Genomic DNA, 57,671 nt, shown 5'->3' with positions numbered 1-57,671 from the left:
CGACCTGCACGACAGGGACCTGGAGCGCATGGTGGAGCGCTACACGGAGCTGTGCCTGAGGACGCGCGACCTCGACCGGCTCACCGGCCTCGTCACGCACTGGACACGCGAGTCGGAGCCCCGCGCGACCGAGGTACGGGCGACCGAGGTCCGGGCGGCGGCACATCTCCTCAAACACGGAGTCGAGGACGAGAGTGCGGGCGGCGCGTTCCGCGCGAAGATCTACAGCTGGAGCACGTCGTCCGTCACCCGCGATCTGCGCCAGGTACTGACCGAGGTCTGCGCGAAGGTGATGTCGGTCCACCACCCGGAACCCGCGCTCGTCCGCCTCCACCACCTGGCCCGCAACGAGCCCCCAGGCTCTGATCTGGCTCGCAGCGCACTCCTGGCCTACGTGAACCACGACAGCCTGCTCCAGCGCCGCCTCCTCGCCCGGATCGCCACCGCGCAGTCCACCCGGCACCACCGGGCCGACGTGCGGCTGTTCCTCGGCCTTGTCGCGTTTCCGGGCAACTTCCTTCTCGCGCGGTCGACGCGGAACTGGCTCACCGCCTGCTGGCGCATGACCTTCGACCTGCTCGACCCGGATCACTGGGCGAGCGCCGCATCCAACTGGCTGACCGGCGCGGACGCGATGCTCGCCGTGGACGACGAGCCGCTCGTCGACGCGGCGGTCGGCATCCTGGTCGACGCCTCCGACACGCGTTACCGGGTGCTCAGCCGCATCTACGCGGACGCGCGTCGCACCGTCTCGCCCCAGCTGGCCTCCCGCTTGCTGCACTCCATCAACACGGCGCAACGCGAACGCTTCGTGCCGCGGTCTCCCGATCCGGAGGTGTCCCCGTCATGAGTTCGGGTCAGAAGGCCGTCTCGGCGTTCCTCAGTCTGATCAGCACGCTGATGGTCCTCATCGTCGGGCTGTGGCTGCGCTGGTCCCCGTGGATGTGGCTCGGCGCCCTCGTGCTCCTGTTCGCGGTGTGGGCCGTCGCCACCCAGGCGGCGATCCGCGCGCGGAGGCGGGATCCGTTCCCCGAGGGTTCACTCATCGAGCAGCCCGCCCCTCCGCCCGTGGAACGACAGGAGGTGTACGTGACCCGGGTCCCGCTGCCCAGCGGTTTCCCCGACTACGACTTCCTGTTCTCGGCCCGGGTGCGCTGGTGCCCGACGGACCCCGTCACGGGCCCGCAGCTGATCAACCCCGGCGCGCTCGCGGTGGAGTCCGTGCTGTCCCGGGCGAGCCGGGTCGCGGCGGACGTCGAGCCCTTCCGCAGTTCCTTCCTCCGGCATCGACTCGACGCCGCGCTCGGCGTCATGGAGCCGGACGGCGAGGGACACGTGCGGGCCATGGCCCTCGACGTGGAACTCTCCCTCGCCGACGAGGACCGGGAACGTCTGGACCGCCTCGCGGCCATCCGCAAGGACGAGGCCGTCTGGGAGCACCAGCGCAGGTACGAGCAGAACAAACGGGAGTACCTCAGCAACGACGTGCTGACGAGCACGGGCCAGGCCGTGGTGTGGTGGCTGGCCAGGAACGACGAGCACGTCGAGAAGACCGTCAAGGACATCGGCCTGCTGGCCCGGCTCTCGTCGGCCGCCAACGACCGGGAGGTCGACGAGCCCTTCCGCCATCTCGTCCCGGAGGCGTATCCGCCCTCGCCTGGAGGTCAGGCACCGCCGGCCCCGCAGGAGTCACTGTTCGCGCGGGAATCGCCGTTCACGCACGAGTCGCCGACCGCGCAGCGCACCGCGGGCCCCGCCGACCTGCTGGCCGACTTCTTCCGGACGGTGGACTTCCCTCCCGGCGAGAAGGAGAGCGCGCTGATCGCCGATCAGATCGCGCTGGCGGTCGCGCCCTGGAACGAGGCGGCGGCCGACGAGATCCGCCGCCGCTTCGGTGTCCCGTCCGCACCACCGCACAGAAACGACGCCGGCCCCGTGCCACCAGGAGACGGCCAGGAAGGGGGCGATCAGGAAGAAGACGATCCGGACGGCCCCGGGGAGCCCGGCGGAGCGCCTCATCACCCCTGACCGACGCCGAGGCCCGGCCCCCGCAGGAGAGACCGGGCCTCGGTGAGTGAAGCTGGGTGAAACTGGGTGAAGCGGTGCGGGGCTAGCGGCCCGCGGCCTCGCGCAGGGCGTCCACGCGGTCGGTGCGCTCCCACGTGAAGTCGGGAAGCTCACGGCCGAAGTGACCGTACGCGGCGGTCTGGGCGTAGATCGGGCGGAGCAGGTCGAGGTCGCGGATGATGGCGGCCGGGCGGAGGTCGAAGACCTCGTCGATCGCCTTCTCGATCTTCTCGGGGTCGACCTTGTGCGTGCCGAAGGTCTCGACGAAGAGACCGACGGGCTCGGCCTTGCCGATCGCGTAGGCGACCTGGACCTCGCAGCGGGAGGCCAGGCCCGCGGCGACGACGTTCTTGGCGACCCAGCGCATGGCGTAGGCGGCCGAACGGTCGACCTTGGACGGGTCCTTGCCGGAGAAGGCGCCGCCGCCGTGGCGGGCGAAGCCGCCGTAGGTGTCGATGATGATCTTGCGGCCGGTGAGGCCGGCGTCGCCCATCGGGCCGCCGATCTCGAAGCGGCCGGTCGGGTTGACCAGCAGGCGGTAGCCCTCGGTCTCCAGCTTGATGCCCTCGTCCAGCAGGGCCTTCAGCTCCGGCTCGACGACGAACTCGCGGATGTCCGGGGCGAGCAGGGACTCCAGGTCGATGTCGGAGGCGTGCTGCGAGGAGACCACGACCGTGTCGAGGCGGACGGCCTTGTCGCCGTCGTACTCGATGGTGACCTGCGTCTTGCCGTCGGGGCGCAGGTAGGGGATGGTGCCGTTCTTGCGGACCTCGGACAGCCGCTTCGACAGGCGGTGGGCCAGGAAGATCGGCAGCGGCATGAGGGTCGGCGTCTCGTCGGAGGCGTAGCCGAACATCAGGCCCTGGTCGCCGGCGCCCTGCTTGTCCAGCTCGTCGTCGTCGCCCTCGACCCGATTCTCGTAGGCGGTGTCGACGCCCTGCGCGATGTCCGGGGACTGCGCGCCGATCGACACGGAGACACCGCAGGAGGCGCCGTCGAAGCCCTTCTTCGAGGAGTCGTAGCCGATCTCGAGGATCTTGTTGCGGACCAGGGTCGCGATGTCCGCGTAGGCCTTGGTCGTGACCTCGCCGGCCACATGCACCAGGCCGGTGGTGATCAGCGTCTCGACGGCGACCCGGGAGGCCGGGTCCTCGCGCAGAAGCGCGTCGAGAATGGTGTCGCTGATCTGGTCAGCGATCTTGTCGGGGTGACCCTCGGTCACGGACTCCGAGGTGAACAGGCGACGGGACACAACGCTCCCTGGGGTTGCAGCGGCTGCTGGCTGATCATTTACGGACGGGCACAGGGCTGCGCCTGGCGTCGTCCGAGAACAGTTTACGGGTCCCACTCGGCCGCCGGCCCACCTGTCTCGCCTCTCGGAAGCGCTGTGACCTGCGGCACGGGCATTCTGCCCATGGTGCGGCGGCCTTGGCCAGGCCCCGCGCACATCGGCGTGCGGCACGGAAAAGCCGTCGAACGGGCGAATCGGTCCGCCCCGAACGGCGCAACGGGGTCAGTCCAGGCGAGCGGCCACGAGGTCCCAGACCGTGTCGGCGAGGGCTTCCTTCGGACCGTGCGGTACGGGGGTCTCGCTGCCGTCGGAGCCCAGCACCAGGGCTTCGTTCTCCTCCGAACCGAAGGTCTTGCGCTCCCCCACCTCGTTGACCACGAGCAGGTCGCAGCCCTTGCGGGCGAGCTTGACGCGGCCGTTGGCCAGGACGTCGTCGGTCTCGGCGGCGAAGCCGACGACGATCTGTCCGGGCCGGGCACGGTCGGCGGAGATCTCCGCGAGGATGTCGGGATTGCGCACCAGGACGATCGGGGCGGGGGCCTGGCCGTCCTTCTTCTTGATCTTCCCGGCCGCGTAGGCGGCGGGGCGGAAGTCGGCGACGGCGGCGGCCATGACCACGGCGTCGGCGTCCGCCGCGGCCTTGAGGACCGCCTCGCGCAGCTGCACGGCGGTGCCGACCGGGACGACGTCGACGCCCGCCGGGTCGGGCAGGCCGGTGTTGGCCGCGATCAGGGTGACGCGGGCGCCGCGCGCCGCGGCCGTACGGGCGAGGGCGTAGCCCTGCTTGCCGGAGGAGCGGTTGCCGAGGAAGCGGACGGGGTCGAGGGGCTCGCGGGTGCCGCCGGCGGAGACGACGACGTGGCGGCCCGACAGGTCGGGCTCGGTGACGCCCCGGGCCAGCACCCGGCGGCAGGCCTCGAAGATCTCGGCCGGGTCGGGCAGCCGGCCCTTACCGGTGTCGACTCCGGTGAGCCGGCCGACGGCGGGCTCGATGACGACGGCGCCGCGGCGGCGCAGGGTGGCCACGTTCTCCTGGGTGGCCGGGTGCTCCCACATCTCGGTGTGCATCGCGGGTGCGAAGACGACGGGGCAGCGGGCCGTCAGGAGCGTGTTGGTCAGCAGGTCGTCGGCGAGGCCGTGGGCGGCCCTGGCGAGCGTGTCGGCCGTGGCGGGGGCGACGACGACGAGGTCGGCGTGCTGGCCGATGCGGACGTGCGGCACCTCGTGGACGTCGTCCCAGACCTCGGTGGCGACCGGGTTGCCGGACAGGGCGGACCAGGTCGCGGCGCCGACGAAGTGCAGCGCGGAGGCGGTGGGCACCACACGCACGTCATGGCCCGACTCGGTGAACCTTCTGAGCAGCTCGCAGGCCTTGTACGCGGCGATCCCGCCACTGACCCCCAGCACGACCCTCGGCTTGTCCGCCATCTCTCGCCATCTCCCCGGCTCGGCAACGTACGAGACCATCACACACCACAGGCCCGGCAGCATGACTGCCGGGCCTGTGGATAAGTCAACCGCAATCCGAAAGTACTACTGGACCGGGCCCTCGATGGCCTCGGAGGTCAGCAGTCCGGCGTTGATCTCGCGCAGGGCGATCGAGAGCGGCTTCTCGTGGACGTGGGTGTCGACGAGCGGACCGACGTACTCGAGGAGACCCTCGCCGAGCTGCGAGTAGTACGCGTTGATCTGACGGGCACGCTTGGCCGCGTAGATCACGAGGCTGTACTTCGAGTCGGTGGCCTCGAGAAGCTCGTCGATCGGAGGGTTGATGATGCCCTCGGGCGCGGTGATGGAAGAGGACACGCTCTGCCTTCCGATGGATGGGAAAGAATCAGTCGGTGTGACCGGCCTGCGTGACCGATCGGTGTGACCGGTCCGTGTGACCGATCGGTGTGACCGGTCTGCGCACGCGAACGCGCAACGGTCACGATCACACAACGTCCATCAAGGCTAGCAGCTCGCGAGCCACGTCCTTGACGGAGGTGTTGACCAGGGTCACGTCGAACTCCGGCTCGGCCGCCAGTTCGGTCCTGGCCGCGTCGAGGCGGCGCTCGATGACCTCGGGCGGCTCGGTCCCCCGGCCGGTGAGCCTGCGCACGAGCTCCTCCCAGGAGGGCGGAGCCAGGAACACCAGCTGGGAGTCGGACATCGACTCGCGGACCTGCCGGGCGCCCTGGAGATCGATCTCCAGCAGCACGGGCTCGCCTCTCTCCAGCCGCTCCTGCACGGCCACGCGGGGCGTGCCGTACCGGTTGCCCGCGAACTCGGCCCACTCCAGCAGCTCGCCGTTGGCGATCAGCTTGTCCATCTCCTCGTCGGTGACGAAGAAGTAGTGGACTCCGTGCTGCTCACCGGGGCGGGGCTTACGGGTGGTAGCCGACACCGAGAGCCAGACCTCGGGGTGTTCCTTGCGCATATGGGCGACGACCGTGCTCTTGCCGACCCCAGAGGGGCCGGAGAGCACGGTCAGCCGCGGACGTTCACTCATGCAGCGATTATTCCAGCAATCCCGGGGTGCCCGGGACTCCCGAGTCCGGCGAAGACCGGACTCAGGAACCGGTGCTGCCGAACTCACGCTCCAGGGAAGCGATCTGGTTGGAACCGAGACCGCGCACACGGCGGCTCTCGGAGATGCCCAGACGCTCCATGATCTGCTTGGCGCGGACCTTGCCCACGCCGGGCAGCGACTCGAGCAGCGCGGAGACCTTCATCTTGCCGATGACGTCGTTCTCCTGGCCCTGCTTGATGACCTCGTGCAGGGAGGCGCCGGAATGCTTGAGTCGATTCTTGACCTCGGCCCGCTCCCGGCGAGCCGCGGCGGCCTTTTCGAGCGCGGCTGCGCGCTGTTCAGGGGTAAGGGGCGGAAGAGCCACGCCTACGTCACCTCGGATGTCGAACTGTCGGATACGGACCGGTGAGGAACCTAGTCGCCCCACACCTGGGGAGCTACGAGCAACACGCTTGCCCGGTCTCCCCCACCTGCGTAGAGGGCGCGGGAGGTGCCCCCACAGCTCGGAGACTAGCGGGCAAGTCCGCCAGAGTCAGCGAGAACAGCGGAAAAGTCCTGGTCAGCCTCCGCCAGGCCGGACATTTCAGACATATTGCCCCTGATTTGAGGATGTATTCACACTCAAGTCGTCCCGCCGCGGCCTGCCGGAACGCACAAAGGCGGGATCAGGCACCCTCGACGGCGGCCCGGATCTCCTGCGCGAACCGCTCCGTGACCGCCCGCAGCGCTCCGACGTCGGGACCGTGACGCAGAACACCCCTGCTGACGTTCGGCACCACGTTGCGCGCCGCCGCCCCGAACACGCGCGGAAGATCGGCCGCGGTCGCTCCCTGCGCCCCGACGCCGGGGGCGAGGAGGGGACCGTTGATGTCGAGGTCGTACGAGGACAGGTCGCCCACCGTGGCGCCGACGACCGCGCCGAAGGAGCCCAGCGGCTCCTCGCCCGCGTTCTCGGCGGCCAGGTGCGCGAGCATGGTCGCCCCGACGGTGCGCCCGTCGGCGCGGACCGCGTGCTGGACCTCCGGGCCCTCGGGGTTCGATGTCAGTGCCAGCACGAACAGGCCGGTGCCGGTCTCCCGGGCCAGGGCCACGGCGGGGCTGAGCGAGCCGTAGCCGAGGTAGGGCGAGACGGTGAGGGCGTCCGAGAACAGCGGGGCGTCCTTGTGCAGGAAGGCCTCGGCGTACCCGGCCATGGTCGAGCCGATGTCGCCGCGCTTGGCGTCCATCACGACGAGGGTGCCGGCCGCGCGGGCCTCCTGGACCGTCTTCTCCAGGACGGCGACGCCCCGGGAGCCGAACCGCTCGAAGAAGGCGGCCTGCGGCTTGATGACGGCGACCCGGTCGGCCACCGCCTCGACGACCGTGCGGCTGAACCGCTCCAGACCGGCGACGTCGTCGTTCAGGCCCCACTCGGCGAGCAGCGAGGAGTGCGGGTCGATGCCGACGCACAGCGGGCCGCGCTCGTCCATCGCGCGGCGCAGCCGGGCGCCGAAGGGCTCGTACGAGGTCATGCGGGCTTCCTCACGTCGGCGCCGACCGCGTCGGCGAGGGTGGCGTACGGGCTGGTGCGCAGGCGCGCGGCGAGGCCCTTGTGGACGGCGCGGCACCAGAAGGGGCCCTCGTAGACGAAGGCGCTGTAGCCCTGGACGAGCGTGGCGCCGGCCAGGATGCGCTGCCAGGCGTCCTCGGCGGTCTCGACGCCGCCGACGCCCACCAGGGTGATCCGGTCGCCCACGCGCGCGTACAGGCGGCGCAGGACCTCCAGGGAGCGCTCCTTGAGCGGTGCGCCGGACAGGCCGCCGGTCTCCTGCACGAGCGCGGGTGCGGACCGCAGGCCCAGGCCCTCGCGCGCGATGGTCGTGTTGGTGGCGATGATGCCGTCCAGGCCCAGTTCCACGGCCAGGTCGGCGACGGCGTCGATGTCCTCGTCGGCGAGGTCCGGGGCGATCTTCACCAGGAGCGGCACGCGGCGGCCGGCGACCGTGCGGTCGGCGGCCTCGCGCACGGCGCTCAGCAGCGGTCGCAGCGCCTCGGTGGCCTGGAGGTTGCGCAGGCCGGGCGTGTTCGGCGAGGAGACGTTGACGACCAGGTAGTCGGCGTACGCCGCGAGGCGCTCGGCGGACTTCACGTAGTCGGCGACGGCGTCCTCCTCCGGCACGACCTTGGTCTTGCCGATGTTGACGCCGACGACGGTCCTGAACACGGGCTCCCGCGAGGCCAGGCGGGCGGCGACCACGAGCGAGCCCTCGTTGTTGAAGCCCATGCGGTTGATCAGCGCACGGTCCGCGACGAGGCGGAACAGCCGCTTCTTGGGGTTGCCGGGCTGGGCCTCACCGGTGACCGTGCCGATCTCGACGTGGTCGAAGCCGAGCATCGACATCCCGTCGATCGCGACGGCGTTCTTGTCGAAGCCCGCGGCGAGCCCGAAGGGCCCGTGCATGCGCAGCCCGAGGGCCTGGGTGCGCAGTTCCTTGTACCGGGGCGCGAGCACGGCCGCGACGAAGGTGCGCAGCACGGGGATCCGCACGGCGAGGCGGATCCAGCGGAAGGCCAGGTGGTGGGCCTGCTCGGGGTCCATCCGCTTGAAGACGAGGTTGAAGAAGATCTTGTACATGGGTGTCCTCACGGAAAGGGGGACACCGTTTCCGGTGCCCCCCTCCGGGCTGCTAGTCGCGGGCCGCGGTCAGGTGTTCCGCGTGTTCCTGGAGCGAGCGGACGCCCACGTCACCGTGGTTGAGGGCGTCGATGCCCTGGACTGCCGCGGCGAGCGCCTGGACGGTCGTCAGGCACGGGACCGAGCGCGCCACCGCCGCCGTACGGATGTCGTAGCCGTCGAGGCGGCCACCGGTGCCGTACGGGGTGTTGACGATGAGGTCGACCTCGCCGTCGTGGATCAGCTGGACGATGGTCCGCTCGCCGTTCGGGCCGGGGCCCTCGGACTGCTTGCGGACGATCGTGGCGTTGATGCCGTTGCGCTTGAGGACCTCGGCCGTGCCGGAGGTGGCCATCAGCTCGAAGCCGTGGGCGACCAGCTCGCGCGCCGGGAAGATCATCGAGCGCTTGTCGCGGTTGGCGACCGAGATGAACGCGCGGCCCTTGGTGGGCAGCGGGCCGTACGCACCCGCCTGCGACTTGGCGTACGCCGTGCCGAAGACGGAGTCGATGCCCATGACCTCGCCGGTGGAGCGCATCTCCGGGCCGAGGACGGTGTCCACGCCGCGGCCCTGGATGTCGCGGAAGCGCGACCACGGCATCACGGCCTCCTTGACGGAGATCGGCGCGTCCAGGGGCAGTTCGCCGCCGTCGCCGTTCGCCGGCAGCAGGCCCTCGGCGCGCAGCTCGGCGACGGTCGCGCCCAGCGAGATGCGGGCGGCGGCCTTGGCGAGCGGCACCGCGGTCGCCTTCGAGGTGAAGGGGACCGTGCGGGAGGCGCGCGGGTTGGCCTCCAGGACGTAGAGGATGTCGCCGGCCATCGCGAACTGGATGTTGATCAGACCGCGTACTCCCACACCGCGCGCGATGGCCTCGGTGGAGGCGCGCAGGCGCTTGATGTCGAAGCCGCCGAGGGTGATCGGGGGCAGGGCGCACGCCGAGTCGCCGGAGTGGATGCCGGCCTCCTCGATGTGCTCCATGACGCCGCCGAGGTACAGCTCCTCGCCGTCGTACAGGGCGTCGACGTCGATCTCGATCGCGTCGTCCAGGAAGCGGTCGACGAGGACCGGCCGGGAGGGGCTGATCTCGGTCGACTCGGCGATGTAGGAGGCGAGGCGGGTCTCGTCGTAGACGATCTCCATGCCGCGCCCGCCGAGGACGTACGACGGCCGGACCAGGACCGGGTAGCCGATCTCGTCGGCGATGGCCTTGGCCTCCTCGAAGGTGGTGGCCGTGCCGTGCTTCGGGGCCGGAAGGCCCGCCTCGGCGAGGACGCGGCCGAAGGCGCCGCGGTCCTCGGCGGCGTGGATCGCCTCGGGCGGGGTGCCCACGATCGGCACGCCGTTGTCCTTCAGGGCCTGCGCGAGGCCGAGCGGGGTCTGGCCGCCCAGCTGCACGACGACGCCCGCGACCGGCCCGGCGAGGGACTCCGCGTGGACGATCTCCAGCACGTCCTCCAGCGTCAGCGGCTCGAAGTACAGGCGGTCGGAGGTGTCGTAGTCCGTGGAGACGGTCTCCGGGTTGCAGTTGACCATCACGGTCTCGTACCCGGCGTCGGACAGCGCGAAGGAGGCGTGGACGCAGGAGTAGTCGAACTCGATGCCCTGGCCGATGCGGTTGGGGCCGGAGCCCAGGATGATCACCGCGGGCTTCTCGCGGGGCGCGACCTCGCTCTCCTCGTCGTAGGAGGAGTAGAAGTACGGCGTCTTCGCGGCGAACTCGGCGGCGCAGGTGTCGACCGTCTTGTAGACCGGGCGGATGCCGAGGGTGTGCCGGACCTCGCGGACGACGTCCTCGCGCAGGCCCCGGATGTCGGCGATCTGCTGGTCGGAGAAGCCGTGCCGCTTGGCCTCGGCGAGCAGCTCACGGGTCAGCTCGGGGGCCTTTGACAGCTCGTCCGCGATCTCCTTGATCAGGAAGAGCTGGTCCACGAACCACGGGTCGATCTTGGTGTACTCGAAGACCTCCTCGGGCGTGGCGCCCGCGCGGATGGCCTCCATGACCGTGTTGACCCGGCCGTCCGTGGGCCGTACGGCCTCGCGCAGCAGCTCGTCCTTCTCGCCGGTCTCGCCGGTCTCGCCGACGAAGGTGAACTGGCTGCCCTTCTTCTCCAGCGAGCGCAGCGCCTTCTGGAAGGCCTCGGTGAAGTTGCGGCCGATGGCCATGGCCTCGCCGACCGACTTCATGGTCGTGGTCAGCGTGGAGTCGGCCTGCGGGAACTTCTCGAAGGCGAAGCGCGGGGCCTTGACGACCACGTAGTCGAGCGTCGGCTCGAAGGAGGCCGGGGTCTCCTGCGTGATGTCGTTCGGGATCTCGTCGAGCGTGTAGCCGACGGCCAGCCGCGCGGCGATCTTGGCGATCGGGAAGCCGGTGGCCTTGGAGGCGAGCGCCGAGGAGCGGGAGACGCGCGGGTTCATCTCGATGACGATCACGCGGCCGTCCTCGGGGTTCACCGCGAACTGGATGTTGCAGCCGCCGGTGTCGACGCCGACCTCACGGATGACGGCGATGCCGATGTCGCGCAGGATCTGGTACTCGCGGTCGGTCAGCGTCATCGCGGGCGCGACGGTGATCGAGTCACCGGTGTGCACGCCCATGGGGTCGAAGTTCTCGATGGAGCAGACGACCACGACGTTGTCGTGCTTGTCGCGCATCAGCTCCAGCTCGTACTCCTTCCAGCCGAGGATGGACTCCTCCAGGAGGACCTCGGTGGTCGGCGAGAGGGTGAGACCCTGGCCGGCGATGCGGCGCAGCTCCTCCTCGTCGTGGGCGAAGCCGGAGCCGGCGCCGCCCATGGTGAAGGAGGGGCGGACGACGACGGGGTAGCCGCCGAGCGTGTCGACGCCCGCGACCACCTCGTCCATGGTGTGGCAGATGACCGAGCGGGCGGACTCGCCGTGGCCGATCTTGGCGTTGACGGCCTCGACGACGCCCTTGAACAGCTCGCGGTCCTCGCCCTTGTGGATCGCCTCGGGCTTGGCGCCGATCAGCTCGACGCCGTACTTCTCCAGCACGCCGTTGTCGTGCAGGGAGATGGCGGTGTTCAGGGCCGTCTGGCCGCCCAGGGTGGGCAGCAGGGCGTCGGGGCGCTCCTTGGCGATGATCTTCTCGACGAACTCGGGAGTGATCGGCTCGACGTAGGTGGCGTCGGCGATCTCCGGGTCGGTCATGATCGTCGCCGGGTTGGAGTTGACGAGGATCACGCGCAGGCCCTCGGCCCTGAGCACGCGGCACGCCTGGGTGCCGGAGTAGTCGAACTCCGCGGCCTGGCCGATGACGATCGGGCCGGAGCCGATGACCAGGACGGACTGGATATCGGTGCGCTTAGGCACGCTGGCCCTCCATCAGGGATACGAAGCGGTCGAACAGGTAGGCGGCGTCGTGCGGGCCCGCTGCCGCTTCGGGGTGGTACTGGACGGAGAAGGCCGGCTGGTCGAGCAGCTGCAGCCCCTCCACGACGTCGTCGTTCAAGCAGACGTGGGACACCTCGGCGCGGCCGAACTTCGTGTCGCTGACCTTGTCGAGCGGCGCGTCGACGGCGAAGCCGTGGTTGTGCGCGGTGACCTCGACCTTGCCGGTCGTACGGTCCTGGACCGGCTGGTTGATGCCCCGGTGGCCGTACTTCAGCTTGTAGGTGCCGAAGCCGAGGGCGCGGCCGAGGATCTGGTTGCCGAAGCAGATACCGAAGAGCGGGGTCCTGCGCTCCAGGACGGCGGTCATCAGGGCGACCGGGCCGTCGGCCGTGGCGGGGTCGCCGGGGCCGTTGGAGAAGAACACGCCGTCGGGGCTGACGGCGTAGACGTCCTCGGCGGTCGCCGTCGCGGGCAGCACGTGCACCTCGATGCCGCGCTCGGCCATGCGGTGCGGGGTCATGCCCTTGATGCCGAGGTCGATCGCGGCGACGGTGAACCTCTTGTCACCGATCGCGGGGACGACGTAGGCCTCCTTGGTGGCGACCTCTTCGTACAGCGAGGCGCCCTTCATGTGCGGCTGGGCCTGCACGCGCCGGAGCAGCTCGGCCTCGGCGGCGATGGCCTCGCCGGAGAAGACGCCGGCGCGCATGGAGCCGCGCTCGCGCAGGTGGCGGGTGAGGGCGCGGGTGTCGATCCCGCAGATGCCGACCACGTTCTGGGCGACCAGCTCGTCGTCCAGGGAGCGCTTGGCGCGCCAGTTGGACGGCACGCGCGCGGGGTCGCGCACGACGTAGCCGGAGACCCAGATGCGGCTCGACTCGTCGTCCTCGTCGTTCCAGCCGGTGTTGCCGATCTGCGGGGCCGTCGCGACGACGATCTGGCGGTCGTACGACGGGTCGGTCAGGGTCTCCTGGTAGCCGGTCATGCCGGTGGAGAACACGGCCTCGCCGAAGGTCTCCCCCACGGCCCCGTAGGCGCGGCCGCGGAAGATGCGGCCGTCCTCCAGGACGAGTACGGCGGGAACCTGGGCGGCTCCCCTGGTGGAGGTCGTCATCGTGCGCCTTCCGTGTCGTTGATCATGTGGTTGAGGGTGTCGACCCACTCGGTGTGCTCGGCCGCCCGGTCGGAGCGGAAGCCGGAGTCGATCTCCTTGTCGCCGAGCGCCCAGGTCACGACCAGCAGTCCGCCCTCGGTGAGGACCTTGCCGGCGATGCCCTTGTCGAGGCGGGCTCCGCGCAGTGCGGCGGCGGGGACGAAGAAGTCCCGCGCTCCGGGGCGCTCGACCTCCAGGCCCGCGTCCGTCAGGGTGAGCTCGACCCGGCTGCGGGTGCCGAGGCCGTGGGCCACGATGCGGTCCAGCCACTGCCCGGCGGTGGTGGAGCCGTGGTAGCGGCCGCTCAGCTTCAGTTTCGCCGGGCCGGTCTCCTGCGGCGCGCCAGGCAGCGCGGGCAGGTCGCTCTGGAGGGTGCCGCGCCACTTCCAGCCCTCGCGCATCAGCCAGTAGACGAGCGCGACGAAGAGGGCGAGGCCGACGAGCCAGCCGATGCGGCCGCCCCAGTCGGTCACCTCGGCGGACTTCTTGTCGGCCGCCAGGGTGGTGGCGAGTCCGGCGGCCAGCGCAGTTGCAGGTGTCACGAGAGCTTCCCGTCGATGAGCGTCGCCTTGCCCCGCAGCCACGTGTGGGTGACTCGGCCCGGCAGTTCGCGTCCCTCGTACGGGGTGTTGCGGCTGCGCGAGGCGAAGCCCGCGGGGTCCACCTGCCCACGGTATGCCGGGTCGACGAGGGTGAGGTTCGCGGGCTCGCCGGCCGAGACGGGCCGTCCGTGCCCCTTGGCCTGCCCGATCCGGGCGGGCCCCACGGACATGCGGTCGGCGACGCCGGCCCAGTCCAGCAGGCCGGTCTCGACCATGGTCTCCTGGACCACCGACAGAGCGGTCTCCAGACCGACCATGCCCATGGCCGCGGCGGCCCACTCGCAGTCCTTGTCCTCGTGCGGGTGCGGGGCGTGGTCGGTGGCGACGATGTCGATCGTGCCGTCGGCGAGCGCCTCGCGCAGGGCCAGCACGTCGCGCTCGGTGCGCAGCGGCGGGTTGACCTTGTAGACCGGGTTGTAGGTGCGCACCATCTCGTCGGTGAGGAGCAGGTGGTGCGGGGTCACCTCGGCGGTGACGTCGATGCCGCGGGACTTGGCCCAGCGGACGATCTCGACGGAGCCCGCGGTCGACAGGTGGCAGATGTGGACGCGGGAGCCGACGTGCTCGGCGAGCAGGACGTCCCGGGCGATGACCGACTCCTCGGCGACGGCCGGCCAGCCGCCCAGGCCCAGTTCGGCGGAGACGACGCCCTCGTTCATCTGGGCGCCCTCGGTCAGCCGCGGCTCCTGCGCGTGCTGCGCGACGACCCCGCCGAAGGCCTTCACGTACTCCAGGGCGCGGCGCATGATCACGGCGTCGTCGACGCACTTGCCGTCGTCGGAGAAGACGGTGACACCGGCGGCGGAGTCGTGCATGGCGCCGAGTTCGGCGAGCTTCTTGCCATCGAGGCCGACGGTGACGGCGCCGATGGGCTGCACGTCGCAGTAGCCGTGCTCCTGGCCGAGCCGGTAGACCTGCTCGACGACACCGGCGGTGTCGGCGACCGGGAAGGTGTTGGCCATGGCGAACACGGCGGTGTAGCCGCCGGAGGCCGCCGCGCGGGTCCCGGTGAGCACCGTCTCGGAGTCCTCACGGCCCGGCTCGCGCAGGTGGGTGTGCAGGTCGACCAGGCCCGGCAGCAGCACCTTGCCGGCCGCCTCGACCACCTCGGCGCCCTCGGCGCCGAGTCCGACGCCGACCTCGGCGATCGTCCCGCCGTCGATCAGGACGTCCTGCGGCTCGCCGCCGAGCACCTTCGCACCACGGATCAGGATCTTGCTCATGGGGTCTTACTTCTCCTCGTTGGTGCGGGCGTGGCTGACGGCGGGTTCGTTGCCGCCCAGCAGCAGGTACAGGACGGCCATCCGGATGGAGACGCCGTTGGTGACCTGCTCGACGACGGTGCAGCGCTCGGAGTCGGCGACCTCGGCGGTGATCTCCATGCCGCGGACCATCGGGCCGGGGTGCATCACGATGGCGTGCTCGGGCATCTTCGCCATGCGCTCGCCGTCGAGGCCGTAGCGCCTGGAGTACTCGCGCTCGGTCGGGAAGAACGCGGCGTTCATGCGCTCGCGCTGGACGCGGAGCATCATCACCGCGTCGGACTTGGGCAGCACGCTGTCGAGGTCGTACGACACCTCGCAGGGCCAGGTCCCGGCGCCGACCGGCACCAGGGTGGGCGGGGCGACGAGGGTGACCTCGGCGCCGAGGGTGTGCAGCAGGTCGACGTTGGAGCGGGCGACCCGGCTGTGCAGGACGTCGCCGACGAGGGTGACCCGCTTGCCGGACAGGTCCTGGCCGAGGCCGGCGTCCCGGCCGATCAGGCGGCGGCGCATGGTGAAGGCGTCCAGCAGGGCCTGGGTGGGGTGCTGGTGGGTGCCGTCGCCGGCGTTGATGACGGGGGCGTCGATCCAGCCCGAGGTGGCGAGGCGGTACGGGGCGCCGGAGGCGCTGTGCCGGATGACGACGGCGTCCACGCCCATCGCCTCCAGCGTCTGAGCGGTGTCCTTGAGGGACTCGCCCTTGGAGACGCTCGACCCCTTGGCCGCGAAGTTGATCACGTCGGCGGACAGCCGCTTCTCGGCGGCCTCGAACGAGATCCGGGTGCGGGTCGAGTCCTCGAAGAAGAGGTTGCAGATCGTGCGGCCGCGCAGGGTCGGCAGTTTCTTGATCGGCCGGTCGGCGACCCGGGCCATCTCCTCGGCGGTGTCGAGGATCAGGACGGCGTCGTCGCGGGTGAGGTCGGCGGCCGAGATGAGATGACGCTGCATCTGTCAGGCTCCGTAAGGCAGTTCAATCGGGAGGACAAGGGCAAACCGGGACGCGTGTCGGCATGCCGAAGCTGCCGTGCGCGCCTGGCTCGCTACTGGCCGGTCGGCTTCACACCGAGCAGCACGGTGTCCCGACCGTCCTCCTCGGAGAGCTGGACCTTGACCGTCTCCCGCAGCGACGTGGGGAGGTTCTTGCCGACGTAGTCGGCACGGATGGGCAGTTCGCGGTGGCCGCGGTCGACCAGGACCGCGAGCTGCACCGCGCGCGGGCGCCCGATGTCGTTCAGGGCGTCGAGGGCCGCGCGGATGGTGCGGCCCGAGAAGAGCACGTCGTCGACGAGGACGACCAGACGGCCGTCGATGCCGTCACCGGGGATCTCGGTGCGGGCCAACGCACGCGGCGGGTGCATGCGCAGGTCGTCGCGGTACATGGTGATGTCGAGCGAGCCGACGGGAACCTTGCGGTCGGTGACCTGCTCCAGCTTGACGGCGAGCCGCTGGGCGAGGAAGACACCCCGGGTCGGGATGCCGAGGAGCACCACGTCGTCGGCGCCCTTGGCGCGCTCGACGATCTCGTGGGCGATGCGGGTCAGCACGCGTGCGATGTCGGGGCCTTCGAGTACGGGCCGGGCATCGGGCGCGGACGGGTTCGCGTGCGAGTCGTGCGGGCTCGTGCGCGAGTCGTGCGGGTTCGCGTGCGCGTCGTGCGTGTTCGTGTCGTGCGTGTCCATACGAAACGGACCCCCTTCTCCGCCTCACGGGACGGACCTTAAAGGACGTCGGAATTGCGCCATCCACGGTAGCAGGTCGCCCAGGGGCCCCCGATCACCCCCCTGTCACCCGGTCGGCCCAATCGGGCCCCGCTACCACGGAAGAGTCGGTGTGGACCATTCGGCTTGACGCATGAGAGTCACGCTGCGTAACCTCACAGTGAGTTACCAGCCGCGCGGCGGGATCACTGCCGATCGCGTCGACACAGTGTCCGGGGAGCTATATGTCCAGCGAATACGCCAAACAGCTCGGGGCCAAGCTCCGGGCCATCCGCACCCAGCAGGGCCTTTCCCTCCACGGTGTCGAGGAGAAGTCCCAGGGGCGCTGGAAGGCCGTGGTGGTCGGTTCGTACGAGCGCGGCGACCGCGCCGTCACCGTGCAGCGTCTTGCCGAGCTGGCCGATTTCTATGGCGTTCCCGTGCAGGAGCTGCTGCCGGGCACCACGCCGGGCGGCGCCGCCGAGCCGCCGCCGAAGCTGGTCCTCGACCTGGAGCGGCTGGCCACGGTGCCGGCCGAGAAGGCGGGCCCGCTGCAGCGCTACGCGGCGACGATCCAGTCGCAGCGCGGTGACTACAACGGCAAGGTGCTCTCGATCCGCCAGGACGACCTGCGCACCCTCGCCGTCATCTACGACCAATCCCCCTCGGTCCTCACCGAGCAGCTGATCAGCTGGGGTGTCCTGGACGCGGACGCGCGCCGCGCCGTGGCCACGCACGACGAGGGCTGAGCCCCTTCACACCAGCGCAGAAACGTGCCGCCGGGGTGGCCGGAACTTCACGGTTCCGGCCACCCCGGCGGCCTTTTACGACCGTGCGGGCGCCTTCCGGGCACCGGGGCGCCGGACATGCCGGCCGGACATGCCAAAGGGGCGCGGGGACTGCGCGACAAGCCACGGAATGACCCGCAGCCGCCCGGTACCGCAGTCCCACGGCGCCCCTGTGGCGATATTCGGCTAGTCCCTGCGGAGCGAGGGCTTCAGCTCCTTCAGGCGGCCCAGCAGACCGTTGACGAACGAGGGCGACTCGTCGGTCGAGAACTCCTTCGCCAGCTGCACCATCTCGTCCAGCACGACGGCGTCCGGGGTCTCGTCGACCCAGATCAGCTCGTACGCGCCAAGACGCAGGATGTTGCGGTCGACGACCGGCATCCGGTCCAGCGTCCAGCCCACCGCGTACTGGGCGATCAGGTCGTCGATGCGCCGCTCGTGCTCCGCGTAGCCCTCGACCAGCTGCATCGTGTACTCGCTCACCGGCGGCTGCCGGGTGTCGCTGCGCGACAGCCGGACCCAGTCGGCGAGGACCGTGAGGACATCGGCGCCGCGCTGGTCGCTCTCGAAGAGGATCTGGAAAGCGCGCTTGCGGGCCGTGTTGCGGGCAGCCACGGTTAGCTGTTCACCCGGCCGAGGTAGTCGCTCGTGCGGGTGTCGACCTTGATCTTCTCACCGGTGGTGATGAAGAGCGGGACCTGGATCTGGTGGCCGGTCTCCAGGGTGGCGGGCTTGGTGCCGCCGGTGGAGCGGTCGCCCTGGACGCCCGGCTCGGTCTCCTGGATGACCAGCTCGACGGCGGCGGGCAGCTCGACGAAGAGAACCTCGCCCTCGTGCTGCGCGACGGTGGCGGTGAAGCCCTCGATCAGGAAGTTGGCGGCGTCGCCGACGGTCTTGCGGTCGATCATCAGCTGGTCATACGTGTCCATGTCCATGAAGACGAAGTACTCGCCGTCCATGTACGAGAACTGCATGTCGCGCTTGTCGACAGTGGCCGTCTCGACCTTGACGCCGGCGTTGAAGGTCTTGTCGACCACCTTGCCGGACAGCACGTTCTTGAGCTTGGTGCGCACGAAGGCCGGGCCCTTGCCGGGCTTGACGTGCTGGAACTCGACGACGGACCAGAGCTGGCCGCCTTCGAGCTTGAGCACCAGGCCGTTCTTGAGGTCGTTCGTGGAAGCCACGGTTGCGGAATCTCCTGGACTGACGTACGACCCAGGGTCACGCGCTACAGCGCGAGCAGCTCCTTGGTCGTGATGGTGAGTAGCTCGGGTCCGCCGTCCGCCTCGGGGCGTACGACGAGCGTGTCATCGATCCGGACACCGCCCCGGCCCGGGAGGTGAACCCCCGGTTCGACGGTGACCGGCACGCAAGCGTCCAGTTTACCCATGGCTGCGGGGGCCAGCTGCGGGTCCTCGTCGATTTCGAGTCCGACCCCGTGCCCGATGAGCGGTGGCAGTGCTTCCGCATAGCCCGCGGAGTCCAGCACCTGGCGTGCCGCCCGGTCCACGTCGCGGTAGCCCGCGCCGGGCGTCAGGGACTCACGCCCGGCGCGCTGGGCAGCGAAAACGAGGTCGTACAGCTCGATCTGCCACTCGGCGGGAGAGGTGCCGATGACGAACGTACGGCCGATCTCGCAGCGGTAGCCGCGGTAGGTGGCGCCCAGACACACGGAGAGGAAGTCGCCCTCCTCCACCCGGCGGTCGGTGGGACGGTGACCGCGCCGGCCGGAGTTCGGGCCGGTGGCCACGGACGTCGGGAAGGCGGGCCCGTCGGCCCCGTGGTCGACCAGGCGGCGCTCCAGCTCCAGGGCGAGGTGCCGTTCGGTACGGCCGACCAGGATGGATTCCAGCAGCTCACCGAGGGCCTGGTCGGCGATCTCGGCGCCGATGCGCAGGCAGGAGATCTCCTCCTCGTCCTTGACGACCCTGAGCTGCTCGACGGCCGTGGCGAGGTCGGCGAGGCGGAGGGCGGGGGCGATGGAGGCCAGGGCTCTGTGGCGGCGGACCGTGAGGTGGTGCTCCTCGACGGCGAGGGTGTCGGCGTCCTGGGCGGCGACGAGTTCGGCCGCGGCGAGGGCCGGGTCGGCGCCGGGTGAGGACAGGACGTGCACCCGCAGGTTCTCGTCCGGCCGGCCTTCGTAGGGGCGGTCCTCCGGCGGGCTGGTGCACACCAGGAGGTCCTCGCTCCTGCCGAGGAGCAGGACTGAGTGCTGCGGGGCGGCTGCTGCCAGGTAGCGCACGTTGGCGGGGCGGGAGACGAGCCCTGCCGTGCAGCCGGCGGCATTGAAGTGCTCTCTCAGCCGGGAGCGGCGGGTCGCGTACACCTCTGACATGAGATGAGCGTAGAAGTTTTGACCGGTTTGCGCGTGTTTGCGGGGGCCGAGTGGGGTTTGGGGGGGCGGGGCGGGGTCCGTGGGGGGTGGTGGAGGTTGTGTGCCGGGTGCGGGTTTGTGGGGCGGGGCGGGGTCCGTGGGGGGTGGTGGAGGTTGTGTGCCGGGTGCGGGTGGGTGGGGCGGGGTCCGTGGGGGGTGGTGGAGGTTGCGTGCCGGGTGCGGGATTGTGGGGCGGGGCGGGGTCGGTGGGGGGTGGTGGAGGTTGTGTGCCGGGTGCGGGATTGTGGGGCGGGGCGGGGTCGGTGGGGGGTGGTGGAGGTTGCGTGCCGGGTGCGGGATTGTGGGGCGGGGCGGGGTCCGTGGGGGGTGGTGGAGGTTGCGTGCCGGGTGCGGGATTGTGGGGCGGGGCGGGGTCCGTGGGGGGTGGTGGAGGTTGCGTGCCGGGTGCGGGTGGGTGGGGGTTGGTCGCGCAGTTTCCCGCGCCCCTAGGGTGTTGCAGGCCAGCCCTGCGCGGAGGGACAGGGCGCTGGTCGCGCCCACGCGGCGGAGCCGCATATCGACGCAGCCCCGCGCCCCTAGGGTGTTGCAGGCCAGCCCTGCGCGGAGGGACAGGGCGCTGGTCGCGCCCGCGCGGCGGAGCCGCACATCGACACAGCCCCGCGCCCCTAGGGTGTTGCAGGCCAGCCCTGCGCGGAGGGACAGGGCGTTGGTCGCGCCCGCGCGGCGGAGCCGCACATCAAGCACAGCCGCGCGCCCCCAGGGGGTTGCACGCACCGCACATCAGCGCAGCCGCGGGCCCCGCCCGGTCGGTTACCAGGTCGGGGGGCTTGCTATTGCTCGGGAGAGGACCTCGTCGAGGATGCGGGCGGTGCCGGGGACGTCGAGTTGGGAGTTGTCGATGATCGGCAGGCCCGAGCCGTACCAGCCGGCCATGCGGCCGTGGATACGGGCGACCTCCTCGTCGGTGAGGCGGCGGTTACCCGTGCGTTCGGCGTTGCGCTCCAGGACGATGTCGAGGCCGGGGAGCAGGACGACGGGGAGCAGGCCGGGGCCGACGTGGCGCTTCCAGCCGCCGAGGCCGACGACCGGCCGGTCCGGGAAGACGGCGTCGTCGAGGATGCAGGAGATCCCGTTGGCCAGGAAGTTCCGGGCGGCGAAGCCGCAGGTGCGGCGGGCCAGGCGGTACTGGGCCTCGGAGTGGTCGTTCCAGCCGGACTGGGGGTCGGCGAAGCCGGAGCGGACCCATTCGCGCACGTCGTCGAGGCTGATGTGGGCGGTGGGGACCCGGCGGTGGTCGGCCCAGTACTTGGCCACGCTGGTCTTGCCCGCGCCCGCCGGGCCGATCAGGAGCACGGCCAGGGTGGTGTGCGTCGGGTCGGGGACGGAGGCCGCGGTGGGGGGTGCGGTGGGCACGCCGACCGGGCCGCCGGGCGGAAGCGGCACATGGCCCGTGCCGTCCGGTCCCGGTGGTGCCTGCGGGGCGGGTGACGCGGCGGGGTGCCGCGGGACCGGGGGCGGCATGGGCACCGGCGGGACGGATCCGGTGGGCACGCCTGCTCCGGCTCCGGGAAAGCGCGGCCCCGGTGGCGGCGGGGGCAGGGGTGCGGGACCCTGGGGGATTCCCGGGTGGGGACCCGGGTGATGTGCGGCCGACGCCGAGCCGGCGTGTGGTCCCTGCCCCTGCTGGTGGGGCGGCGGCAGCGGAGACCCCACTGCGTGCTGCATCCGTTGCCACTCCATCTCGTACACACATTCGGCGCCGGAAGGCGGGTACGGAGCCCGCTCCCTACCGAACGGTACCGCCCCCGGCCGTCGTTTGGTGAACGACCGGGGGCGGCGTGAAGTGCCCGGACCGGGAAGGGAATCGGGCGCAAGGAACAGCGGGGGACGTAACGGCCCGCCGCCCCGGGGGGCCTTACTGCCCCACTTCTCCGTACGCGGCGAGCAGGACGGCGGGGTCCGGGCCCTCCAGGACCGTGGGCTTGGCCAGACCGTCGAGGACGATGAAGCGCAACACGTCGCCGCGGGACTTCTTGTCGACCTTCATGGTCTCCACGAGCCTCGGCCACTGGTCGTAGCGGTAGGTCAGCGGCAGGCCGACGGATTCGAGGATCGTGCGGTGCCTGTCCGCCGTCGCGTCGTCCAACCGGCCCGCCAGACGGCCGAGTTCGGCGGCGAAGTGCATGCCGACGGCGACCGCGGCACCGTGCCGCCACTTGTAGCGCTCGTTCTTCTCGATGGCGTGGGCGAGCGTGTGGCCGTAGTTGAGGATCTCCCGGCGGCCCGACTCCTTCAGGTCGTCGGAGACGACATCGGCCTTCACGCGGATGGAGCGCTCGATCAGCTCGGCCGTGTGCGGGCCCTGCGGAGAGCGCGCGGCCTCGGGGTCGGCCTCGATGAGGTCCAGGATCACCGGGTCGGCGATGAAGCCGGCCTTGATGATCTCGGCGAGCCCGGAGACGTAGTCGTTCACCGGCAGCGAGTCCAGCGCGGCGAGGTCGCACAGGACGCCGGCCGGCGGGTGGAAGGAGCCGACCAGGTTCTTGCCCTCGGCGGTGTTGATGCCGGTCTTGCCGCCGACCGCCGCGTCCACCATGGCCAGCACGGTGGTGGGGACCACGATCCAGCGCACTCCGCGCAGCCAGGTCGCCGCGACGAAACCGGCGAGGTCCGTGGTCGCGCCGCCGCCGACGCCGACGATCACGTCGGAGCGGGTGAAGCCGGACTGGCCGAGCGCCTTCCAGCAGTAGGCGGCGACCTCGGCGGTCTTGGCCTCCTCGGCGTTCGGCACCTGGATGGCGACCGCCTCGTAGCCCTGCTCGGCCAGGTCGGCGCGGAGCGCGTCGCCGGTCTCGGCGAGCGCCTCGGGGTGGATCACCGCGACCCGCTTGGCCTTTGAGCCGATCAGCCCGGCCAGCTCGCCCAGGAGCTGCCGGCCCACCAGCACCTCGTAGGGGTCGGTACCGGCCGTGCCGGCGACCTGGATCCTGGTGACTGCCTCGCTCATGCTTCCTTCAACTCCAGTGCGTCCAGCGCTGCTTGGGTGACCTCTTCGGGGCTGCGCCCTTCGGTCGGTACGACGGCCGTGGCGACCTCTTCGTACAGGTGCCGCCGGGCCTCCATCAGTTCGCGCCACTGCTTGCGCGGGTTGACGGCGAGCAGCGGCCGGGCCACGCCCAGGCCGGTGCGCCGGACGGCCTCCTCGACGTCCATCGAGAGGTAGACGACCCGCTGCCCGGCGAGCAGCGCGCGGGTGTCCGCGTCGAGGATCGCCCCGCCGCCGAGCGCGAGGACCCCCGCGTGCTCGGCGAGGGCGGTGGCTACCGCCCGCTTCTCGACGGCCCGGAAGGTGTCCTCGCCGTCGTCCACGAAGATCTCGGCGATGGTGCGGCCCTCGGCGGCGACGATGTCGTCGTCGGTGTCCCGGTAGCCGAGCCCGAGCCGCCCGGCCAGCAGGTGCCCGACGGTGGACTTGCCCACGCCCATCGGGCCGACCAGGACGACCGCAGGCACGGCGCTCATCCGATCTTCAGGTTGTCGAGGTACGACCGCACGTTGCGGCGGGTCTCGGGGACGGAGTCGCCGCCGAACTTCTCCGCGACCGCGTCAGCGAGGACGAGCGCCACCATGGCCTCGGCGACGATGCCGGCGGCCGGGACGGCGGAGACGTCGGAGCGCTGGTGGTGGGCCTGGGCGGCCTCGCCGGTGGTCACGTCCACGGTCTTCAGGGCGCGCGGCACGGTCGCGATCGGCTTCATCGCGGCCCTCACCCGCAGCAGCTCGCCGGTGGACAGGCCGCCCTCGGTGCCGCCGGCGTGGCCGGAGACGCGGCGGATGCCCTCGGGGGTGTTGACGATCTCGTCGTGCGCCTTGGAGCCCGGCACCCGGGCCAGCTCGAAGCCGTCACCGATCTCGACGCCCTTGATCGCCTGGATGCCCATCAGGGCACCGGCGAGACGCGCGTCCAGCTTGCGGTCCCAGTGCACGTGCGAACCGAGGCCGACCGGGACGCCGTACGCCAGCACCTCGACCACGCCGCCGAGCGTGTCGCCGTCCTTGTGGGCCTGGTCGACCTCCGCGACCATCGCCTTCGAGGCGTCCGCGTCCAGGCAGCGCAGCGGATCCGCGTCCAGCTTCTCCACGTCGGCCGGCGTGGGGTACACGCCCTGCGGGGCCTTCACGGAGCACAGTTCGACGACGTGCGAGACGATCTCGATGCCCGCCGTCTCCTTCAGGTACGACCGGGCGACGGCGCCGAGCGCGACACGCGCGGCGGTCTCGCGGGCGGAGGCGCGCTCCAGGATCGGACGGGCCTCGTCGAAGCCGTACTTCTGCATGCCGGCGAGGTCGGCGTGGCCGGGGCGGGGCCGGGTCAGCGGCGCGTTGCGGGCGAGGCCCGCCAGGATCTCGGGGTCGACCGGGTCGGCCGCCATGACCTGCTCCCACTTGGGCCACTCGGTGTTGCCCACCATGATCGCCACGGGAGAGCCGATGGTGAGGCCGTGCCGGACGCCGCCCAGGAAGGTGACCTCGTCGCGTTCGAACTTCATCCGCGCACCGCGGCCATAACCGAGCCGCCGCCGCGCGAGGTGGTCCGCCACCATCTCCGTGGTGATCGGCACGCCGGCGGGAAGGCCCTCCAGCGTCGCGACGAGTGCGGGACCGTGGGACTCCCCCGCGGTCAGCCAACGCAGCCTGCTCAACGGTGCTCCTCCGTGTTCGCGCCCGGTACTGCCCTGCGTACGCACGTCCTCGCGTACGGCGACGACACGACCGGGTGCGCGATTCCGGCCTGCCACTGCCGATCCTCCCACGTCGGGGGCCACAACCGGCCCCCGGTCCAGCAGACGGGACGTCGGCGACAGAAACGGAATGCTGGATTCAGCGTGCCGCGAGGGCCTTCTCGCCCGCGTGGCGCATGGCCTCCAGCGGGGCCGGGGCGTGGCCGGTCATGCGCTCCACCTGCAGAACCGCCTGGTGCACCAGCAGATCCAGGCCGCTGACGACGGCGCCGCCGAACATCGACCAGCGGGCCGCCAGCTCGGTCGGCCAGGGGTCGTAGAGCACGTCGAAGAGCGTCGCCGGGCGCTCGGGCACGGCCGCCGCGAGGGCGTCCGTGGTGCCCGCAGGCGTGGTGGCGACCACCAGCGGGGCGCGCAGCGCCTCGGCCGCGTCCGCCCAGTCGGCGACGCGCACGTCGACCTCGAGCCGCTCGCCCCAGCGCCGCATCTCGGCGGCGCGGGCCTCGCTGCGCACATAGGCGACGACCTCGCCGGTGCAGATCCGGGCGAGGGCGGCCAGTGCCGAGGACGCGGTGGCGCCGGCGCCGAGGATCGCGGCGGACTCCACCTGCTCGATGCCGTGCTCGCGCAGCGCGGCCACCATCCCCGGGATGTCCGTGTTGTCGCCGACCCGGTGGCCGTCCTCGGTGAGGACGACGGTGTTGACGGCGTCCACCGAGGCGGCCGTCTCGGTGATCTCGTCCACCAGCGGGATGACGGCCCGCTTCAGCGGCATCGTCAGCGACAGCCCCGCCCACTCCGGGCCGAGCTGCCGCAGAAAGTCCGGCAGCGCGGCCTCGTCGATCTCGAAGCGGTCGTACGACCACCCGGTGAGCCCGAGTGCTTCGTAGGCCGCCCGGTGCAGCACCGGCGAGAGGGAGTGGGCGATGGGCGAACCGAGCACGGCGGCCCGGCGGGCATCAGTTGCCCGAGTTGGCATTGAATTTGTCCTTGAGCTTTTCGAATTCTGCGTTGGTGCGGGCGAATTCGGTGTTGTTCACGCCGTCGGTCGCCACGAAATACATCCAGCCGTCGTGCGTCGGATTCAGTGTCGCCTTCAGCGCGTCCTCGCCGGGGTTGCCGATCGGACCGGGCGGAAGTCCTCTGTGGGTATATGTGTTGTACGGGCTCTGGTTGCTGTTGATCTCCTTCTCGGAGATATGGATGTTGCTCGTGCCCTTGAGGTAGTTGTAGGTCGAGTCGAACTGCAGCAACCGGTTGGTCTCGGTGTTGTCGGGCTTCAGGCGGTTGTAGACCACCTCCGCCATCTTGCGGAAGTCGTCGTGCGTCTTGCCCTCGGCCTGGACCAGGCTGGCGACGGTGACGAGCTGGAACGCGTTGTCCATGCCCAGGCTCCTGGCCTTGCTCTCCAGGCCGAGTTCCGCGTACTTCTCCTTGGCCCGGCCGACCATCGACTTCAGGACGGCCTCGGGCTTCTGCCCCTTGGTGACCGGGTAGCTGGAGGGGTAGAGGAAGCCTTCCAGCGGGTCCCTCACGTCGGCGTGGTTCAGTGCCCAGGCGGGCAGCCCCAGGGACTTGTACTTCTGCTTCGCGACCTTCTGCGTCGTGCCCGCGGACACCTGGAGCCGCTTGTCGATCAACGCGTAGACCGCGGCGTTGCGCGTGCCCTCGGCGATGATCAGGTTGCTGCGGCTCTTCGGGCTGAGCATCAGCTCGACGGCGCTGGCCGCGGACATCTGCTTCTGCAGCGTGTAGATGCCGTCCTGGAGCGACTTGCCGTCGGGATTGGCCTGCTGCGCGGAGACGAACGCGTCGACGCTCTCGACGACACCGGCTTCCTTCAGCTTCTGACCGATGACATAGCCGCCGGCGCCCTTCGGGATGTCGACCGTCACCAGCTGGCCGTTGCCGTCGCCCGCGAAGTCCGGAGCCGCGGCGAAACGATTTTGGTAGAACTGCCAGCCGAAGTAGCCGACGGTGCCGAGGCCACCGCCGAAGACCAGGACGACCACCAGGCAGGCGCAGCCGGTGCGCCGCTTCTTGGGCTTGACGGGCTTGCGGCCCTTGCCGCGCCGGTCACCGCGCCCGCCGCGGCTCTCGGCCTCGTCGTCCGTGCCGTCGTCATCGCCGCCACCGCCGGCGAAGAAGGCGTGCTCGCCCTGGTCCTCGCCGGGGTCCCAGCCGGTCTCCGGGTCGGGGCCGGGGGACGGTTCGGGGCGCCGGCGGCCGGGGGGCTGCGGCGGCGGATAGGCGTCCTCGGTGCCGTAGAAGTCGGGATGCTCCCCGCCGTACGCCACGGGCTGCTGGTTGTAGGGGTCACCCGGGTCCGCGGCGTAGGGAACATGGCCGTGGGTGCCGGTCGCGTCCCAGCCACCCTCGGGCTGCTGCTGGTGATGCTGCTGCTGGTACTGCTGGGCCTGGCCCGCGTACTGCTGGTCGTAGGCGGACTGACCCTGCGGGTCCTGGTACGGGTACTGCTGCTGGTCGTAACCGGGGTGCTGCCCCTGGGCCCAGTCACCGTACTGCTGCGGCTGTTCCTGCGGCTGCTGTGGATAGTGCTGTGGCTGGCCGCCGTAGGGGGGCTGCTGACCCGCGTGGGTCTGCTGCCCTCCCCATCCGCCGTCCCCGTACAACGGGTCCTCCGGATGCCACGGTTCGGAGCCAGGGCCCCGGCCATACTCAGTCATCGATCCCCTAGAGCCGCGAGGCCGACGGTCGCACAGCCGGTGGAGCCGCTTCCGTTCCGCCTCTTTTACTGTGCGCCGGCTGTTCGAACGCCGCCGCATCGCGCGGAACGTTACCGTATCGCGATCAGATGACCACTTCGACGCCCTCGCCGGGTGCTTTACCTGACACCCGTTCGGATTCCAGGGCCTGCTGCAGGATGATGACGGCGGCGGCCTGGTCGATGACGGCCCGGCCCTTCTTGGACTTCACTCCGGAGGCGCGCAGTCCCTGACTGGCCGTCACGGTCGTCATCCGCTCGTCCACCAGCCGGACCGGCACGGGCCTTACGCCCTCGGCGAGTTCCTGGGCGAAGGCGCGGACCTTGACCGCGGCCGGGCCCTCGCCCCCCTTGAGGGAGCGAGGGAGGCCGACGACGACCTCGATCGGTTCGTACTCCTCGACGAGCTGCCGCAGTCGGCGGTGTGCTGCCGGGATGTCACGTCCGGGGACCGTCTCCACCGGAGTGGCGAGGATCCCGTCGGGGTCGCACGAGGCGACCCCGATCCGGGCGTCCCCGACGTCGATCGCGAGTCGACGTCCTCTGCGCATGTCCTACCGTTTCCTTACTTCGCTGTCTCGGCGACAAGACGCTCGACGGCGTCGGCGGCGTCGCCGACGGCGGCCGGGTTCTGCCCGCCGCCCTGGGCGACGTCCGGCTTGCCGCCACCGCCGCCGCCGAGGCTCTTGGCGGCGGTACGGACCAGGTCACCGGCCTTCAGGCCGCGCTCGCGGGCGGCCTCGTTGGTGGCGATGACCGTGAGCGGCTTGCCGTTGTTGACCGTGAACAGGGCGACCACGGCGGCCCGGCCGCCCTGGATGCGACCGCGCACGTCGAGGACCAGCCTGCGCAGGTCGTCCGGCGTGGTGCCGTCCGGGACCTGACCGGTGACGAGGGCCACACCCCGCACGTCCTTGGCGGACTCGGCGAGACCGGCGGCGGCCTGCAGCACCTTCTCGGCGCGGAACTTCTCGATCTCCTTCTCGGCGTCCTTCAGCTTGCCGAGCATCGAGGAGACCTTCTCCGGCAGCTCGTCCGGGCGGCCCTTGAGCAGCTCGGTCAGCTGGTTGACGACCGTGTGCTCCCGGGCGAGGAAGTTGTAGGCGTCGACGCCGACGAGGGCCTCGATCCGGCGGACACCCGAGCCGATGGAGGCCTCGCCGAGCAGCTTCACCAGGCCCAGCTGGGCGGTGTTGTGCACGTGCGTGCCGCCGCACAGCTCCTTGGAGAAGTCGCCGATGGTCACCACACGGACCCGCTCGCCGTACTTCTCGCCGAACTCGGCGATGGCGCCCTGCTTCTTGGCCTCGTCGATGCCCATGACCTCGGCGCGTACGTCCAGGTCGCGGGCGAGCACCTCGTTGATCTTCTGCTCGACGTCGGTCATCACGGCCGTCGGGACGGCGGCCGGGGAGCCGAAGTCGAAGCGGAAGCGGCCGGGCTGGTTCTCGGAACCGGCCTGGGCGGCCGTCGGGCCGAGGGCGTCGCGCAGGGCCTGGTGGGTGAGGTGCGTGGCCGAGTGGGCGCGGGCGATGGCCTTGCGGCGGCGGGTGTCGATGGAGGCGTGGGCCTTGGCGCCGACCGTGACCTCGCCGACCTGGACGACGCCCTTGTGGACGTACACGCCCGGGACCGGCTTCTGGCAGTCGCGGACCTCGATGACGGCACCGGAGTCGACCTTGATGCGGCCGGTGTCGCCGATCTGGCCGCCGCCCTCGGCGTAGAAGGGGGTGCGGTCGAGGACGATCTCGACCTCGTCGCCCTCCGTGGCGGCCGGGGAGGAGGCGCCGTCGACCAGGATGCCGACGATCGTGGACTCGCCCTCGGTGTCCGTGTAGCCGATGAAGTCGGTGGCGCCGGCCTTGTCGGCGATCTCGCGGTAGGCGCCCAGGTCGGCGTGGCCGGTCTTCTTGGCCAGGGCGTCGGCCTTGGCGCGCTCCCGCTGCTCCTTCATCAGGCGGCGGAAGCCGTCCTCGTCCACGGACAGCCCCTGCTCGGCGGCCATCTCCAGGGTGAGGTCGATCGGGAAGCCCCAGGTGTCGTGGAGCAGGAAGGCCTTGTCGCCGGCGAGGACCGTGCCACCGGAGGCCTTGGTCTCGGTGACGGCGCCGTCGAGGATGTTGGTGCCGGCCTTCAGCGTCTTGAGGAAGGCGTTCTCCTCGGCGACGGCGACCTTCTCGATGCGCTCGCGGTCGGTGACCAGTTCCGGGTACTGCCGGCCCATCATGCGGATCACGATGTCGATCAGATCCTTGACGACCTGACCGGTGGCACCGAGGAGGCGCATGTTGCGGATGGCGCGGCGCATGATGCGGCGCAGGACGTAGCCGCGGCCCTCGTTGCCGGGGGTGACGCCGTCGCCGATGAGCATCGTGGCCGTGCGCATGTGGTCGGTGACCACGCGCAGGGCGACGTCCGTGGTGTGCGACTCGCCGTAGTGGACGCCGGTCAGCTCGGTGGCCCGCTTGATGACGGCCATGGAGGTGTCGATCTCGTACATGTTCTGCACGCCCTGCAGAATCATGGCGAGACGCTCAAGGCCGAGGCCCGTGTCGATGTTCTTGCTCGGGAGGTCGCCGAGGATCTCGAAGTTGTCCTTGCCGGTGCCCTCGCCCCTCTCGTACTGCATGAAGACGAGGTTCCAGATCTCCACGTACCGCTCGTCGTTGACGGCGGGGCCGCCCTCGACGCCGAACTCGGGGCCGCGGTCGTAGTTGATCTCGGAGCAGGGGCCGCAGGGGCCGGGGACGCCCATGGACCAGAAGTTGTCCTTCATGCCCAGGCGCTGGATGCGCTCCTTGGGCACGCCGACGACCTCGTGCCAGATCTGCTCGGCCTCGTCGTCGTCCTTGTAGACGGTGATCCAGAGCTTCTCCGGCTCCAGGCCGTAACCGCCCTTGTCCTGGGGGCTGGTGAGCAGCTCCCAGGCGAGCTTGATGGCGCCTTCCTTGAAGTAGTCACCGAAGGAGAAGTTGCCGCACATCTGGAAGAACGTGCCGTGGCGGGTGGTCTTGCCGACCTCTTCGATGTCCGGCGTGCGCACGCACTTCTGGACGCTGGTGGCGCGGTCGAAGGGCGGCTTGACCTCACCCAGGAAGTAGGGCTTGAAGGGCACCATGCCGGCGGGGACGAGGAGCAGAGTCGGGTCGTCCGCGATGAGCGACGCCGAAGGGACGACGGTGTGCCCGCGCTCCTCGAAGAAGCTCAGCCAGCGGCGGCGAATCTCGGCCGACTCCATCAGTGGTCCTCATTCCGGTTGTACGAGTACTTCGTGTGCGAAGACATCGGTGCCTCGATGCACTTCGGGGTGCTGCGGTTGTTCTCGATGGCGGCGAGCCGCCGGGGCGCGGGGAGTTCGGGGCTCTCGTCGATGCCGAGCGCCTCCTCGAGTTCGGCCTCCCGCTGGGCCATGTTGTCGCGGACGTCGAGCGCGAATCCGACCGCGCGGTCCTTGAGGCGGTGACCGGTCTCCAGGGCCTTGTTCGCCGCGGTCGCGGCGAGGCTCTCGGGCGTCAGCTGCTTCAGCTTGCGGTTGACCTTGGTGGTGGCCCACACACCGGCGGCGACGCCCGTGGTGAACCAGAACGTTCGGCGGAACATCGCTGGCCTAGTCCCTCTCTGCGCGGTTGTTCCGCCTGCCCCGCCGCGCGGCCGGGACCGTCCGGCCCACGATCACCGTACGCCTCGGGGCCTTGGCGGGCACGCCCTCCTTGCGGCCGCCCAGGGCCCGGCGGACGCCGTAGCCGAAGGCCGCGACCTTCACCAGCGGGCCGCCGAAGGTGGAGGCGACGGTGGAGGAGAGCGCGGAGGCGTTCGAGGTGACCTCCTGGACGTCGGAGGCGATCGCGTCGACCCGGTCGATCTGGGTCTGCGCGGACCGCACGGCCGAGGAGGCGTCCGCGAGCAGGGGCACGGCCTGTTCGGTCACGTCCGCGACGAGCTTGGTGGTCGCCTTGAGCGTCTGGGCCAGCCTCACCAGCGCGACGGCGAGGAAGGAGACCAGGATCGCCCAGAAGACGGCCACCAGGATCCCGGCCACCTCTCCACCGGACACTGTGCGCACCCGCTCCCTGAAACGTGCTCTGAACATCAGAACCATGAAAAAGCAGTAGGCCGAGCCTATCGCGCCGGTGGTGGGACTCCGTACCGGATTACCGCCCGCGGCGGGCGCAGTCGCGGGAAGCGATTGTACGGAATGAACACGCTTCAGTACGCTCCGTGTCCTATGCGAGGTCCTCAGCGTCCCGGCCCCCAGAACGACGGCGTTCCGCCCGGCGAACTCGCCGGACTCCCCGTACTCACCGAACTCACCTCGTTCGTCGGGCGCTCGGCCGAACTCGCCGAGCTTGCGGGGATCCTGGAGACGGCCCGGCTGGTCACGGTCACCGGGGTCGGCGGCGTGGGCAAGTCGCGGCTGGCCGCGCGGGCGGCGGGGCGCTGGGCGTCCGGGGACGCTTCCCCGGTGGTGGCCGCGCGGGCGGAGCCGAGGGCGTGGGTGCTGGTCGAGCTGGCGGCGGTGCGTGATCCGCGGTTCGTCCCGTACGCGGTGGTGGAGGCGCTGGGGCTGACCGACCACAGCACGCGGGCGCCGGCGCAGACACTGCTGGAGCACCTCGCGGGCCGCTGGACGATGCTCGTGCTGGACGGGTTCGAGCATCTGGTCGCGGCCTGCGCCGAGCTGGTGGCGGAGCTGCTGCACAACCTGCCGGAGCTGCGGGTGCTGGCGGTGGGCCGGCGTCCGCTGACCCTGACCGGTGAGCGGCTGTTCCCGCTGGACCCGCTCGGCGAGGACGAGGCGGTGGAGCTGCTCGCGGACCGGGCCCGGCAGCACGGCCTGGACGTCGGCGACGTTCCCGAGGTGCGCGAGCTGTGCCGGCGTCTTGAGGGGATCCCGCTGGCGGTGGAGCTGGCCGCGGGACGGCTGCGGGCCCTGTCCCCGGCTCAGCTGCTGCGGCGGCTGGACGACCGGTTCCGGGTGCTGACCGCAGGCGGCCGGGTGCCGACCGGCGGCGGCCTGGACGCTCCCCCGGGATCCCGGCTTCGCCCGGTCCCGGGAGAACCCCCACCGCGCCACCGGACGCTGCGGACCGCGATCGGCTGGAGCCACGAGCTGTGCACGCCCGCCGAGCGGCTGCTGTGGGCGCGGCTGTCGGTGTTCGCGCAGACCTTCGACCTGGAGGCGGCCGAGTACGTGTGCAGCGGGGACGGGCTGCCGGCCGAGGACGTCCTGGACGTGCTCTCGGAACTGCTGGCCCAGTCCCTGCTCTCGCGCGAGGACACACCGGCCGGCCCCCGCTTCCGGATGCTGGGCACGGTCCGGGCCTACGGCGCCGACTGGCTGGAGGCGACGGGGGACGCGGCCCGGCTGCGGCGCAGGCACCGGGACTGGTTCCTGGGGCTGGCGACCTGGTGCGAGCTGGACTGGTTCTCGCCCCGGCAGCGCGAGGTGGCCGCACGGGTCGAGGCCGAGCTGCCGAACCTGCGGGCCGCGCTGGAGTTCTCTCTGGCCGAGCCCGGGGAGACGCATCTGGGCCAGTACCTGGCGGGCTCGCTGTGGTTCTGCTGGGTGGGCTGCGGCCGGCTGTCGGAGGGGCGGCGCTGGCTGGAGCGCAGTGTGGCGCTGGAGTCGGAGCACGAGCCGTCCCGGCTCAAGGCGCTGTGGGTGCTCGGATACGTGGCGATCCTCCAGGGCGACACCGTTGTGGCGCTGACCGCGCTGCGGGAGTGCCGGGAGCAGGCGGAGGGGACCGGGGACGCGACGGCGGTGGCGTACGCGGAGCACCGCACGGGGTGTCTGGCCCTGGTCACGGACGACATGGCGCGCGCGGAGACGCTGCTGCGGTCGGCGCTGGACCGCTACCAGGAGATCGGCGAGCTGAACAGCAACGTGCTGATGGGCCAGGTGGAGCTGGCGATGACGCGGGCGTTCCAGGGGGACCTGGCGGACGCGGTGCGGCTGTGCGAGGACGTGCGCCGGGTGTGCGAGGACCACGGGGAGCGGTGGGCCAGGTCGTACGCGCTGTACGTGCTGGCGTACGCGGCCTGGCATGACGGGGACCCGGTGTGCGCGCGGGAGCTGCTGGCGGACTGCCTGGGCGACGCGCACGCCTTCCACGATCTGCTGGGCTCGGTGCTCGCGCTGGAGCTGCTGGCCCTGGTGACGGTGTCCCAGGGCGATCCGGTCGAGGCGGCGGTGCTCCAGGGCGCCGCGGGCCGGATGTGGCCGTCGGTGGGTCTGCCGCTGTTCGGTTCGGCGTACTACAACGCCCCGCACGAGCTGTGCGAGGCGAGGGCCCGCACGGCCCTCGGTGACGAGCGGTACGAGGAGTGCGCGCGGGACGGTGCCCGGCTGGACCGGGCGACGGCCGTGGCGCGGGCGCTGGGGCAGGGCGGCGGCGTACGGTCGCTGCGGGCGCTGCCCGGACGGCGGGGGCCGGTGCGGCACGTGCGCGAGGAGGCCGGGAAACGCGAACCCGCCGCCTCGCCCACCCGAAAGAGTGGGGAGACGGCGGGCTGAGGTGCTGCGCCGGGGCTGGGATCAGCGGGCGTAGTACTCGACGACGAGCTGCTCGTCGCAGATCACCGGGATCTCCTTGCGGTTCGGCTCGCGGTCCAGGCGGAACGCCAGGGCCTTGAGGTTCACCTGGAGGTAGCGCGGGGTCTCACCCTCGGGGGCGAAGCCACCCTCACGGGCGATCGTGAAGAGCGTCTTCTCCTTGGAGCGGTCGCGGACCTGCACGACGTCGTCCGGACGGACACGGAAGGACGGCTTGTCGACCTTCTGGCCGTTGACCTGGATGTGGCCGTGGACGACCATCTGGCGGGCCTGGTAGATCGTGCGGGCGATGCCCGAACGCAGGACCAGCGCGTCGAGACGGCGCTCGAGCTCGATGATCAGGGCCTCACCGGTCTTGCCCTGGACCTTGGAGGCACGCTCGTAGGCGCGGACGAGCTGACGCTCGGACACGTCGTACTGCGCGCGCAGACGCTGCTTCTCGAGCAGACGGACCTTGTAGTCCGAGTTCTGCTTGCGGCCGCGGCCGTGCTCGCCCGGCGGGTAGGGACGGGCCTCGAAGTACTTGACGGCCTTCGGGGTCAGCGCGATGCCGAGGGCACGCGACTTCTTGACCTTGGGGCGGGACTGGTTCGCCACTGTCTTTCTCTTTCCTCGTTCTCGGCTTGTCAGAGTCGAGGGAGGTCGCATCCGCAGCCGGGGAAACCCGCCGGGTCCGCACGGGACCTGTCGGGCAGCCGCTCCCCTGGTCTGGGCACATACGTGCAGCACGCGAGTGGCCCACCGACCGTTCCCGGGATTCCGGGTGGTGGTGGGCTGCCCGCGACACCGTTCGACGGTGCGCGACGCTCCTGGAGCCGGTCCGCGAGGGACCGGACTCCGGCTGGCTGTCCCGCTCTGACTGCGCGGGACTCAGCACTTCGGGGCAGTCTACAGGGTGCTCAGGAGCGCCTGCGACCGAGGTGGGCGCGGGTCCATTCGACCGCGTCCGCGTACCGCGCCTCGGCGCCGTGCCGGGTCGGGGTGTAGTACTCGCGGTCCTTGAGGGCGTCCGGGGCGTACTGCTGCTCGGCGATGCCCTCGGGCAGGTCGTGCGGGTACACGTACCCCTGGGCGTGCCCCAGTTTCTTCGCACCCTGGTAGTGCCCGTCCCGCAGGTGGGGCGGCACCTGGCCGGCCAGTCCCTTGCGTACGTCCTCCATGGCGGCGCCGATGGCGGTGGTCGCGGCGTTGGACTTGGGGGCGAGAGCGAGGGCGATGGTGGCGTGGCTGAGGGTGAGGGCGGCCTCGGGGAAGCCGATCATGGCGACGGCCTGGGCGGCGGCGACCGCGATCGGCAGCGCGTTCGGGTCGGCCAGGCCGATGTCCTCACTGGCGGAGATCATCAGGCGGCGGGCGATGAAGCGGGGGTCCTCGCCGGCCTCGATCATGCGGGCCAGGTAGTGCAGGGCGGCGTCGACATCGGAGCCGCGGATGGACTTGATGAGGGCGCTGGCGACGTCGTAGTGCTGGTCGCCGTCGCGGTCGTACTTCACGGCGGCACGGTCGACCGTCTGCTCCAGGGTCTGCAACGAGATCGCGCTCTCGCCCTGGTCGAGGGCGGCTCCCGCGGCGGCCTCCAGGGCGGTCAGGGCGCGGCGGGCGTCGCCGCCCGCGATGCGCAGCAGGTGCTCCTCGGTGTCCCCGGGGAGGGTGACGGCGTCCTTGAGTCCGCGTTCGTCGGCGAGGGCCCGGCGGAGCAGGCCGCGGACGTCGTCGTCGGTGAGGGGTTCGAGGGTGAGGAGGAGGGAGCGGGAGAGCAGCGGGGAGATCACCGAGAAGTACGGGTTCTCGGTGGTCGCCGCGATCAGGGTGACCCAACGGTTCTCGACGGCGGGGAGCAGGGAGTCCTGCTGGGCCTTGCTGAAGCGGTGGATCTCGTCCAGGAAGAGGACGGTCTCCTTGCCGAAGCCGCCGGTGGCTCGGCGGGCCCCGTCGATGACCGCGCGGACCTCCTTGACGCCCGCGGTGATCGCGGACAGCTCCACGAACCGCTTGTTGGTGGCCTTGGAGACGACGTAGGCGAGGGTCGTCTTGCCGGTGCCCGGAGGGCCCCAGAGGATGACCGAGGACGGTCCGGCGGGGCCGCCGCTGCCCTCGCCGACCAGCCGGCGCAGCGGGGAGCCGGGCCCCAGCAGGTGCTGCTGGCCCACGACCTCGTCGAGGGTGCGCGGGCGCATCCGCACCGCCAGGGGACTGGCCGCCGGGTCCTTCTCCTGGCGTTCTTCTGCTGCGGCGGTGAAGAGGTCGGGTTCCACGCTGAAACCCTATGGCACGCCACTGACAACCGGATCCGGGCTGTGTCGGCAGCCGGATCTCAGCTGTGCCGGCAGCCGGATCTTGGCTGCGCCGACTACCGGGGCCGGCCGTCAGCTGGTCCAGAAGTCCCACCAACGAGTGAGGATCAGCATGCCGATGATGCCGATGTGCAGGACCGGCAGCACCCAGGTGAACTCGCCGAAGAAGGACTTCAGCGGGCGCGGGGCCGGCAGGAAGCCGTTGCGGACGTTGAACGACGTGACGTACCAGAACATGGTGATCGTCGCGACCCAGGCGAGCGAGCACCACAGGCACAGGGCGTTGATCCGGTACAGGGACTGGAACTGCAGCCAGGTGCAGAAGGCCACGCCGAAGAGGGTGCCGAAGTTGAAGGTCAGCCAGTACCAGCGCGGGAAGCGGGCGCGGGCGAGCAGGCTCATGCCGACGCAGATGACGATGCCGTAGGCGACCAGGCCGAGCATCGGGTTCGGGAACCCGAAGGCGGCGGCCTGCTTGCTCTCCATGACGCTGCCGCAGGAGACGACCGGGTTGAGGCTGCAGCCCGGGGTGAAGGTCTTGCCCTCGACCTTGGCCTCGAGCAGCTTGAACTTGTCGATCGTGATGACCCAGGCGGCGAGCAGACCGGCCGCGCCGGTGATCAGCAGCAGCAGGGCGAAGGCACGACTGCCGCCCACCGCGCGGGGCGCGTCGGCGGCACGCTCGGGCCCGTGCTCCGTGGAGACGTCTTTGACTGTCGTCTTGCTCATCACGCCGATTCCGTCACTTGAGAACTGGACCATCTTCGGGCAGGGGTCATTGTGCCGCACGTGTACGGGTGCGCACCGTTCGCTCCGCATAAGCATGTACGTATGACCGGCGCCGTCCGTTCGGTTCCGGACAGCGCCCGCACCCGCCTACGACAAGGGCGCCGGACGCCCTTTGAGGAGCATCCGGCGCCCACGCGCGCGTGTGTGCGTGCCCACCCACGCCCAGCCCAGCCGTGCCCAGCCGTGCCCACCCGTGCCTAGCCGAGCCGCGCCTCCAGCTCGGCGACGATCTCGTCCACGCCGATCGCCGTCTGCTCGCCGGACTCCATGTCCTTGAGCTGGACGACGCCCTCGGCGAGGTCGCGCTCGCCGGCGACGATCGTGTAGCGGGCCCCGCTGCGGTTGGCGTTCTTCATGGCGCCCTTGAGGCCCTTGCCGCCGTAGGCGAAGTCCGCCGCGACACCGGCCTTGCGCAGCTCGGTGACCTTGGCGAACAGCACCCTGCGGGCCTCCTCGCCGAGCGGTACGGCGTAGACGCTGGTGCCGGCCGGGATGTCCAGCACCACGCCCTCGGCCTCCAGGGCGAGCACCGTGCGGTCGACGCCGAGGGCCCAGCCGACGGACGGCAGCGCGGGGCCGCCGATCATCTCGGACAGACCGTCGTAGCGACCGCCGCCGCCCACCGCGGACTGGGAGCCCAGACCGTCGTGCACGAACTCGAAGGTGGTGCGGGTGTAGTAGTCCAGGCCGCGCACCAGCTTCGGGTCGTCCTCGAAGGAGACACCCGCCGCGCCGATCAGGTCGCGGACCTCCTCGTGGTACGCCTTGCAGGCGTCGCACAGGTAGTCGCGCAGCAGCGGCGCGCCGGTGAGCTGCTTCTGGACCGACTCGCGCTTGTCGTCGAGGACGCGCAGCGGGTTGATGTCGATCCGGCGGCGGGTGTCCTCGTCCAGGTCGAGGCCGCGCAGGAAGTCCTGCAGGGCGGCCCGGTACACCGGACGGCACTCCTTGTCGCCCAGGCTGTTCAGCAGAATGCGGAAGTCCCGAAGGCCCAGGGAGCGGTACGCCTGGTCGGCCAGGATGATCAGCTCGGCGTCCAGCGCCGGGTCCTCGGCACCGATCGCCTCGGCGCCGACCTGGGAGAAGTGCCGGTAACGGCCCTTCTGGGGGCGCTCGTAGCGGTAGTACGAGCCGGAGTACCAGAGCTTGACGGGGAGGTTGCCCGTCTTGTGCAGGTTGGCCTCCAGGGCCGCGCGCAGCACGGAGGCCGTGCCCTCGGGGCGCAGGGCGAGCCTGTCGCCGCCCTTGGTCTCGAAGGCGTACATCTCCTTGGTGACGATGTCGGTGGACTCGCCGACACCGCGTGCGAACAGCTCGACGTTCTCGAAGCCGGGCGTCTCGATGTAGCCGTAGCCGGACCCGCGCAGCGGGGCGGCGATGGCCTCGCGGACGGCCAGGTACGTCGCGGAGTCCGGCGGGATCAGGTCGTAGGTGCCCTTGGGGGCCTGGAAGGTACTCACGGAAGCTCTCTCGTCACATTCCTCGTCGGGGAGCCGGGGAGGCTCCCTGGCCGGCCGCCACCTGCCGCAGATAGGGGTTGGTGGCGCGCTCCTTGCCGATGGTCGTGTGCTCCTTGTGACCGGGCAGCACCACGGTGGAGTCGTCGAGCGGCAGGCACACGCGGGCCAGCGATTCGAGCATGTCCTCCATGGAGCCACCGGGCAGGTCGGTGCGTCCGATGGAGCCGGCGAACAGCAGGTCGCCCGAGAACATGATCGGCGGGATGTCCGCCGCCCCGGGCAGGCCGAAGGTCACCGACCCCTTGGTATGGCCCGGTGCGTGGGCGACGGAGAACTCCAGCCCGGCCAGCGCCAGCTTTGCGCCGTCGGTCAGCTCCTTGACGTCGTCCGGCTCCCCCACGGTCAGCTCGCCCATCAGCGGCATGCCGATGGCGCGGCCGAGGGCCTTCTCGGGGTCGCTCAGCATGTACCGGTCCTCGGGGTGGATCCAGGCGGGCACGTCGTGCGCGCCGCACACGGGGACGACCGAGGCCACATGGTCGATGTGGCCGTGGGTGAGGACGACGGCGACGGGCTTGAGCCGATGTTTCCTGAGCGCGTCCTCGACTCCTTGGGCGGCCTGGTGGCCCGGGTCGATGATCACGCACTCCTCACCGGCGGCGGGGGCGACGACATAACAGTTCGTCCCCCAGGCCCCGGCGGGGAACCCGGCAATGAGCACGATCGTCCTTCGTTGTGTCGATACGGGAGGGCTCACGGGCACGACGCCCGTGGTCCAGAGCCTACCGGCGCTGCCGTTCACTCAGCGAACCCATATACGGTACGGGGCTAGGGGGTGTCGTTTGGATCAGGCCGGCCTGGACGGACAGTGCGGACCGGCTGACCCGAGCGGGGTCTGGTGCGTGCAGATGCAAGGCGGAGGAGTGAGTCGACGCGATGGGGGTCCCCCCGCGCGAGCGAAGCCGAGCGTGGGGGAGTCGGCGATCGACGACAACGCCGCAGATGTGCATGCCAGACCCCGCGACGCCGGGATGATCCAAACGACACCCCCTAGACGCTGCGGCCGGCTCACGGGACGCACGCGTACCGGTCGGCACACGACACGCATGAGGAGAGAACCCGGTGGTCAGCCAGGAGCAGCGGCGGCGTCAGCTCGCCCGGGAGAAGTTCTTGCGGCAGCAGCAGCGGCGCACCAGCGCGCGACGCAAGGCGCGCATGCGCAACTCCGTGATCGCGTCGGTCCTCGGCGTGGTCGTGATCGGCAGCATCGCGCTGTACACGACCGGGGTGCTGAAGAACGACGACAAGAAGACGAACGCGAGCGCCGAGGTCACGCCGAGCGCGTCCGCCCCGAGCAAGGCCCCGGACCCGTGCGGGAAGCCGGCCGAGAGCTCGGTGGCGAAGCTGAGCTGGAAGAAGGAGCCGGCGATGACCATCGACACGTCGGCGAACTACACGATGAAGCTCGCGACGACGTGCGGTGACATCGACGTCGCGCTGAAGGCGTCGGCGGCGCCGCACACCGTGAACTCCTTCGCCTTCCTCGCCGGCAAGGGCTACTTCGACCACACCAAGTGCCACCGTCTGACGACGAACGGCATCTACGTGCTGCAGTGCGGCGACCCGACGGGCACCGGCAGCGGTGGTCCGGGCTACCAGCTCAAGGACGAGAACCTGAAGGACAAGAGCTTGAAGGGCAACAGCTACCCGACGGGCACGGTGGCGATGGCCAACGCCGGTCCGAACACCAACGGCAGCCAGTTCTTCCTGGTCTACAAGGACAGCCCGCTGCCCCCGAACTACACGCCGTTCGGCACGATCGACAAGGCCGGCCTGAAGGTGCTGGACAAGATCGCCGCGGCGGGCGAGAACTCGGGCGCCGGTGACGGTGCCCCGAACGCGACGGTCGTGATCGACAAGGCGACCGTCACGAAGTCCTGACGCCGCGGCGAAGCCCGGGGCAGCACGAGACAGCCTGGGACAACCCGAGAAAGCCCGAGACCACCAGCTGCGGAATTTCGGTCGCGCTGGATGCGGACAGGCCGCCCGCTGGTCGCCTATGTTGGCCGTGACGAAAACTGTGGACGATGCCCGGGGGCCGGGAGGCACCCCGCACGGCATCATGTGGAGGAGGCGCTGTGAGCAGCGACCCGTGGGGCCGCGTCGACGAGACGGGGACCGTGTACGTGCGTACGGCCGACGGCGAGCAGGTCGTCGGTTCCTGGGCGGCAGGCTCCCCTGAGGAGGCGCTTGCCTACTTCGAACGCAAGTACGAGGGCCTGGTTGTCGAGATCGGCCTCCTCGAGAAGCGAGTGCAGACCACCGACCTGTCGGCGAAGGATGCCCAGACCGCGATCGACCACCTGCGCGAGCAGGTGGAGGCGCACCACGCGGTCGGCGACCTGAACGCTCTGCGGACCCGTCTCGACAAACTCGTGGCGACGGTCGAATCCCGGCGTGAGGAGCGCAAGGCGCAGCGCGCCAAGCAGTCCGACGAGGCCCGCCAGGCCAAGGAGGACCTGGTCACCGAGGCCGAGCAGCTGGCGCAGTCCGACCAGTGGCGGGCCGCCGGTGAGCGGCTGCGCGCCCTGGTGGACACCTGGAAGGGGCTGCCGCGGCTGGACCGCAAGTCCGACGACGAGCTGTGGCACCGCTTCTCGCACGCCCGGTCGGCGTTCTCCAAGCGTCGCAAGGGGCACTTCGCGCAGCTGGACGCGCAGCGCGAGGAGGCCCGCCGGACCAAGGAGCGCCTGGTCGGCGAGGCCGAGTCCCTGTCCGCTTCGACGGACTGGGGTCCGACGGCGGCCCGCTACCGCGAGCTGATGGCCGAGTGGAAGGCCGCCGGCCGTGCCCAGCGTGAGCACGAGGACGACCTGTGGAACCGTTTCCGCGGCGCCCAGGACGTGTTCTTCGCGGCGCGCAGCTCGGTGTTCGCCGAGCGGGACGCGGAGCAGTCCGAGAACCTCAAGCTGAAGGAGGAGCTGGCCGAGGAGGCCGAGAAGCTCCTGCCGATCGCGGACCTGAAGGGTGCGCGGGCGGCCTTCCGCTCGATCAACGAGCGCTGGGAGGCCATCGGTCACGTCCCGCGGGACGCGCGTCCGAAGGTCGAGGGCCGGATGCACACGATCGAGCGGGCCCTCCAGGAGGCCGAGGAGGCCGAGTGGCGCCGGACGAACCCGGAGGCACGCGCGCGTGCCGAGGGTCTGACCGGTCAGCTCCAGGCCGCCGTGGACAAGCTGCGGGGCCAGGTCGAGCAGGCGCGCGCCCAGGGCAACAACGCACGGGCCGACAAGCTGGAGCGGGAGCTGGAGGGCCGCCAGGCGCTTCTGGACCAGGCTCTGAAGGGTCTTCAGGAGTTCGGCGGCTGAGGTTCCCCTCACTCCGCATGTGTGCATGGGAAAGGGCCCCGTACGTGCGCGAATTCGAGGGGTCGTTGCAACACTGCTGGTCAGCTGGCTAGGTCCAGTAGCTTAGCGAGGCGCTCGGCTGGGGTTTCCCAGCCGAGCGTTTTGCGTGGGCGGCTGTTGAGTTCTGCGGCCACGGCCTCCAGACGCTCGGGGGTGTGGCCGCTGAGGTCGGTGCCTTTGGGGAAGTACTGCCGAAGCAGGCCGTTGGTGTTCTCGTTGGAGCCGCGCTGCCAGGGGCTGGCCGGGTCGCAGAAGTAGACCGGGATGTCGGTGGCAACGGTGAACGCGCGGTGGGCGGCCATCTCTGAGCCCTGGTCCCAGGTCAGGGAACGCCACAGATGCGGCGGGAGGGTCTGGACGGTGGTGGCGAGCGCGTTGCGGGTCGCGAGGGCGCTGTGGCCGACCGGCAGGTGCACGAGCATCACGTAGCGGGTGGACCGCTCGACCAGCGTGCCGATAGCTGAGCGCCCGTCCTTGCCGATGATGAGGTCGCCTTCCCAGTGGCCGGGGACGGCCCGGTCCTCGGCTTCGGCGGGACGTTCGCTGATCAGGACCATGTCCTTGATTGCGCGGGAGGTGCGCTTGTGGGCCTGGCGGTGCGGGCGCCGGCGGGCCCGGCCGGTGCGAAGAGCGCGGGTCAGTTCCCGGCGCAGTTCTCCGCGGCCCTGGATGTAGAGGGCCTGGTAGATCGTCTCGTGGGTCACGTGCATCTCCGGCCGGTCGGGGAAGCGTGCCCGCAGAGCGTGGCAGATCTGCTCGGGGCTCCACCGCATTGTGAGGTGGTGCTGGATGAAGTCCCGCAGCTCCGGGTTCTGGCCGATCTTGCCGGTCTTCGGGCGGGGACGGCGGGCATCGGCTCGGGCCTGGGCGGTGTGCGGCCGGTAGTACCAGCCCCCCCTTGGGCATGGTGCGCCGGTTGCGGCGTATCTCGCGGCTGATGGTGGACGGGCTGCGGCCCAGCTCGGCGGCGATCTGCCGAATCGACGCCTTCTCACGCAGCCGGTCAGCGATGTGGATGCGGTCGCGCTCCTGCAAGTACCGCGATGGCCCGCAAGGCGGTTCCTCCGAATCCTGCGGAGCCCCGGGCCCATGCCCGTACTCCGGGTAGATCGGAGGAACCGCCTTGCGGCCCTTTTGGTGACCGTTGCGCCACTTCTTGCCCGTACGGCGATCGATGCCGACGATCCGGGCCGCCTCCCGGGTGCTGTAGCCCTGCTCCATGAGCTGGAAGTATGCGGCCCGCTCCCGGGTCAGCGGCCTGGGCCCCCGTTGCTTCCTGTCCTTGCGGATCTCGAAGTCCATCGCACCCCTTGAACTGGGGTGTTGCAACGACCACTAGAACTGAAGGGGACCGGGGCCCTTTTCCCATGCGCTGTGACGACCGGTTTGTGACGACCGGTTTCTACGGCCTGTTCGGATGCGCCGTCACGACCGGCTGCGGCCCGAAGTCACGCGGTAGACGTCGTACACGCCCTCCACTCCACGCACGGCCTTCAGGACGTGGCCGAGGTGCTTCGGGTCGCCCATCTCGAACGTGAAGCGGGAGGTGGCCACGCGGTCCCGGGACGTCTGGACGGCCGCGGAGAGGATGTTGACGTGCTGGTCGGACAGGACGCGGGTGACGTCCGACAGCAGCCGGGAGCGGTCCAGGGCCTCGACCTGGATGGCGACCAGGAAGACCGAGGACTGCGTGGGCGCCCACTCGACGTCGAGGATGCGCTCCGGCTCGCGGGACAGGGAGTCCACGTTGACGCAGTCGCTGCGGTGGACCGAGACACCGCTGCCCCGGGTGACGAAGCCGATGATCGGGTCGCCGGGGACCGGCGTGCAGCAGCGGGCCAGCTTCACCCACACGTCGTCGACGCCCTTGACCACGACGCCCGGGTCGGAGCTGGAGCGGCGCTTGCGGCCACGCGTGCGCGTGGGCGGCACCGCTTCGTCGATCTCCTCGGTGGCCGCCTCCTCGCCGCCGAGCGCCGAGACGAGCTTCTGGACGATGTTCGGTGCGGACACATGGCCCTCGCCGATCGCCGCGTACAGCGCGGAGATGTCCGAGTAGCGCATCTCGTGCGCGAGCGTGACCAGGGAGTCGCCGGTGAGGATGCGCTGGATCGGCAGGTTCTGCTTGCGCATGGCCCGGACGATGGCGTCCTTGCCCTGCTCGATCGCCTCGTCGCGGCGCTCCTTGGAGAACCAGGCGCGGATCTTGTTGCGGGCGCGCGGTGACTTGACGAAGCCGAGCCAGTCGCGGGACGGTCCCGCGCCGGTCGCCTTGGAGGTGAACACCTCCACCAGGTCGCCGTTGTCCAGGGTGGATTCGAGCGGTACGAGACGGCCGTTGACCCGCGCCCCTATGGTGCGGTGGCCGACCTCGGTGTGGACGGCGTAGGCGAAGTCGACCGGGGTGGCCCCGGCCGGGAGCGCTATGACGTCGCCCTTCGGGGTGAAGACGAAGACCTCGTTGCGCGACAGGTCGAAGCGCAGGGACTCCAGGAACTCGCTGGGGTCCTCGGTCTCCTTCTGCCAGTCGAGCAGCTGGCGCAGCCACGCCATGTCGTTGAGGTGGTCGTCCTTGCCCTTGCCGGACGACCTGGGCACGTCGGTACGGACCTTGGAGGCGCCGGCGACGGCCTCCTGCTTGTACTTCCAGTGCGCGGCGATGCCGTACTCCGCGCGCCGGTGCATGTCGAACGTGCGGATCTGCAGCTCGACGGGCTTGCCGTTGGGTCCGATGACCGTCGTGTGCAGCGACTGGTACATGTTGAACTTGGGCATCGCGATGTAGTCCTTGAACCGGCCGGGGACCGGGTTCCATCGCGCGTGCACGGTGCCGAGGGCGGCGTAGCAGTCGCGGACCGTGTCGACCAGGACACGGATCCCCACCAGGTCGTAGATCTCCGCGAAGTCACGGCCGCGGACGATCATCTTCTGGTAGACGCTGTAGTAGTGCTTCGGGCGGCCGGTGACGGTCGCCTTGATACGGGCGGCGCGCAGGTCGGTCTGGACCTCGTCGGTCACTATGGCGAGGTACTCGTCGCGCTTGGGCGCCCGCTCGGCGACGAGCCGCACGATCTCGTCGTACATCTTGGGGTAGAGGATCGCGAAAGCGAGGTCCTCCAGCTCCCACTTGATGGTGTTCATGCCAAGGCGGTGGGCGAGGGGCGCGTAGATCTCCAGCGTCTCGCGCGCCTTCTTCTCCTGCTTCTCGCGCTTGAGGTACCGCATGGTGCGCATGTTGTGCAGGCGGTCGGCGAGCTTGATGACCAGGACGCGCGGGTCCTTGGCCATGGCGACGACCATCTTGCGCACGGTCTCCGCCTGCGCGGCCTCGCCGAACTTGACCTTGTCGAGCTTGGTGACGCCGTCGACGAGCAGCGCGACCGTGTCGCCGAAGTCGCGGCGCAGCTGGTCGAGGCCGTACTCGGTGTCCTCGACGGTGTCGTGCAGCAGCCCGGCCATCAGCGTGGCCGGGTCCATGCCCAGCTCGGCGAGGATGGTGGTCACGGCGAGCGGATGCGTGATGTACGGGTCGCCGCTCTTGCGCTTCTGGCCGCGGTGCCAGCGCTCGGCGACCTGGTAGGCGCGCTCGACCTGCCGCAGGGTCGAGTTCTCGATCTTCGGGTCGTTGCTGCGCACTATGCGCAGCAGCGGTTCGAGAACGGGGTTGTACGGGTTCGCGCGCTGCACGCCGAGGCGGGCGAGGCGGGCGCGGACGCGGTTGGAGGAGCCGGAGCGGGGGGCGGGCTGGACGGCGGCCGGGCGCACGGGAGGGGCAGGTTTGGGCCGCGCGGTGTCCGAGGTCTTCTCGACGGGCGCGGACTGGGCGTGCTCGACCGTCCCGCGGGTGTCGTTCTTCGCTTCGGAAGCGTTCGGCGCGGGCTTCACCGCGGAGGCCGAGGCAGGCTCGGGCTTGGCGGCGGTCAGTGGCTGGGCCTCGTCTGGCAAGAGGGCTCCTCGTGCGCGATCCGGGTCCCCCGGTCAGGCTCCGGAGACCCCATGGTAGCGATCCCGGCGCTCGTCATCGCCTTCAGGCGAATGTGAGAACCCGCTGCCAGTGAAACGCCGGGGGTCGGGAAGGGATTCCTGCGAACGGCCGAGAGGTGTCGTACCGGTGGCCGAAAGGGGCCGGAAGGGGCGCGAAACGCCGAACGGCCCCGGCTGAGCCGGGGCCGTTCGCTGTGCGCACATCGCGCTCAGACCTGGAGCACATCGCGCTCAGACCTGGAGCACATCGCGCTCAGACCTGGAGCACATCGCGCTCAGACCTGGAGCAGCGCCTCCAGCGGGGCCCCGTCCAGCGCGGGGTCCAGCCGCGCCCGGCCGCCGAGGAAGCCCAGCTCCATCAGCACCGCGAGCCCGGACACCTCGGCCCCGGCCCGCTGGATCAGCTGGATCGCGGCCTCGGCCGTACCCCCGGTGGCCAGCACGTCGTCGACGATCAGCACACGGTCGTCGGAGGTCAGGTCCTCCGCGTGCACCTCGATCTCGGCCGACCCGTACTCCAGCTCGTAGGCCTGCCGCAGCGTCGCTCCGGGGAGCTTGCCCGCCTTGCGGACGGGGATGAACCCGAGCCCGGCCCGCACGGCCACCGGCGCGCCCAGGATGAATCCCCGCGCCTCCAGCCCGACGACCTTGGTCGCCCCGGTCTTCGCGGCGATCGCGGCCAGCGCGTCGGTCAGCGCCGTGAACGCGGCCGGGTCCGCCAGGAGCGGGGTGATGTCCTTGAACATCACGCCCTGCTCCGGGTAGTCGGCCACATCGCGGATGCGGCTGAGCAGCAGTTCCTGGATGCCGGTCATCGGCGCTTGCCCGAGGTGCGGCCGCGTCCACGGTTGCGGGGGGCGGTCTGGTCGCGCGGACCCACCACGGCGGGCGTGGCGTCGTCGGCACCGCCGGCGGTGCGGAGGTCCGCGTTGTCCGCCTCGGTGCCGGCCTGCGCCCGCTTGGCCAGGACCCGCTTGCGCAGCGCCTTCATCTCCGGCTCGCGCTCCTTGAGGTCGGCGACGAGCGGCGTGGCGATGAAGATCGAGGAGTACGCACCGGCCGCGAGGCCGACGAACAGCGACAGCGAGATGTCGTTCAGCGTGCCGGCGCCGAGGAAGCCGCCGCCGATGAACAGCAGGCCCGCCACGGGCAGCAGGGCGACCACGGTGGTGTTGATGGAGCGCACCAGCGTGCCGTTGATCGACATGTTGGCGATGTCGCTGTAGGTGAAGCGGGTCTGCTTGGTGATGTCCTTCGTCTGCTCCTTGAGGCTGTCGAAGACGACGACCGTGTCGTAGAGCGAGTAACCGAGGATCGTCAGCAGACCGATGACCGTGCCGGGCGTGACCTCGAAGCCGACGAGGGCGTAGATGCCGGTCGTGATGGTGATGTCGTGGATCAGCGCGACGAGGGCCGCGATGGCCATGCGCCACTCGAAGGCGATGGCCAGGTAGATCACCACGAGCACCATGAAGATGCCCAGGCCCTGCCAGGCCTTGCTGGCGATCTGCTCACCCCAGCTGGGGCCGACCAGGTCGGCGTTCAGCTTCTCGGGGTTGAGGCTGAGGTCCTTGGCCAGCGTCTGCTTGATCTGGTCGGACTTGTCGGTGTCGATGCCCGCGATCTGGATGCGCAGGCTGCCGTTGCCGAGCTTCTGCACGACGGCCTCGTGGCCCGAGGCGTCCTTGGCGTATCCCTCCGCCTGGGCGACGGAGGTGCTCATGCCCGTCGGCGTCGTGAAGACCGCTCCGCCCTGGAACTCGATGCCCATGTTCAGGCCGCGCACCGCCAGGCCGACGATGGCCGTGATGGTGATCAGGATGGAGATGCCGTACCAGATCTTGCGCTTGCCGACGAAGTCGTAGCTGATCTCGCCGCGGTGCAGCCGGGCGCCGAGGTTGCCGAGTTTCGACATTCGCTCACGCCTCCTTCGGGTCGACGGAGCCGGCGGCAGGACCGGCGGGACGGCGGGTACGGCGCAGCGGCGGCTTGGCGCCCAGGCTCTTGGGGTCGAGCCCGGACCACTTGTGGCCGTTCGCGAAGAACGTGCGGCGGGCGAGCAGGGTCATGAGCGGCTTGGTGAAGAAGAAGACGACGACCACGTCGAGCACGGTGGTCAGGCCGAGCGTGAACGCGAAGCCCTGCACCTTGCCGACGGTGACGATGAACAGCACGGCGGCGGCGAGGAACGACACGAAGTCGGAGACCAGGATGGTGCGCCGGGCACGCGGCCAGGCCCGCTCGACGGCGGGGCGCAGCGAGCGGCCCTCGCGGATCTCGTCCCGGATGCGTTCGAAGTACACGATGAACGAGTCCGCGGTGATACCGATGGCAACGATGGCACCGCAGACGGCCGGCAGGTTCAGCGCGAAGCCGATGGCCGGGCCGAGCAGCGACATGAGCACGTAGGTGAGGATCGCCGAGACCAGCAGGGAGGCCATGGCCACGAGCGACAGGCCGCGGTAGTAGGCGACCAGGTAGATCACGACGAGGGCGAGGCCGATGGCGCCGGCGAGCAGACCGGCGTGCAGCTGCTCACCGCCGAGCGCGGCGGTCACCGTGGTGACGGTCTCCTCCTTGAAGGAGAGCGGCAGGGCACCGTAGGACAGCATGTTGGACAGGCTCTGCGCCTCCGTCTGCGTGAACCTGCCGGTGATCTCCGCCTGGCCACCCGTGATGGCGCTCTGCACGTACGGGCTGGAGACGACGTTGCCGTCGAGGACGATGGCGAACTCGTTCTGCGGCTGCTGGTTCTTGGCCAGCTGGCCGGTGATGTCCGCGAACTTCTTGGACCCGCCCGAGGTGAAGTTCATCTGGACCTGCCAGCCGGCGGCACCCTGGGTGTCGAAGACCGCCTGGGCCTTCTTCACGTCGGTGCCGTCCACGGCGGCCGGTCCGAGCAGGTACTTGTACCAGACCTTGTCGACCTCGCCGCAGGCCACGGTGGGCTCGCCGGGCTTGGCGCTGGTGCCGGCCTTCGCGCGGTCGGCGGGCTTGGAGCAGTCCAGGGCGGCGTACTCGGCCTGGAGCTTGCTGGTGTCGGCGTTGCCGGAGGGCGTCGCGGACGGGTTCGCGGGGGAACCGGAGGCCGGGGCGCTCGCGGTGGCCGAGGGCGACGGCGTGGTGTCGGCCTTCAGGGCGTCCGTGACGGCGCGGCCCTGCGAGGTGGCGGAGGCCGTCGCGGTGGGCGTGGACGCCTTCTGGCCCGAGGAGGTGTTGCCGGTCGGGCTCGCGGACGCGCTGCCGGACGGGCTCGGGGAGCCGCTGCCGCTGGGGGAGGCGCTCGGCGACGGGTTCGCCGCCGCGCCGGTGGGCTCGCTGGCGAGGACCGGGCGGAAGTACAGCTTGGCGGTGGTGCCGACCTGCTGCTGGGCCTCCTTGGAGTTGGTGCCCTTGGGGATGTTGACGATGATGTGGTCGTTCCCCTGGGTCTGCACCTCCGCCTCGGAGACGCCAAGGCCGTTGACACGGCGGTTCATGATGTCGACCGCGGTGTCCATGTTGGCCTTGTTGATCGCCGACCCCTGGTCGGCCTTCGCCTTGAGCGTGATGCTCGTACCACCGGCAAGGTCGATGCCGAGACGCGGAGTGGTGTTTCCGGAGAGGAACATCCCCCCGGTGAGCGCCACGATGGCGATCAGGATGAGGGCCAGCGAGCGCCCTGGCTTGCTCTGGGCGCTCGAGCTCCGGCCCCTCTTAGGTGCTGCCACCTTCTCGTACTCCCTCTCGGGCCGCTCGGCGCCCGGTCGGCGCGGTCGGCCATGACATGGTGTCGGGTTCCTCTGCGGGAAACAGAAGCGCCCGGGGCACGTGCCGCGCGGTCAGGCCGCGCGGCGCCGCCCCGGGACGTGACTACTTCGCGTCGGAGTCGCCGTCGGTCCTCTTCGGCTCTTCCTCGGCCTTCGCCTCGGCGGCCTCGGGGGCCTTGTTCTCGGCCGCCTTGTCCTCGACGGCCTTGTCCTCGACGGCCTTGTCCTCGACGGCGTCCTTCTTACCGAGGTCGACGGCCTTGTCGTCGGAGGCGGCGGCAGCGGCGTCGGCCGTGTCGCTCTCGGTGAGGGAGGAGATGTCGTCCGGGACGATGTCGGACTTCAGGTCGTGCTCGATGCCGTGGACGATGCGGTTGTACTCGTCGTCGGAGAGGACGGCGCCGATGGCGTTCTTGGCGAAGAGGAGATCGATGCCAGGGCCGGCGTCGAGGAGGACCGTGTCCTCGTTGACCTCCTTGACCGTGGCGTACATGCCCCCGATGGTGCGGACACCGGATCCGGGCTGCATCTCGTTCCGCATGTTCGCGGCCTGCTGCTGCTTCTTCTTCGCCGAGCGCGTCATCAGGAACATGGCCGCGATGAGCACGATGAACGGGAGAAGGGTCAAGGTATTCACGGGACGGAATTTCCTTCGCGCGACCGCGCGGTGAGAGCGGCCTGTTTGATGGGGGTTGGTCGGCGCCGCCCTCACGGGCGGCATCGGCGGAGTCTAAGCGAGTCCGCGTGCATGGAACAACGCTCAGCATGGCACCTGGGTTCCTGACCCCGCCAATGCCGTCGTCACCGTGGCGCCGTCACGCCCCGAACAGGTCCTGTTGTCCGTTTCCCGCAGCTGACGAGCCTGGTGCGGTCAGGCCGAGATGCGCCCATGCCGCGGGCGTGGCGACCCGGCCACGCGGAGTGCGGGCGAGCAGTCCCTCGCGTACCAGGAAGGGTTCGGCGACCTCCTCGACGGTCTCGCGCTCCTCCCCCACCGCGACCGCGAGCGTCGACAGACCCACCGGACCGCCGCCGAAGAGCTTCAGCAGCGCCTCCAGGACGGCCCGGTCCAGACGGTCGAGGCCACGCTCGTCCACCTCGTAGACGGCGAGGGCCGCCGCGGCGATCTCGCGGGTGATCAGTCCGTCCGCCTTGACCTGGGCGTAGTCGCGCACCCGGCGCAGCAGGCGGTTGGCGATGCGGGGCGTGCCCCGGGAACGGCCGGCGATCTCGGCGGCGCCGGGCGCGTCGACCTCGACGTCGAGGAGGCCGGCCGAGCGGTGCAGGACCCGCTCCAGCTCGGTCGGCTCGTAGAACTCCATGTGCGCGGTGAAGCCGAAGCGGTCGCGCAGCGGGGGCGGCAGCAGGCCCGCGCGCGTGGTGGCGCCGACCAGGGTGAACGGGGGCAGCTCCAGGGGGATGGCGGTGGCGCCGGGTCCCTTGCCGACGATCACGTCGACGCGGAAGTCCTCCATCGCCATGTAGAGCATCTCCTCGGCGGGCCGGGACATGCGGTGGATCTCGTCGAGGAAGAGGACCTCGCCCTCCTGGAGGGACGAGAGGATCGCGGCGAGGTCGCCGGCGTGCTGGATGGCGGGGCCCGAGGTGATGCGGATGGGGGCGCCCATCTCGGCCGCGATGATCATCGACAGGGTGGTCTTGCCCAGGCCGGGGGCGCCGGAGAGCAGCACATGGTCGGCGGTGGCGCCGCGTGCGCGTGCGGCGCGCAGGACGAGGTCGAGCTGTTCGCGGACCTTCTCCTGGCCGATGAACTCGCCGAGGTCCTTCGGGCGAAGGGCCGCCTCGACGGCCTGGTCCTCCCGTCCCGCGACCGAGTCCACCAGCCGCTCGGCGGGGTCAACGAACCGCTCCTCGGCGGAGGTGTCGGTCGTGTCGTCCCAGTTCACTGAGGTACTCCTAGCTGGGTGGCGCAGGTCAGCGGGCGCGGTTCAGGGTCTGCAGGGCGGCTTTCAGCAGCTGGCCCACCTGGGGGGTGCCGGCCGCGGCCTCGGCCTGGGGGGCCACCGCGGAGACGGCCTCGTCGGCCTCGCGGGTGGCGTAGCCGAGGCCGATGAGGGCCGCGTGCAGCTGGTCGCGCCAGGCCTGGCCGGCCGGGGCGGCGACGGCGGGGGCGCCGGTGGGCGCGCCGAGCCGGTCCTTCAGCTCCAGCAGCAGCTTCTGCGCGCCCTTCTTGCCGATGCCGGGGACCGCGGTGAGGGCCTTCTCGTCACCGGTGGCGACGGCGCGGCGCAGGGCGTCCGGGGTGTGCACGGCGAGCATCGCCTGGGCCAGACGCGGGCCTACCCCGCTCGCGGTCTGCAGCAGCTCGAAGACCTGCCGCTCGTCGTCATCGGCGAAGCCGTACAGGGTCAGCGAGTCCTCGCGCACCACGAGGGAGGTGTGCAGCTTGGCGGGCCGGCCCGTGCGGAGCGTGGACAGCGTGTTCGGCGTGCACTGGACGGCCATGCCGACACCGCCGACCTCGACGACCGCGGCGTCGGGGGCGAGCGCGGCGACCGTGCCGCTGACGAAGGCGATCATGCCGTACGGCCTTTCGTTGCGTTGACTGTGTGGCGGGCGACCGCCTGCTGGAGCCGGTTGTGGGCAGGGGCGCGCCAGATGTGGCAGATGGCGAGCGCGAGGGCGTCCGCGGCGTCGGCCGGTCTGGGCGGCGCGGAGAGCCTCAGCAGCCGGGTGACCATGGCGCCGACCTGCGCCTTGTCGGCCCGTCCGCTGCCGGTGACGGCGGCCTTGACCTCGCTCGGCGTGTGCAGGGCGACCGGCATGCCGCGCCGGGCGGCGCACAGCATGGCGACGGCGCTGGCCTGGGCGGTGCCCATGACCGTGCGCACGTTGTGCTGGCTGAAGACGCGCTCGACGGCGACGACGTCGGGCCGGTGCGTGTCCAGCCACTCTTCGAGGCCCCGCTCGACGGCGAGCAGCCGGTGGCTCAGGTCCGCGTCCGCGGGCGTACGGACGACGCCCACGCCGAGCATGGTGAGCGGCCGGCCCGCGACCCCCTCGACCACGCCGACACCGCACCGCGTCAGCCCGGGATCCACCCCCAATACCCGCACCGCGCCCCCTCCCTCTTTGCGGCTAAACCGCCGCCGCTCTCGCGGACCTGGCTGAGCACCGTCGTGGTTCCTCAATCGATGGTTGCGGTCCGTGGGCGGTGATCCATGGATGACGCCAGGCTAACGGCTGCCACTGACAACGGCGGCGGGCCGGTGGGATGTGTCCCACCGGCCCGCCGAACAGCGCGCCAAGCTCGCGGCAGCGCTACGCGTCGACCTTCTCCATGACCTCGTCGCTGACGTCGAAGTTGGCGAAGACGTTCTGCACGTCGTCGCTGTCCTCCAGCGCGTCGATCAGCTTGAAGATCTTGCGGGCGCCCTCTTCGTCCAGCTCGACCTGGACCGAGGGAACGAAGCTGGACTCGGCGGAGTCGTAGTCGACGCCGGCCTCCTGGAGGGCGGTGCGGACCGCGACCAGGTCGGTGGCCTCGCTGATGACCTCGAAGGTCTCGCCGAGGTCGTTGACCTCCTCGGCGCCCGCGTCCAGGACGGCGCCGAGGACGTCGTCCTCGGACAGCTCACCCTTGGGGACGATGACGACGCCCTTGCGGCTGAACATGTACGACACCGAGCCGGGGTCGGCCATGTTGCCGCCGTTGCGGGTCATGGCGACGCGGACGTCGGAGGCGGCGCGGTTGCGGTTGTCGGTGAGGCACTCGATGAGCACCGCGACACCGTTGGGGCCGTAGCCCTCGTACATGATCGTCTCGTAGTCGGCGCCGCCGGCCTCGAGTCCACCGCCGCGCTTGATCGCGGAGTCGATGTTCTTGTTCGGGACCGACTGCTTCTTGGCCTTCTGGACAGCGTCGTAGAGGGTCGGGTTGCCCTCCAGATCGATGCCGCCCATACGCGCCGCGACCTCGATGTTCTTGATCAGCTTCGCGAAGAGCTTGCCGCGCTTGGCATCGATCACGGCCTTCTTGTGCTTCGTCGTGGCCCATTTAGAGTGGCCGGACATCTGCCTGTCTCCTTCGCGTAACCCATCTCTGCAACGAACGCAGAGATCCTACAAGGACTCCGCCGCCATGCTCGCGCGCACCATGTCGACGAACAGGGAGTGCACGCGGTGGTCGCCGGTCAGTTCCGGGTGGAACGACGTGGCGAGCGCGTTGCCCTGACGGACGGCGACGATGTGGCCGTCGTGCTCGGCGAGCACCTCGGCCCCGGCGCCCACGGACTCGACCCAGGGGGCGCGGATGAAGACGCCCTCCACAGAATCGCCCGCGACGCCCAGGACGTCGACCGAGGCCTCGAAGGACTCGTTCTGCCGGCCGAAGGCGTTGCGGCGCACGATCATGTCGATGCCGCCGATGGTCTCCTGGCCCGAGCGCGGGTCGAGGATCTTGTCGGCGAGCATGATCATGCCGGCGCAGGTGCCGTAGACGGGCATGCCGTCCTGCACGCGCGCGCGGAGGGGCTCCATCACTCCGAAGAGGACGGCCAGCTTGGAGATGGTGGTGGACTCGCCGCCGGGCAGGACGAGACCGTCGACCTCGGCGAGTTCCTCGGGGAGCCTGACCGGCCTGGCCACGGCGTCAGCCGCGGCCAGGGCGATGAGGTGCTCCCGTACGTCGCCCTGGAGTGCCAGGACACCGATGACGGGGGTGTTCATGGGTGTCGGTGCCTTACCAGCCGCGGTTGGCGTAGCGCTCGGTCTCGGGGAGGGTGTCGCAGTTGATGCCGACCATGGCCTCGCCGAGGTTGCGGGACGCGTCCGCGATGATCTTCGGGTCGTCGTAGAAGGTGGTGGCCTTCACGATGGCGGCGGCGCGCTTGGCCGGGTCGCCGGACTTGAAGATGCCGGAGCCGACGAAGACGCCCTCGGCGCCGAGCTGGCGCATCAGGGCGGCGTCGGCCGGGGTGGCGACGCCACCGGCGGAGAAGAGGACCACCGGGAGCTTGCCCAGCTCGGCGACCTCCTTGACCAGCTCGTACGGGGCGCGCAGCTCCTTGGCGGCGGCGTACAGCTCGTGGTTGTCGAAGCCGCGGAGCCTGGCGATCTCGTTCTTGATCTGGCGCAGGTGGCGGACGGCCTCGACGACGTTGCCGGTGCCGGCCTCGCCCTTGGAGCGGATCATCGCGGCGCCCTCGGCGATGCGGCGCAGGGCCTCGCCCAGGTTGGTGGCACCGCAGACGAAGGGGGTGGTGAACGACCACTTGTCGGAGTGGTTGACCTCGTCGGCCGGGGTGAGGACCTCGGACTCGTCGATGTAGTCCACGCCGAGGGACTGCAGGACCTGGGCCTCGACGAAGTGGCCGATGCGGGACTTCGCCATGACCGGGATGGAGACGGCGTCGATGATGCCCTCGATCATGTCCGGGTCGGACATACGGGCCACGCCGCCGTCCTTGCGGATGTCGGCCGGGACCCGCTCCAGGGCCATGACGGCGACGGCGCCCGCGTCCTCGGCGATCTTCGCCTGCTCCGGCGTGACGACGTCCATGATCACGCCGCCCTTGAGCTGCTCGGCCATTCCGCGCTTCACGCGGGCGGTGCCGGTCTCGGGAGCCTGGTTGTCGGTGGTGGACACGGGTGACCTCACTGAAGGGAAAAAAGAGGGTTTCTGCTGCCAGAGCAGGAAACGTGAGCGGACCAGTCCACAGCAAGGGCCAATGGCAACCCTGTGGATCCTTTTGGTCCACCAAAGGTTCAGGCGGCCCGCTCCACCAGGGCCGCGGGCGGCTCGTCGTCCATCTCGAAGGCCAGCGGGAACGGGGCGTGACCGGCCAGCCGGAACCAGCGCACCTTGCGGTGCTCACGAAGCCTGCGAGCGGCCCCTACGGCGTCGTTGTGGAAGCGGCGGGCCATCGGTACCCGGCGCACCGCTTCGGCGAGCTCACGGGCCGCCTCCTCGCCTCCAGGGGCCTCCCGTACGGCCTCGACCTGCTGGGGATCCGCGAAGACCGCGCGCAGGGCCTGGCTCAGCTCGCTCTCCGCGACCTCCCGCTGCTCCTCCTCGGCCTGCCGGGCGGCGTGCGCGGCCTCGTAGAGCACGATCGAGGCGGCCGGGTCCAGCACGCCCGAGGTGGCCAGTTCCTGGGCCACGGACGCCCTGCGCAGCAGTTGTGCGTCGAGGGCGGCGCGGGCGGCGTCCATCCGCACGTGCAGCCGGTCCAGCCGCCCCGCCGTCCAGCTCAGGTAGAGGCCGACGGCCACGAGGGCGACGAGGATCCAGATGAGGGTTGGAGTCACGGGCGAAGGCTACCGGGGCGCCGCGGCCGGGTCCGAGGCCGTCGGCGGCCCGGTGCGGTCAGTCCCGTGCCAGCCCGAAACGCGAGCGCAGCCGCGAGCGCTCGTCCGCGGCCACCGCCGCCGTGCCCGTCGTCACGGTCTCGTACACCGACAGGATGTCCGCGCCGACCGTGGACCAGTCGAAGCGCCGCACGTGCGCGCTCCCGCGCTCGCGCAGTTCGGCCAGCCGCCCGGGGTCGGCGAGCAGGCGGAGGGCGGCCTCGGCGAGCGCCTCCGCGTCCTCGTTGGCGAAGACCTCGCCGGCCGCGCCCTGGTCGAGGACCTGGACGAAGGCGTCGAGGTCGGAGGCGAGGACAGGGGCGCCCGCCGACATGGCCTCCACGAGGATGATGCCGAAGCTCTCGCCGCCGGTGTTGGGCGCGACGTACAGGTCGACGCTGCGCAGGAAACGGGCCTTGTCCTCGTCGCTGATCATGCCGAGGAACTCCACGCGCGAACGCAGTTCCTCGGGCAGGTCCTCCACTGCCGCCTCCGCGTCGCCCCGGCCCGCGACCAGCAGACGGGCCTGCGGGCGGGCGGCCAGGATCTTCGGGAGCGCCTTCATCAGCACCGGCAGGCCCTTGCGGGGCTCGTCGATCCGGCCGATGAAGCCGATCGTGTCCCCCTGCCACCGGGGCTCGGGTTCGGCCTTGGCGAAGAAGTCGACGTCGACGCCGTTGGGGATGACCACCGCGTCCCCGCCCAGGTGCTCGACCAGGGTGCGCCGGGCGTACTCGCTGACCGCGATGCGGGCGCTGATCTTCTCCAGCGCGGCCTGCAGGATCGCGTACGCGGCGATCATCGCGCGCGAACGCGGGTTGGAGGTGTGGAAGGTGGCCACGATGGGGCCCTGTGCCGCCCAGCAGGTCAGCAGGCCGAGCGAGGGGGACGTCGGTTCGTGGATGTGGACCACGTCGAACGCGCCGTCGTGCAGCCAGCGCCGCACCCGCGCGGCCGACAGGAACCCGAAGTTGAGGCGGGCCACCGAGCCGTTGTACGGCACCGGGACCGCGCGGCCGGCCGAGACGACGTAGGGCGGCAGCGGGGTGTCGTCGTCGGCCGGGGCGAGGACGGACACCTCGTGGCCCAGCCGGATGAAGTACTCGGCGAGGTCGCGGATGTGGAACTGGACGCCACCGGGCACGTCCCAGGAGTACGGGCAGACGATCCCGATTCTCACGAGGGTCCCTTCGCGGGGTCGAGGTCGGCGAGCCACAGCCGCTGGAGCATGTGCCAGTCCTCCGGATGATCGGCGATCCCGGTGGCGAAGGCGTCGGCCAGCGCCTGTGTCATCACCGACGTCTTCTCTGCCCGCGTACCTGACTCCGGTACCTCGACCGGCGGGTGCACCTGCCCCTTCATGACGGGCGAGTCGTCGTACCAGAGGGTGACGGGCAGCAGCAGGGCGCCGGTCTGCTGGGCGAGCAGGGCCGGGCCCGCGGGCATCCGGGTGCGCTCGCCGAAGAACTCGACCTCGACGCCGGAGGCCGACAGGTCCCGGTCGGCGACCAGGCAGACCAGGCCGCCGTCGCGCAGCCGCCGGGCCAGGGTGCCGAAGGCGGAGCCGCCGCTGTGCGGCAGCACCTCCATGCCGAGGCCCTCGCGGTAGGCGACGAAGCGGTCGTAGAGCGTCTCGGGCTTGAGGCGCTCGGCGACGGTCGTGAACGGCGTCTCCAGCTTGGTGGTGACCCAGGCGCCGGCGAGGTCGTAGTTGGCCATGTGCGGCAGCGCGAGGATCACGCCCTCGTCCGAGGCGAGGCCGTCGGTCAGGTGGTGCACGTCCTTCGGGTCGAAGCCGGTCCGCACGCGCTCGCGGCTCCAGGCCGGCAGCCGGAAGGATTCCATCCAGTAGCGCAGGTAGGAGCGCATGCCCGCGCGCGAGAGCTCGGCGAGCCGCTCGGGCGAGGCGCCGGGCACCACGCGCGCGTAGTTGCTCTCCAGCCG

51 protein-coding genes and 1 pseudogene (2 of these 52 running past the window's edge) are annotated in these 57,671 nt (G+C 70.7%); 6 read left to right on the top strand and 46 right to left on the bottom strand.

Annotated elements, in window-relative coordinates; genetic code table 11:
• On the top strand, positions 1-850 hold the 3' portion of the coding sequence (locus tag ACGFYV_RS01510) for a hypothetical protein (RefSeq protein ID WP_393876282.1). It extends 1,097 nt beyond the left edge of the window; only the last 850 of its 1,947 coding nucleotides appear in the window; its start codon lies off the left edge, out of view; its stop codon occupies positions 848-850.
• Positions 847-2,028, top strand: a complete 1,182-nt coding sequence (locus tag ACGFYV_RS01505) for a hypothetical protein (RefSeq protein ID WP_393876281.1) — start codon at positions 847-849, stop codon at positions 2,026-2,028. Before ACGFYV_RS01510 ends, ACGFYV_RS01505 begins: the two co-directional genes overlap by 4 nt.
• 82 nt (positions 2,029-2,110) lie before the next feature.
• On the opposite strand, the gene metK is transcribed toward ACGFYV_RS01505, so the two are convergent.
• The 13 genes from metK to pyrR form a co-directional block, all read right to left on the bottom strand.
• Complete coding sequence (gene metK, locus ACGFYV_RS01500) at positions 2,111-3,319, bottom strand: methionine adenosyltransferase (RefSeq protein WP_393876280.1); 1,209 nt, start codon at positions 3,317-3,319, stop codon at positions 2,111-2,113.
• A 261-nt stretch (positions 3,320-3,580) separates the two neighbouring features.
• Positions 3,581-4,786: a bifunctional phosphopantothenoylcysteine decarboxylase/phosphopantothenate--cysteine ligase CoaBC gene (coaBC, locus tag ACGFYV_RS01495; RefSeq protein WP_393876279.1), complete on the bottom strand. Its 1,206-nt coding sequence runs from the start codon at positions 4,784-4,786 to the stop codon at positions 3,581-3,583.
• A gap of 105 nt (positions 4,787-4,891) precedes the next feature.
• Positions 4,892-5,164 carry a DNA-directed RNA polymerase subunit omega gene (rpoZ, locus tag ACGFYV_RS01490; protein WP_030810584.1) on the bottom strand — a complete coding sequence of 91 codons (273 nt, stop codon included), beginning with the start codon at positions 5,162-5,164 and terminating at the stop codon, positions 4,892-4,894.
• Between the two features lie 127 nt (positions 5,165-5,291).
• Positions 5,292-5,849: a guanylate kinase gene (gmk, locus tag ACGFYV_RS01485; protein WP_393876278.1), complete on the bottom strand. Its 558-nt coding sequence runs from the start codon at positions 5,847-5,849 to the stop codon at positions 5,292-5,294.
• A 61-nt stretch (positions 5,850-5,910) separates the two neighbouring features.
• On the bottom strand, positions 5,911-6,234 hold the full coding sequence (locus ACGFYV_RS01480; RefSeq protein ID WP_003977346.1) for an integration host factor: 324 nt from the start codon (positions 6,232-6,234) through the stop codon (positions 5,911-5,913).
• Positions 6,235-6,535: 301 nt separating this feature from the next.
• On the bottom strand, positions 6,536-7,381 hold the full coding sequence (gene pyrF, locus ACGFYV_RS01475; protein ID WP_393876277.1) for an orotidine-5'-phosphate decarboxylase: 846 nt from the start codon (positions 7,379-7,381) through the stop codon (positions 6,536-6,538).
• Positions 7,378-8,484 (bottom strand): quinone-dependent dihydroorotate dehydrogenase, encoded by a 1,107-nt coding sequence (locus tag ACGFYV_RS01470; protein WP_393876276.1) that lies wholly within the window; start codon positions 8,482-8,484, stop codon positions 7,378-7,380. The genes pyrF and ACGFYV_RS01470 overlap by 4 nt, the downstream gene beginning before the upstream one ends.
• A gap of 52 nt (positions 8,485-8,536) precedes the next feature.
• Positions 8,537-11,854, bottom strand: a complete 3,318-nt coding sequence (gene carB, locus ACGFYV_RS01465; protein ID WP_393876275.1) for a carbamoyl-phosphate synthase large subunit — start codon at positions 11,852-11,854, stop codon at positions 8,537-8,539.
• Positions 11,847-12,989 (bottom strand): glutamine-hydrolyzing carbamoyl-phosphate synthase small subunit, encoded by a 1,143-nt coding sequence (gene carA, locus ACGFYV_RS01460; protein ID WP_393876274.1) that lies wholly within the window; start codon positions 12,987-12,989, stop codon positions 11,847-11,849. Before carA ends, carB begins: the two co-directional genes overlap by 8 nt.
• Entirely contained in the window at positions 12,986-13,570 is a 585-nt protein-coding gene (locus ACGFYV_RS01455) for a hypothetical protein (RefSeq protein WP_393876273.1), read from the bottom strand. The genes carA and ACGFYV_RS01455 overlap by 4 nt, the downstream gene beginning before the upstream one ends.
• Positions 13,567-14,853 carry a dihydroorotase gene (locus tag ACGFYV_RS01450; RefSeq protein ID WP_393876272.1) on the bottom strand — a complete coding sequence of 429 codons (1,287 nt, stop codon included), beginning with the start codon at positions 14,851-14,853 and terminating at the stop codon, positions 13,567-13,569. The genes ACGFYV_RS01455 and ACGFYV_RS01450 overlap by 4 nt, the downstream gene beginning before the upstream one ends.
• A 6-nt stretch (positions 14,854-14,859) precedes the next feature.
• Complete coding sequence (locus tag ACGFYV_RS01445) at positions 14,860-15,840, bottom strand: aspartate carbamoyltransferase catalytic subunit (protein WP_393876271.1); 981 nt, start codon at positions 15,838-15,840, stop codon at positions 14,860-14,862.
• A gap of 92 nt (positions 15,841-15,932) precedes the next feature.
• Positions 15,933-16,571 (bottom strand): bifunctional pyr operon transcriptional regulator/uracil phosphoribosyltransferase PyrR, encoded by a 639-nt coding sequence (gene pyrR, locus ACGFYV_RS01440; RefSeq protein ID WP_393876270.1) that lies wholly within the window; start codon positions 16,569-16,571, stop codon positions 15,933-15,935.
• A 263-nt stretch (positions 16,572-16,834) separates the two neighbouring features.
• On the opposite strand from pyrR, the gene bldD reads away from it, so the two are divergent.
• Entirely contained in the window at positions 16,835-17,338 is a 504-nt protein-coding gene (gene bldD / locus ACGFYV_RS01435; RefSeq protein WP_003988955.1) for a transcriptional regulator BldD, read from the top strand.
• 225 nt (positions 17,339-17,563) lie between these two features.
• Here the strand turns inward: bldD and nusB are convergent, their stop codons facing one another.
• The 13 genes from nusB to ACGFYV_RS01370 form a co-directional block, all read right to left on the bottom strand.
• Entirely contained in the window at positions 17,564-17,992 is a 429-nt protein-coding gene (gene nusB / locus ACGFYV_RS01430; RefSeq protein ID WP_393876269.1) for a transcription antitermination factor NusB, read from the bottom strand.
• A 2-nt stretch (positions 17,993-17,994) separates the two neighbouring features.
• Complete coding sequence (gene efp / locus ACGFYV_RS01425; protein WP_189188033.1) at positions 17,995-18,561, bottom strand: elongation factor P; 567 nt, start codon at positions 18,559-18,561, stop codon at positions 17,995-17,997.
• Between the two features lie 44 nt (positions 18,562-18,605).
• The gene (locus ACGFYV_RS01420; protein ID WP_393876268.1) at positions 18,606-19,712 is read right to left on the bottom strand and encodes an aminopeptidase P family protein; all 1,107 of its coding nucleotides are present in this window, start codon (positions 19,710-19,712) and stop codon (positions 18,606-18,608) included.
• Between the two features lie 810 nt (positions 19,713-20,522).
• Positions 20,523-21,437 (bottom strand): Pro-rich N-terminal domain-containing protein, encoded by a 915-nt coding sequence (locus tag ACGFYV_RS01415; RefSeq protein WP_393876267.1) that lies wholly within the window; start codon positions 21,435-21,437, stop codon positions 20,523-20,525.
• Positions 21,438-21,627: 190 nt separating this feature from the next.
• Positions 21,628-22,719 carry a 3-dehydroquinate synthase gene (aroB, locus tag ACGFYV_RS01410; protein ID WP_393876266.1) on the bottom strand — a complete coding sequence of 364 codons (1,092 nt, stop codon included), beginning with the start codon at positions 22,717-22,719 and terminating at the stop codon, positions 21,628-21,630.
• The gene (locus ACGFYV_RS01405; protein WP_393876265.1) at positions 22,716-23,234 is read right to left on the bottom strand and encodes a shikimate kinase; all 519 of its coding nucleotides are present in this window, start codon (positions 23,232-23,234) and stop codon (positions 22,716-22,718) included. Before ACGFYV_RS01405 ends, aroB begins: the two co-directional genes overlap by 4 nt.
• Entirely contained in the window at positions 23,231-24,415 is a 1,185-nt protein-coding gene (gene aroC / locus ACGFYV_RS01400; protein ID WP_393876264.1) for a chorismate synthase, read from the bottom strand. The genes ACGFYV_RS01405 and aroC overlap by 4 nt, the downstream gene beginning before the upstream one ends.
• Positions 24,416-24,593: 178 nt before the next feature.
• Complete coding sequence (locus tag ACGFYV_RS01395; protein ID WP_393876263.1) at positions 24,594-25,433, bottom strand: shikimate dehydrogenase; 840 nt, start codon at positions 25,431-25,433, stop codon at positions 24,594-24,596.
• Positions 25,414-27,141 (bottom strand): endolytic transglycosylase MltG, encoded by a 1,728-nt coding sequence (gene mltG, locus ACGFYV_RS01390; RefSeq protein ID WP_393876262.1) that lies wholly within the window; start codon positions 27,139-27,141, stop codon positions 25,414-25,416. Before mltG ends, ACGFYV_RS01395 begins: the two co-directional genes overlap by 20 nt.
• 124 nt (positions 27,142-27,265) lie before the next feature.
• Entirely contained in the window at positions 27,266-27,730 is a 465-nt protein-coding gene (gene ruvX / locus ACGFYV_RS01385; RefSeq protein ID WP_393876261.1) for a Holliday junction resolvase RuvX, read from the bottom strand.
• 14 nt (positions 27,731-27,744) lie between these two features.
• The gene (alaS, locus tag ACGFYV_RS01380; RefSeq protein ID WP_393876260.1) at positions 27,745-30,417 is read right to left on the bottom strand and encodes an alanine--tRNA ligase; all 2,673 of its coding nucleotides are present in this window, start codon (positions 30,415-30,417) and stop codon (positions 27,745-27,747) included.
• Positions 30,417-30,779 carry a hypothetical protein gene (locus ACGFYV_RS01375; RefSeq protein ID WP_393876259.1) on the bottom strand — a complete coding sequence of 121 codons (363 nt, stop codon included), beginning with the start codon at positions 30,777-30,779 and terminating at the stop codon, positions 30,417-30,419. Before ACGFYV_RS01375 ends, alaS begins: the two co-directional genes overlap by 1 nt.
• 7 nt (positions 30,780-30,786) lie before the next feature.
• On the bottom strand, positions 30,787-31,233 hold the full coding sequence (locus ACGFYV_RS01370) for a DUF948 domain-containing protein (RefSeq protein WP_393876382.1): 447 nt from the start codon (positions 31,231-31,233) through the stop codon (positions 30,787-30,789).
• A gap of 171 nt (positions 31,234-31,404) precedes the next feature.
• On the opposite strand from ACGFYV_RS01370, the gene ACGFYV_RS01365 reads away from it, so the two are divergent.
• Positions 31,405-33,696 (top strand): ATP-binding protein, encoded by a 2,292-nt coding sequence (locus ACGFYV_RS01365; protein WP_393876258.1) that lies wholly within the window; start codon positions 31,405-31,407, stop codon positions 33,694-33,696.
• 21 nt (positions 33,697-33,717) lie between these two features.
• On the opposite strand, the gene rpsD is transcribed toward ACGFYV_RS01365, so the two are convergent.
• From rpsD to ACGFYV_RS01340, 5 genes are all read right to left on the bottom strand, one after another.
• Positions 33,718-34,332, bottom strand: a complete 615-nt coding sequence (gene rpsD, locus ACGFYV_RS01360) for a 30S ribosomal protein S4 (RefSeq protein WP_018570215.1) — start codon at positions 34,330-34,332, stop codon at positions 33,718-33,720.
• Between the two features lie 302 nt (positions 34,333-34,634).
• Complete coding sequence (locus ACGFYV_RS01355) at positions 34,635-35,990, bottom strand: replication-associated recombination protein A (RefSeq protein WP_393876257.1); 1,356 nt, start codon at positions 35,988-35,990, stop codon at positions 34,635-34,637.
• Positions 35,991-36,101: 111 nt separating this feature from the next.
• On the bottom strand, positions 36,102-36,758 hold the full coding sequence (locus ACGFYV_RS01350; protein ID WP_393876256.1) for a vitamin K epoxide reductase family protein: 657 nt from the start codon (positions 36,756-36,758) through the stop codon (positions 36,102-36,104).
• 257 nt (positions 36,759-37,015) lie between these two features.
• Complete coding sequence (hisS, locus tag ACGFYV_RS01345) at positions 37,016-38,278, bottom strand: histidine--tRNA ligase (protein ID WP_393876255.1); 1,263 nt, start codon at positions 38,276-38,278, stop codon at positions 37,016-37,018.
• A gap of 13 nt (positions 38,279-38,291) precedes the next feature.
• On the bottom strand, positions 38,292-38,999 hold the full coding sequence (locus ACGFYV_RS01340) for an MBL fold metallo-hydrolase (protein ID WP_393876254.1): 708 nt from the start codon (positions 38,997-38,999) through the stop codon (positions 38,292-38,294).
• Between the two features lie 401 nt (positions 39,000-39,400).
• Here ACGFYV_RS01340 and ACGFYV_RS01335 point away from each other — a divergent pair, with 401 nt between their 5' ends.
• Together ACGFYV_RS01335 and ACGFYV_RS01330 are read left to right on the top strand one after the other, a co-directional pair.
• The gene (locus ACGFYV_RS01335; protein WP_393876253.1) at positions 39,401-40,219 is read left to right on the top strand and encodes a peptidylprolyl isomerase; all 819 of its coding nucleotides are present in this window, start codon (positions 39,401-39,403) and stop codon (positions 40,217-40,219) included.
• Positions 40,220-40,416: 197 nt separating this feature from the next.
• The gene (locus ACGFYV_RS01330; RefSeq protein ID WP_393876252.1) at positions 40,417-41,646 is read left to right on the top strand and encodes a DUF349 domain-containing protein; all 1,230 of its coding nucleotides are present in this window, start codon (positions 40,417-40,419) and stop codon (positions 41,644-41,646) included.
• 80 nt (positions 41,647-41,726) lie between these two features.
• Here ACGFYV_RS01330 and ACGFYV_RS01325 read toward each other — a convergent pair.
• The 15 genes and pseudogenes from ACGFYV_RS01325 to ACGFYV_RS01255 all read right to left on the bottom strand — a co-directional run.
• Positions 41,727-42,987, bottom strand: a pseudogene (locus ACGFYV_RS01325) (IS30 family transposase).
• A gap of 123 nt (positions 42,988-43,110) precedes the next feature.
• Positions 43,111-45,630, bottom strand: coding sequence for a RelA/SpoT family protein (locus tag ACGFYV_RS01320; protein WP_393876251.1), 2,520 nt, complete (start codon positions 45,628-45,630; stop codon positions 43,111-43,113).
• 314 nt (positions 45,631-45,944) lie between these two features.
• Entirely contained in the window at positions 45,945-46,484 is a 540-nt protein-coding gene (locus ACGFYV_RS01315; protein ID WP_393876250.1) for an adenine phosphoribosyltransferase, read from the bottom strand.
• Complete coding sequence (gene secF / locus ACGFYV_RS01310) at positions 46,481-47,584, bottom strand: protein translocase subunit SecF (protein WP_393876249.1); 1,104 nt, start codon at positions 47,582-47,584, stop codon at positions 46,481-46,483. Before secF ends, ACGFYV_RS01315 begins: the two co-directional genes overlap by 4 nt.
• A gap of 4 nt (positions 47,585-47,588) precedes the next feature.
• Positions 47,589-49,379, bottom strand: coding sequence for a protein translocase subunit SecD (secD, locus tag ACGFYV_RS01305; RefSeq protein WP_393876248.1), 1,791 nt, complete (start codon positions 49,377-49,379; stop codon positions 47,589-47,591).
• A gap of 142 nt (positions 49,380-49,521) precedes the next feature.
• Complete coding sequence (gene yajC, locus ACGFYV_RS01300; RefSeq protein WP_393876247.1) at positions 49,522-50,055, bottom strand: preprotein translocase subunit YajC; 534 nt, start codon at positions 50,053-50,055, stop codon at positions 49,522-49,524.
• A 178-nt stretch (positions 50,056-50,233) separates the two neighbouring features.
• The gene (ruvB, locus tag ACGFYV_RS01295; RefSeq protein ID WP_393876246.1) at positions 50,234-51,325 is read right to left on the bottom strand and encodes a Holliday junction branch migration DNA helicase RuvB; all 1,092 of its coding nucleotides are present in this window, start codon (positions 51,323-51,325) and stop codon (positions 50,234-50,236) included.
• Positions 51,326-51,353: 28 nt separating this feature from the next.
• The gene (ruvA, locus tag ACGFYV_RS01290) at positions 51,354-51,959 is read right to left on the bottom strand and encodes a Holliday junction branch migration protein RuvA (protein WP_393876245.1); all 606 of its coding nucleotides are present in this window, start codon (positions 51,957-51,959) and stop codon (positions 51,354-51,356) included.
• Entirely contained in the window at positions 51,956-52,495 is a 540-nt protein-coding gene (gene ruvC / locus ACGFYV_RS01285) for a crossover junction endodeoxyribonuclease RuvC (RefSeq protein ID WP_393876244.1), read from the bottom strand. Before ruvC ends, ruvA begins: the two co-directional genes overlap by 4 nt.
• 205 nt (positions 52,496-52,700) lie before the next feature.
• The gene (locus tag ACGFYV_RS01280) at positions 52,701-53,453 is read right to left on the bottom strand and encodes a YebC/PmpR family DNA-binding transcriptional regulator (RefSeq protein WP_393876243.1); all 753 of its coding nucleotides are present in this window, start codon (positions 53,451-53,453) and stop codon (positions 52,701-52,703) included.
• Positions 53,454-53,501: 48 nt separating this feature from the next.
• Positions 53,502-54,107, bottom strand: coding sequence for a pyridoxal 5'-phosphate synthase glutaminase subunit PdxT (gene pdxT, locus ACGFYV_RS01275; RefSeq protein ID WP_393876242.1), 606 nt, complete (start codon positions 54,105-54,107; stop codon positions 53,502-53,504).
• A gap of 13 nt (positions 54,108-54,120) precedes the next feature.
• Positions 54,121-55,026, bottom strand: a complete 906-nt coding sequence (gene pdxS, locus ACGFYV_RS01270) for a pyridoxal 5'-phosphate synthase lyase subunit PdxS (RefSeq protein WP_199209807.1) — start codon at positions 55,024-55,026, stop codon at positions 54,121-54,123.
• Positions 55,027-55,145: 119 nt separating this feature from the next.
• Positions 55,146-55,688 (bottom strand): hypothetical protein, encoded by a 543-nt coding sequence (locus tag ACGFYV_RS01265; RefSeq protein ID WP_393876241.1) that lies wholly within the window; start codon positions 55,686-55,688, stop codon positions 55,146-55,148.
• Between the two features lie 58 nt (positions 55,689-55,746).
• Positions 55,747-56,907, bottom strand: coding sequence for a glycosyltransferase family 4 protein (locus ACGFYV_RS01260; protein ID WP_393876240.1), 1,161 nt, complete (start codon positions 56,905-56,907; stop codon positions 55,747-55,749).
• A protein-coding gene (locus ACGFYV_RS01255) for a phosphatidylinositol mannoside acyltransferase (RefSeq protein WP_393876239.1) crosses the window boundary here: on the bottom strand, positions 56,904-57,671 show its 3' portion. It continues 141 nt past the right edge of the window; only the last 768 of its 909 coding nucleotides appear in the window; its start codon lies beyond the right edge, outside the window; it ends in the stop codon at positions 56,904-56,906. The genes ACGFYV_RS01260 and ACGFYV_RS01255 overlap by 4 nt, the downstream gene beginning before the upstream one ends.

It is taken from the genome of Streptomyces sp. NPDC048297, assembly GCF_043201585.1.
In the GTDB taxonomy this organism is placed as follows: domain Bacteria; phylum Actinomycetota; class Actinomycetes; order Streptomycetales; family Streptomycetaceae; genus Streptomyces.
This window is presented reverse-complemented; position numbering and strand designations above follow the sequence as displayed.

What these genes read in the sequence shown, in the direction of transcription:
- ACGFYV_RS01505 (WP_393876281.1), top strand. Translation starts at nt 847, where the DNA reads ATGAGTTCGGGTCAGAAGGCCGTCTCGGCGTTCCTCAGTCTGATCAGC.
- coaBC (WP_393876279.1), bottom strand. Translation starts at nt 4,786, where the DNA reads ATGGCGGACAAGCCGAGGGTCGTGCTGGGGGTCAGTGGCGGGATCGCC.
- gmk (WP_393876278.1), bottom strand. Translation starts at nt 5,849, where the DNA reads ATGAGTGAACGTCCGCGGCTGACCGTGCTCTCCGGCCCCTCTGGGGTC.
- pyrF (WP_393876277.1), bottom strand. Translation starts at nt 7,381, where the DNA reads ATGACCTCGTACGAGCCCTTCGGCGCCCGGCTGCGCCGCGCGATGGAC.
- ACGFYV_RS01470 (WP_393876276.1), bottom strand. Translation starts at nt 8,484, where the DNA reads ATGTACAAGATCTTCTTCAACCTCGTCTTCAAGCGGATGGACCCCGAG.
- carA (WP_393876274.1), bottom strand. Translation starts at nt 12,989, where the DNA reads ATGACGACCTCCACCAGGGGAGCCGCCCAGGTTCCCGCCGTACTCGTC.
- ACGFYV_RS01450 (WP_393876272.1), bottom strand. Translation starts at nt 14,853, where the DNA reads ATGAGCAAGATCCTGATCCGTGGTGCGAAGGTGCTCGGCGGCGAGCCG.
- ACGFYV_RS01445 (WP_393876271.1), bottom strand. Translation starts at nt 15,840, where the DNA reads ATGCAGCGTCATCTCATCTCGGCCGCCGACCTCACCCGCGACGACGCC.
- pyrR (WP_393876270.1), bottom strand. Translation starts at nt 16,571, where the DNA reads ATGGACACGCACGACACGAACACGCACGACGCGCACGCGAACCCGCAC.
- bldD (WP_003988955.1), top strand. Translation starts at nt 16,835, where the DNA reads ATGTCCAGCGAATACGCCAAACAGCTCGGGGCCAAGCTCCGGGCCATC.
- ACGFYV_RS01420 (WP_393876268.1), bottom strand. Translation starts at nt 19,712, where the DNA reads ATGTCAGAGGTGTACGCGACCCGCCGCTCCCGGCTGAGAGAGCACTTC.
- ACGFYV_RS01415 (WP_393876267.1), bottom strand. Translation starts at nt 21,437, where the DNA reads ATGCAGCACGCAGTGGGGTCTCCGCTGCCGCCGCCCCACCAGCAGGGG.
- aroB (WP_393876266.1), bottom strand. Translation starts at nt 22,719, where the DNA reads ATGAGCGAGGCAGTCACCAGGATCCAGGTCGCCGGCACGGCCGGTACC.
- ACGFYV_RS01405 (WP_393876265.1), bottom strand. Translation starts at nt 23,234, where the DNA reads ATGAGCGCCGTGCCTGCGGTCGTCCTGGTCGGCCCGATGGGCGTGGGC.
- ACGFYV_RS01395 (WP_393876263.1), bottom strand. Translation starts at nt 25,433, where the DNA reads ATGCCAACTCGGGCAACTGATGCCCGCCGGGCCGCCGTGCTCGGTTCG.
- mltG (WP_393876262.1), bottom strand. Translation starts at nt 27,141, where the DNA reads ATGACTGAGTATGGCCGGGGCCCTGGCTCCGAACCGTGGCATCCGGAG.
- ruvX (WP_393876261.1), bottom strand. Translation starts at nt 27,730, where the DNA reads ATGCGCAGAGGACGTCGACTCGCGATCGACGTCGGGGACGCCCGGATC.
- alaS (WP_393876260.1), bottom strand. Translation starts at nt 30,417, where the DNA reads ATGGAGTCGGCCGAGATTCGCCGCCGCTGGCTGAGCTTCTTCGAGGAG.
- ACGFYV_RS01375 (WP_393876259.1), bottom strand. Translation starts at nt 30,779, where the DNA reads ATGTTCCGCCGAACGTTCTGGTTCACCACGGGCGTCGCCGCCGGTGTG.
- ACGFYV_RS01365 (WP_393876258.1), top strand. Translation starts at nt 31,405, where the DNA reads ATGCGAGGTCCTCAGCGTCCCGGCCCCCAGAACGACGGCGTTCCGCCC.
- ACGFYV_RS01350 (WP_393876256.1), bottom strand. Translation starts at nt 36,758, where the DNA reads ATGAGCAAGACGACAGTCAAAGACGTCTCCACGGAGCACGGGCCCGAG.
- ACGFYV_RS01315 (WP_393876250.1), bottom strand. Translation starts at nt 46,484, where the DNA reads ATGACCGGCATCCAGGAACTGCTGCTCAGCCGCATCCGCGATGTGGCC.
- secF (WP_393876249.1), bottom strand. Translation starts at nt 47,584, where the DNA reads ATGTCGAAACTCGGCAACCTCGGCGCCCGGCTGCACCGCGGCGAGATC.
- ruvA (WP_393876245.1), bottom strand. Translation starts at nt 51,959, where the DNA reads ATGATCGCCTTCGTCAGCGGCACGGTCGCCGCGCTCGCCCCCGACGCC.
- ACGFYV_RS01280 (WP_393876243.1), bottom strand. Translation starts at nt 53,453, where the DNA reads ATGTCCGGCCACTCTAAATGGGCCACGACGAAGCACAAGAAGGCCGTG.
- pdxT (WP_393876242.1), bottom strand. Translation starts at nt 54,107, where the DNA reads ATGAACACCCCCGTCATCGGTGTCCTGGCACTCCAGGGCGACGTACGG.